We start from the raw sequence: 49,939 nt of genomic DNA, 5'->3' as shown, positions 1-49,939 counted from the left end.
GCGCGCGCGCTGGTTTCGCGCCAGCGCAGCACGCGGCGCAGCAGGGCCTGGCGTTCGCGCGGCCAGTCGGCGGCGCTGCGGAACGCGCGCTGCGGCTGCGTGTCGCCTTCGCGGGCACGGCTGCGTTCGACCAGGCGCGCGCAGTCCTCGGCGTGCCAGGCGAGCCGGCCGCGGGCCTCGAGGCGTTTACGCAGCGCCGCGTGCAGGGCGTCGAGGTGATGCACGTCCTGCGCGGCGTATTCGCGTTGCGCCGCGGTCAGCGGGCGTTGCAGCCAGTCCGAGCGCGTCTCGCCCTTGGGCAGTTCGACGCCGGTGACCGCGGCCACCAGCTTCTGGTAGCTGAGTCCGTAGCCCATGCCGGCCATCGCCGCGGCGATCTGCGTGTCGAACAGGCGGATCGGCTCGGCGGGCAGCACGGCGGCCAGCGCTTCCAGATCCTCGCTGGCGCTGTGCATCACGCAGACGGTGGCCGGATCGGCCAGCCGCGCGCGCAGCGCGGGGCCGGGTGCGAATGCCAGCGGATCGACCAGGGCGGCGCGGCCGTCGGCGGCGAGCTGCAGCAACGCGAGCTGCGGATAGAAAGTGCTGCGACGCATGAACTCGGTGTCGAGGCCGAGCGGCGCGCCGGCCGGCAGGCGATCGATGAACGTGGCGAGGGTCGCGTCGTCGGCGATCCAGGCCGTCTGCGCGGCGTGTCCGGTGTCGTGCTGCATGCGCCTCCCGGGCCCGTTGCCCTGTCGCGTGGCTTTGCCTATGGTGAACGCTCCACGATAGCAGCGCCACCGCCCGGACCCAACCATGCCGAGCACCGAAACCGTCCGCCGCCAGCATGCCCTCGGGGGCGCGGCCGGCGTGGCACTGCTCGCTTTCGCGCTGGTGTACCGCTTCTATCCCGACCTGCTGCACCTGCGGCCGGGCGTGCCCGCGCAGGAGCGCGTCGGCGTGACGGGCAGCGCGGCGGCGCCGATGGGCTTCGAGCGGCGGCCGAGCGAGAGCGCGCCGCAGGCGTCGGAGCGCGATGCCGGACCGCCGATCTCGCTGGCGCCGGCGGCGGTGATCGCGCAGCGGCACGCCGCCGCGGCCGCCGGCGCGACGCCCGAGACCGCGTCGACGCCCGAGATCACCCAACTGCTCGCCCGCGCGCGCAAGGCCTACCAGGGCGATCGCCTGGTCGGCCCGGGCGAAGACAGCGCGCTGGCGCTGTACGCGGCGGTGCTGAAGCTCGATCCCGACAACCGCCAGGCCAAGGCGGGTCTCGTCGAGTTGCGCGCGCGCCTGATGGCCGAGGGCGAACAGGCGCTGGCCGCCGGCGACGTCGATGCCGCCGGCGACGTGCTTGCCGCGCTGAAACAGGTGCCGGAAGCCGATGCCGACGCCGCGCTGCTCGACCAGCGCATCAAGGCGCAGCAGCAGGTGCGCCCGCTGCTGGTGCAGGCGGCCGAACTGCTGAAGCAGGGCAAGGCCACGGCGCCGGCCGGCGGCAGCGCCCTCGACCTTTACCGCAAGGCGCTGGCCGCCGATCCGCGGAACGCGGTCGCGCAGCAGGGGCTGGAGCAGATCCAGCGCGGCGTGCTCGACCAGGCGCTGGCGGCGGTCGCCCAGGACGATTTCGCCGGCGCCGACGCCGCGCTGGCGCAGGCGGCGACGATCCTGCCCGGCTCGCAGGCGCTGCAGGATACGCGCGGCCGCGTCGAGGGCATCCGCCGCCAGCGCGCGGAGAGCGTGCTGGCGCAGGCGCGCTCGGCGCTCGACGCCGGCAATCCCGCGCTGGCGCAGCAACTGGCGCGGCAGGCGCTGGACATCAGCCCCGACGTGCCGGGCGTGGACGAGTTCAACGAACGCCTGCGCAACGCGCGCCTGTACGCCAGTTATCGTCCGGGCCAGGTGTTCGCCGACCGTTTCCTCGACACCGCCGGGCAGGGGCCGGCGATGGTGGTGGTGCCGACCGGCAGCTTCCTGATGGGCTCGCCCGACGGCGAACCCGGCCATCGCGCCAGCGAGGGGCCGCAGCACCAGGTCGACGTCGCCAACGGCTTTGCGCTGGGGCGGACGGAGGTGACGGTCGCCCAGTTCCGCGACTTCGTGCGCGCCACCGGCTACGTCACCACCGCCGAACGGCTGGGCGGATCGAGCGTGTACGACGAGTCCAGCGGCACCATGCGCGAATCGCGCCGAGCCACCTGGCAGGACGACTATGCCGGCGAGCGCGCGCGCGACAACGATCCGGTGGTCCACGTCTCCTGGGACGACGCGCAGGCCTACGTGCAGTGGCTGTCGCAGCGCACCGGCAAGCACTACCGCCTGCCCAGCGAGGCCGAGTTCGAATACGCGCTGCGCGCCGGCAGCGTGACGCGCTACTGGTGGGGCGACGGCGCGCCGCGGCGGCCGGTGGAGAACGTCACCGGCGCGGGCGATCGCTCGCCCGCGCATCGCCTGTGGAGCAACGCCTTTCCCGACTACCGCGACGGCTATTGGGGGCCGGCGCCGGTGATGAGCTTCGCCGCCAACCCGTTCGGCCTGTACGACATGGACGGCAACGTGTCGGAGTGGGTCGAGGACTGCTGGCACGACAATTACACGCGCGCGCCCCGCGACGGCAGCGCCTGGGTCAATCCGGGCTGCGAGCGGCGCGTGGTGCGCGGCGGCTCCTGGGGCAGCGATCCCGACCAGGTGCGCTCGGCGTTCCGCCTGTCGGCCTCGGCGGAGACGCGCAGCGGCCGCGTCGGCTTCCGCGTCGCGCGGGATCTCTAGGGCGCCGTCCCGCAAGCAGCGCGAAGTCATTCCGGATGGAATTCGCCGCGCGAGGAGGGGCGGTGGCTGCGCGCGCGCCGGAGCGGGGGACCGTCCGCTCCGGCGCGCCGCCCACGGCACCGAATCGCGGCCACGCGCCGGCCGGCTTCCTGCCGGCAGGCGCTCCCCTGACGCACCGACGCGTGGACGGCGCAAGCATGCGCTGCGCCGCGGCGCGCGGATACCGGGCATTGTCGCCGGCGCGTGTAGGACGATGCCGACACGAAGCGACGCCGCCGGCGGCGGACGGCAGGGTTCGGAAAGGGATTGGGAAGGTGGGCACCGAACAGATGAAGTAAGATCATGATAATAAAAGGCTGGACGAATCGAGTCCGCCCGATCTACTCACAAATCTACTCACAGGCCCGCAGGGTGTCGAGGGTTGCTGGGGGGCCGTCACGCGACGCCGGAAAGCGGGTGGAGGGCGGTTGTCTTGCTGGCCTGTGGATACAGGCGTCCTCGCAGGTTGGGCCGCGTACCTGTCCCTTGCCGCCTCGCGCGCGACTCTGCGCGAACGCACTCAATGGCAGCGTTGGGTGGCCGTGCGCGCGCCGATCAAGTCTTTCTAGCTCAAGCGATCCAGCCGCGTCGCGCGCCTGTAGTCCTCGGCGACCGGAGTTTTCCGGATCAGTCGGCGGCTACGTAGCCCGCGCGCGCGCGTGCAGTCCTGCCCATCGCAATTGGTCGCACTTTGCGATGGCCGGGCGCGGCCTCGCGCGCGCGTACATGCCGGGAAACTCGCTAAGCTCCGCTCGGCGCGATGCTGGGAAGGGTCGCCACGCTCGCTGGCGCGCTGCCCCCTTCGCGCTCGCGCTGCTGCTCCAGCTTGCGGGCCTTTCGCCATGCCTGCCAGTCGGCCACGTCGGCGGCGGTCACAACGGGCTGCCCAGGTGTCCACGTCATCGAATCGGTCCGTTGTTTTCGGTTGTTCCCAAGGTCAACAATGGTCACCGTGCGTGCATCCTTCGCGCTCCCGCTTGGTAGATATCTAGAAGGTGTACGGCTGGCGGGGCAATTGCTGTTGCGTCCGTCGCCGATTGCCCCGATGGCCGGGGCGCTTTGCCCCGCTGGTCGGGGTGGGCGTCGCGTTTTTGCGCATCGCTTGGCTTGGTGTCGTCACCCCGCCACAGGCCGGACGCCACGCGCGTTTCCGATACGTCCAGCTTGCCGCCGCAGTGGTCGATTGGCAGCCACGTGAAGGCGTACAGGCTGCACACGTGCCTGCCGCCTTGCCGGGTCTGCTCGATCATGCCGGCGTCCAGCAGTTCGCGCAGGGCGCTTTGCAGTGTGCCTTTCGACCGCCAGCCGCGACGCTGCATCAGGCTCCACGTCGCGCACTGGTCGCCGTTGTTGTGTCCGCGATACTGCGCGCCCAGGTCCAGCAGCAACGCTTTCGCCTTGTGCGGCAGCGCCCGGAACTTGGGCGAATCCAGCACTTCGGTCGGCAGGCGCAGGAACGTGCCCGATTCGCGCCGCCCCTTGTACTTCGTGCGGTCGCGCGACTTCATGCGTCACCTCCGCGCGAACGCGCCAGGTTCCGCGATCTTGCCGGGGTGCGACGCCTCCCCGGTGGGGTGGTAGCGGGTAGGCCCCCGGACACGGCAAGTCGGCGCCGCCCGGCACCATCCAGCGCGGTTGTGACCCAATAGCCGGCCGCGTTGCGTTGCCAGCCGCGCGCGATCATCTCCGCTTCGGCCAGGCAGCGGCGGCCGATCCCCACGGTCCCGACGCGATGCCGGTCGAACGCACGCACACGGGAAAAATACTCGCCGCATGCCGGGCATTGGCAGCGATTGCCGGTCAGCGGCAGGCGATCACGCGGCTTCATGGTGTGTTCCTTCCGTCATGGCATCGGTCAGCGCGGCGCGCGATGCGTCCAGCAGGTCCGCCGCCTCGACCGCGCCCCATGCCGGGGTATCGGTGGCGAGTGCGTAGCGGTCCAGCGCGGCGCGCGCGGCGTCCACGGCAGTCAAGGCGAGGGATAGCGGCGCGAACGTCTGCGGCGTAGGATGCCTGTCGCCGCCGCCTGCCCAGGTATCGGCACTCATTGAAGCCCCACGTCCGCCAGCGTGGGGTTTCGCATTTTGGGGACTGACAAAACGGCCGGCGTTCATGCCGCCGCCCCTTCATCGCGCGCGGCGATGCGTTCGGCGATCCAGATTTCGATCTCGCGCGAATCCCAGGCGCGCGCGCTGGCGGTCAGCGGGATCGGTCGGGGAAAGCGGCCCTGCGCAATCAGGTCATAGATCGAACTGCGGGAAAGGCCGGTGGTGCGGATGACTTCGGGGAGCCGCAGCAGGCGCGGCGGGGTGGTGGTGCCTTGCATGGCGTGTCGCCTCGGGTATGCCCGGATGCGTCCGGGCGGGCGACTGCGAATACTATGCATGGGGCGCTGTCCAAGCGCCCGGCGTGGACAACTATTTGCTGGGTCGGCGCAGGTGGCGTCGAATCGTGTTCCAGCGCGCCGGATCAATCAACCGCGCTATATCGGATGCGCTTTTGCCCCTGTGCCGCGGCATCGCCCACAGTTTAGCCGCGCGCGCTTTCCACGCCCCGACGTTGTCGCCGGCTTGGCGTTTGCGCTTCTTGTTCGCGTCATCGAACGGTTTGCGTACTTTCGCGCCGGTTTGCGCCATCGGCAGCAATGCCTGTTCTCGCTCAATGCCCCGGCGGCGGTTCTGCATCCACTCCAAATGCCGATAGATGGCGTTCTCGTCGTTCTCCTGCATGGCTGTGCGCAGCCACTCGCGACGAATCATCAATTCGACGCGCGCGCCGCATTGGCCGATGGAATCAAGCCATAGGTCGAAGTCGGGCAGGCTCCAACCTGTGCGAATCATGACCATGACCGCAAACGTTTGTTCGCCGGGATCGTCGCAAACGTAACCGGCACTGGGCGGGTTTTGACTTCCCCATCCGTTGCCTTGAATCTTCCACGCGGGCAATGGATCTTTGTGGGGGTTGAATACCTTCAGGCGGCCGCTTTTGATGCCGTCGATCACTTCCGCTAGCTCGTGCTCTTGCGGTGTCATCTTGTGCCGGGACCGCTCTACGGGTGTACCGGGTGGCAACGGTGCGCCGGGCCGTAGCAATTCGCGCAAGGACTGGATTGCGGTCTCGCGTTCCTGTTCGGGTGTGGGTTTCGGCGCTTTTCGTTTCGCCATGCGCGCCCCTTCCCTGCGCCCTTCAAAGGATCGCCACGGCAACGCGGTGAAGGTGTCCGCGCTTTCGGCCCGTCGGCCTAGCCGTGGCGGTGCGGTCAGCCGGTGGTGCCGGTCGTGATGGGGCGCACCTTGGCGCGGAAGCGGCGCTGCGCCTGCCACATGTCGTAGTTGGCCTGCATCGCGTACCAGCTACCGGGCGACGTGCCCAGCGCGCGCGCAAGGCGCAGGTCCATGTCGGGGCTGATGCCGGCCGCGCCGTTCAGCACGCGCGACAGCGCGACGCGCGTCACGCCCAGCCGCGCGGCGGCATCGGTCACGGTGACGCCTTCCAGCCACTCGCGCAGCACTTCGCCGGGGTGCGGGGGGTTGTGCATGGCGGTCATGGTGTCGTCCTCAGTGGTAGTCCTGATAATCGCCCAGCACGGCGTCGCCGTTCTCGAATGCGAAGGTCAGCCGCCAATGGCTATCGACCCAAACGGCCCAATGGTCGGCCAGCTTCCCTTTCAGCGGATGCAGCCGCCAGCCGGGGGCGTTCATGTCGTGCGGGCCACGCGCCACGTCCAGGCGCGCCAGTTGCAGCCGCAGGCGCTTGCCGTGCTTGGCTTGGATGCCGCTGGTGCTCCCGGTGCGGAAGAACGTCTCGACGCCCTTGTGCCGGAAGCTGCGGATCATGGCTGTAGCGTATAGCGATACGCTACACGGCGCAAGCGGATGCCGCCGGCATGTTGGGTTTTGTCAGGTCGCGGCGGCTGCACGCGGTCGTAGTGCTTTCAGCAGGCGTGCCCGCAAGCTCGGCGACGGTCAGCCTGCCTTGCGCTTGATCGGAGTCACCTTGGCGGGCGTCTCGCGTAGCGCGTCCAGGTAGTCCGCCCAAGCCTGCATCATCTTGCGGCGTTCGGCCATGTACTGCGCGCGGTTGTAGGCAGCACGCACCTTGTTGCGCTCGGCATGCGCTAGCTGGCGCTCGATCACGTCGGGAGGCCAGCCCATTTCGTTGAGCCGCGTGGACGCGAGCGCGCGGAAGCCGTGCGCGCAATGCTCGGCGCTGTCGAAGCCGAGCCGGCGCAGGGCGCTGTTGAGCGTGTTCTCGCTCATCGGCTTGCCGCGCCCCCAGGCGCTCGGGAAAAGATAGCGGCCGCTGCCGGTCAACGGATGCAGTTCGCGCAAGATTGCGACCGCCTGCGGCGCCAGTGGCACCAGGTGCTCCTCGCGGACCTTGGTCTTGGCGGCGGGAATGCGCCAGGTCGGCTCGTGGCCGTCAATGTCGAATTCGGTCCATTCGGCTTGCCGAAGTTCGCCGGGACGCACGAAGGTCAGCGCCGCGAGTTGCAGGGCGCAGCGGGTGGGCAGCAGGCCGGCGTAACCGTCGATGGCCCGCAGCAGGTCGCCCACGCGCGCGGGGTCCGTGATGGCCGCGCGCTTCCTCGGGACGACGGGCGTCAAGGCGCCGCGAAGTGGGGCGGTGGGGTCCGATTCGGCCAGTCCGGCGGCGATGGCGAAGCGCATCACGGCGCCGATCCGCTGTTTGACGCGGTGTGCCGTCTCGTGCCGGCCGTCCGCCTCGACCGCGCGCAGGGCGGCCAGCACCTTGGCCGGTGTGAGTAGATTTACGGGCACTTCCGCCAGGTGTGAGTAGATCAGGCCGAGCAGCCACTCGGCCTTTTCGGCCGTGGCAGGGGCCATCCGCGCGCGCTGGCGGCGCAGCCATTCGTCGGCGACCGCGCGGAACGTGGTCGCTGCGGCGACGGCAGCGGCCTTGCGTTCGGCGCGGCGTGCGGTGGAAGGATCGACCCCCTCGCGTAGCTTGCGGCGGGCCGCGTCGCGCCGCTCCCGCGCTTGCGCCAGGCCGATTTCCGGGTAGGCGCCCAAGCTCACCATCTTGGCCTTGCCGGCGTGCCTATAACGGTAGCGCCACAGGCGCGAACCGTTGGGCGTGACCTCGACGCACAGCCCATCGGCGTCGGCGACGCGGTACAGCGTCGCGCGCGGGCGCAGACTCCGGAGCTTGGTATCGGTCAGCGGCATCGGCGGGCGATCCTGTGAGTAGATCGGGATGGTGCTGCCGCCCCCCGGACGCGATAGGGGCGACCTACTCACGAATCTACTCACAGGCCGAGCCGGCTGCAAGGAGACGCCCTTGGGCGGTCGTGGACAGAAAATCTAGGATTTACGGGGATTTCGGGCGATTCGCCGGACTTGCATGGACGCCCCTGAATCCCCGATTGGTGCCGAAGGTGGGACTCGAACCCACACTCTGTCGCCAGAAACGGATTTTGAGTCCGTCGCGTCTACCGGTTCCGCCACTTCGGCGCGGGGAAGGCGCGCAAGTATGCGCGAATCAGTGCACCTGGTCGAGGGCGAGGCTGCGCTCGCCGCGCTCGTACCAGCGGTCGCCCAACGGGCGGAACACGGAGCAGCAGGTCATGGCGCCGGAGTAGATGTGCAGGCTGACCGCGATGGCGTCGTCGCTGGGATTGCGGATGGCGTGGTACTCGTGCGGCGGGATCAGGCTGCCGGCGGAGCCGGCGCCGGCCTGGATCGCGCCCACCGACTGGAAACGGAAGCGCGGCTCGGCGCGTTCGATGAGTTCGTACTGCGTGATCTCGAGCTGGCCGTGCCAGACGCCCTCCACGCACCACATGCCGGAGTGGTCGTGGATCGGCGTGCCCTGGCCGGGGCCCCACGTCATCGCCACCACGCTGTAGCCGTGGCGTTCGCTGCGGTACAGCTCGCGGCGCGCGTAGTGGTCGCTGCAGGCCTCGAACACGCAGGCGGGCAGTTCGACCTCGCGGTTGCGGATCAGCCGGCACAGCGTCTTGCGCAGCGCGTCGGTGATCTCGGCGGCGGAGCCCTGGTCGACGGCGGCGTCCAGCGCATCGACGAGGGTGCGGCAGCCGGGAAAGTCGAGAGCGAGCATGGCGGGTGCGGATGGTTTGAGCCGGCGCCCATTCTAGCAGCGCCCCCCGCGGCGGCCAGCGACGGCCGCCGCGGATTCAGAGTTTGGCCATGAAGGCGCCGATCGCCGCGCCGAAACGCTCGATGTCGACCAGGAAGGCGTCGTGGCCCTGCGGGGAGTCCAGCGCCACGAAATCGACCTCGGCGCCGGCTTCGCGCAGCCCCATGGCGATCTGCTCCTGCTGCTGCAGCGGGAACAGGATGTCGGTCTCGACGCCTATCACCAGCGCGCGTTCGAGGCGGATGCGGCGCATGCCCTCGGCGATGCTGCCGTGGCCGTACTCGGCGACGTCGAACCAGTCGCTGGCGCGCGACAGGTACAGGTAGCAGTTCGGGTCGAAACTGCGCGCGAACCGACGCGCGTGGCCCTGTAGATACGATTCGATCTGGAACTCGGCGCCGAACGGGTCCTCCTCGCGCTTGTCCGGCTCCAGGCGGATGCGGCCGAAGCGGCCGCTCCATTCGATCGCCGAGCGGTAGGTGATCACGCCGAGCTTGCGCGCGATGTGCATGCCCATTTCGGGATAGTGCGCGTCGTCGTAGCGGCCCTCGTTCCAGTTCGGGTCGAGGCGGATCGCCTCGCGCTGCAGCGAGCGGATCGCGATGGCGAACGGCTGCGCCTGCGGCGCGGTGGAGATGCTGACATGCGCGCGCACGCTGCCCGGATGGTGCAGCATGTAGCCGAGCGCGCTCATGCCGCCCATCGAGCAGCCGACCAGGCAGGCCAGGCGCTCGATGCCCAGCCCGCGCGCCAGTTCGTAGGCGGCGTTGCCGACGTCCTCGAGGGTCAGCTCGGGGAAATCGAGGCGATAGGGTTCGCCGGTCGCGGGATCGATCGAGGCGGGACCGGTGGAACCCTTGCAGCTGCCCAGCGAATTGACGCAGACGACGAAGAACCGGTCGGTGTCGATCGCCTTGCCGGGACCGACGATGCCTTCCCACCAGCCGGGGCTCGGATCCTCGGCGTTGGACGCGGCATGCGCGCCCGGCGAGAGGCCGGTGAGAATCAGCACGGCGTTGTCGCGCGCCGCGCTCGGCGTGCCCCAAGTCTCGTAGGCGAGCCGCGCGCCGCGCAGTTCGCCGCCGCGCTTCATGCGGAACGGCGAGGGCAGGTCGAAATATCGCCGGGCGTCGGCCATGCGGTGTCCGTGAAAGGCGGCGCAGGGGCGCCGGTCAAAGCGGCAACTATACTGAAAGCCCCGCGGTCGCCGCCAAGCCGTGCCGATGTTCGCCAACTCCCGCGTGGTCGCCAGTGCGCAGCAGGCGCCGCATGCGCGGCTCGAGGCGCGCGTGCGCCGCCATCTCGACGTTCCGTGGCGGCGGCCGCCGGCGGCGCACAACGTGCGCGCCTTCGAGGCGCTGCGCGCGCGCATCGCGGACGCGCCGTGCCCGCTGGTGCTGGACGCCGGCTGCGGCACCGGCGCGTCCACGCTGCGGCTGGCCGAGCGGCATCGCGACTGCTGGGTGATCGGCGTCGACAAGTCGGCGGCGCGGCTGGCGGTCGGCGCGCGCCTGCTCGCGGCGGCCGACGCGCCGGCGAACGCGCTGCTGCTGCGCGCCGAGCTGGGCGATCTCTGGCGGCTGATGCGCGACGCCGGCTGGCGCCTGCATCGGCATTACCTGCTTTACCCCAATCCGTGGCCGAAACCGGCGCAGCTCGCGCGGCGCTGGCACGCGCACCCGGCGTTCGCCGCGCTTTCGGCGCTGGGCGGCACGCTGGAGCTGCGCTGCAACTGGCGCGTCTATGCCGACGAATTCGCGTCGGCGCTGCGCCTCGCCGGCGCGGATGCGCGAGCGGAAGCATTCATTCCCGCCGATCCGCTCACGCCGTTCGAGCGCAAGTACGCCGCCTCGGGCCACGCGTTGTGGCGCGTCCGCGCGCGGCTCGATGCGGACGGCGCGGGGTAGGCGTCCGCGCACAGGCGACCTCTGCGCCGCGTGTTCAAGACGCTTGTCGCATGGTCGGTCGCCAGCATGCTCGCTGCGACGACGTCGCGCGCGGCGTCGTCGCAGGCGCCCGCGCGCAGGCGACGGATCTCCGCTGCGTGCGGGAACCTCAGGGCCGCGCGCGGTCGATCAGCAACGCCACCGGCGTGCGCGTCTTCACGTCCACCTGCGCCGGCTCGGCCTCCAGGTCGCCGGCCTGCGGCGTCGCCTGGCCGCTTTTCGAGATGCGCGCGGCGACCAGCACCTGCGGCACCGACGACAGCGTGAGCTGCGGCACCATGCCCATGCCGTCGGTCAGCGTGACCGTGGCCGGCAGGTCGGCGGCGCGCAGCCGGGCGACGGCGAGCGGCATCGGCGGGCCGGACGGCGCGTGCGCGTAGACGAACAGCGTGTCGTCGGGCGCCACCTTCGATGCCAGGGCGGGATCGAGGCGCACTTGCACGGTCAGGCGCGGACCGGCGGCCGCGGCGGCGGCGGTGATCCGTGCGGCGGCGCGCTCGGCCTCGGCTTCCGGCTTGCCGGCCGCGCGCGCCTCGGCCAGCGCGATCTGACCGGCGACCGCGCTCGCGACCTTGGAGCCGGCCGGCAGCAGCGGCTGCAGGCGCTTCCAGGTCGCCGCCGCGTCGGCGAAGCGGCCGGCCTGGAACTCGCCGATGCCGAGCAGCCACAGGCCGCGCTGGTGATTCGGTTCGGCGGCGACCGCGCGGCGCAGCAGCGCCAGCGTCTCGCCCTCGATGCGATGATCCGGCCGCGCCAGCGAATCGGTCTCGGCGTAGGCCACCATCACGTCGGGGTTGTCGGGCGCCAGCTTCAGCGCGTGGGCGAAGGCGTCGCGCGCGTCGGCGGGGCGCTGCATCGACGCATAGGCCTGGCCGAGCAGCAGCCAGCCTTGGAGGTCGTCGGGCGTCTGTTCCAGCTTGGCGCGCAGCGAGGCGACCGCATCGTCGAGATTCATCGGCGCCGGGCGGTAGGCGGCGGGATCGAGCGCGCGCGGCGTGCCGACCAGCGCGTACAGGCCGAGCGTCGCCGCCGGCAGCACGAGCGCCAGCGCGAGGCCCAGGATGAACGGGCCGCGGGCGCGCCCGGCGGCGCGCCCGCGGCGCAGCAGCGGCAGCAGTACGAAGGCGAGCGCGACGGCGATCATCGCCGCCGCGGCGATCAGGAACACGGGCGTCACCATTCTTCCTCCGCGGCCGGCGCTTCCGCGGGGCCGCTCCCGGCGCGACGGCGCACGGTCAGCACGACCGCCGCCGCGCCGATCGCCAGCACCAGCGCAGGCCCGAACCACAGCAGCAGCGTGGACGTCTTCAGCGGCGGGTCGTACAGCACGAAGTCGGAGTAGCGTGCGACCAAGTACTGCTTGATCTCCGCATCCGACTTGCCCTGCTGCATCAGCTGGAACACCTCGTGGCGCAGGTCCCTGGCGAGATCGGCGTTGGAGTCGTTCAGGCTCTCGTTCTGGCAGACCAGGCAGCGCAGCTCGCTGGTCAGCTTCTGGAAGCGCTCGCGCTGCTGCGCGTCCTTGAACGGCAGCGGGTCGATGGCGAAGGCCGGGGCGCAGGCCAGCAGCGCGGCCAGCGCGAGGCCGATGCGCGCCGCGCGCTTCACGGCGCGCCTCCGCTCAGCGCGCGCACGCGCGGCTCGATCTGCTCGGCGAGCACCTGCGGCGTCAGCGCGCCGATGCGCTTGTAACGGATCACGCCCTGCGCGTCGATCAGGAAGGTTTCCGGCGCGCCGTACACGCCGAAGTCGATCGCCGTGCGGCCGTCGCGGTCGGCCAGGATCAGGCCGTAGGGATTGCCGAACTGCGCCAGCCAGCGTTGCGCATCGGCCGGATCGTCCTTGTAGTTGTAGCCGACCAGGGCGATGCCGAGCCTCTGCGCCTCCGCCATCAGCACCGGGTGTTCGTCGCGGCAGGCGAAGCACCAGCTGGCGAACACGTTCAGCAGGTAGGGCTTGCCCAGCATCGCCGCCTTGCTGACGCGCCGCGCCGGGTCGCCCAGCACCGGCAGGTCGAACGCCGGCGCCGGCTTGCCGATCAGCGGCGAGGGCACTTCGCGCGGATCGTGGCGCTGGTTCCACCAGATGCCGAAGCCGAACAGGCCGACCAGGGCGAGGAAGATGGCGAGCGGCAGCGCGCGGCTCATGCGGCGGACTCCGCCGGCACGGGCGCCGGTGTCGCGGCGGCAGGCGCCGGCTGCGGCGCGCGCTTCGCGCGGAAGCGGCGGTCGGCGGCGGCGACGAAGCCGCCCACCATCATCAGCAGGCCGCCGGCCCAGATCCAGCGCACGAACGGCTTGTCGTACACGCGCAGCGCCCACGCGCCGCCGTCGCCGAGCGGCTCGCCCAGCGCGACGTAGAGATCGCGCACGGCGCCGGGGCGGATCGCCGCCTCGGTCTGCACCTGGCCGCGCTCGTAGGTGCGCTTCTGCGGATGCAGCACGGTCACCGGCCGGCCGTGGTCGAACACGCTGACCGTGCCCTGCTGCGCCAGCCAGTTGGGGCCCTTCACTTCCCGCACGCCGTCGTAGCGGAAATCGAACCCGCCGACGCGCACGGATTCGCCCGGCGCCAGACGCACGTCGCGCTCGACGCTGAGCGCGGTGGTCAGCAGCGCGCCGGCGACGAACACGCCGATGCCGGCGTGCGCCAGCAGCATGCCGAGCAGCTCGGCCGGATAGCGGCGGCCGGCCGGCGCCTCGCGCCAGCGCTTGCGCGCGTAGGCGATCACCCCCGCCAGCACCCACACCGCGGCCACCCAGCCGAGCAGCGCGCGGAATTCGTGCGCGCCGCGCCAGGCGAGGAAACCGAGCGTGCCGCCCAGCGCGACCGCGGCGATCGCGGCGATGCGCAGCACGCGCGCCAGTTCGCCGGCGTCGGCGCGGCCCCAGCGCGCGAACGGGCCGAACGGCAGCAGGAACAGCGCCGGCGCCATCAGCAGCATGAACAGGAAGCCGAAATAGGGCGGGCCCACCGAGATGCGGCCGAGGTTCAGCGCCTCGCCGATCAACGGATACAGCGTGCCCAGCAGCACCATCGCCGCGCTGGCGACCAGCATCAGGTTGGCGATCAGGATCAGCGTCTCGCGCGACAGCGTGGCGAATGCCTTGCCGGCGGCGACCTTGGGCGCGCGCAGCGCGTAGATCAGCAGCGAACCGCCGACCACCGCGGTGAGGAAGCCGAGGATGAAGATGCCGCGGCGCGGATCGCTGGCGAAGGCGTGCACCGAGGTCAGCACGCCCGAGCGCACCAGGAAGGTGCCGAGCAGCGACAGCGCGAAGGCGAAGATCGCCAGCAGCAGCGTCCACGCGCGCAGCGTGCCGCGCTTCTCGGTGACCGCCTGCGCGTGGATCAGCGCAGCGCCGACCAGCCACGGCATGAACGAGGCGTTCTCCACCGGATCCCAGAACCACCAGCCGCCCCAGCCGAGTTCGGCATACGCCCACCAGCTGCCGATCACGATGCCGAGCGTGAGGAAGCCCCAGGCGACGTTGGTCCACGGCCGCGACCAGCGCACCCAGGCGTTGTCGAGCTCGCCGCCGAGCAGGCCGGCGATGGCCATGGCGAAGGCGATCGAAAAACCGACGTAGCCCATGTACAGCATCGGCGGATGCGAAATCATCCCCGGATCCTGCAGCAGCGGGTTGAGGTCGGCGCCGTCGGCCGGCATCGGCAGCAGCCGCGTGAACGGATTCGAGGTGAGCAGGATGAACAGCAGGAAGCCGACGCTGACGAAGCCGAGCACGCCGAGCGCGCGCGCCGCGAACGGTTCCGGCAGGTGGCGGCTGCGCGCGGCGAAGGCGACCGTCCAGAAGTTCAGGATCAGGATCCACAGCAGCAGCGAACCTTCGTGCGCGCCCCACACCGCGACGAAGCGGTAGTACCAGGGCAGCGCCAGGTTGGCGTTGTCGGCGACGTAGGCGACGGAGAAGTCGAAGCCGAGGAAGGCGTAGGCGAGCACGCTGAACGCCAGCGCCACGAATACCGCCTGGCCGGCCGCCGCCGGCCGCGCCACCGCCATCAGCGCGGCGTTGCCGCGCCAGGCGCCGAGCAGCGGCAGCGCACACTGCGCCAGCGCCAGCAGCAGGGCCAGGATCAGCGCGAGCTGGCCGAGTTCGGGGATCATGGTGCGCGGGACTCGGCTGCAAAGCGAAGCATGCGGCTACTCATGCGTTGCATTCCGGATTCAGGGGCTCGGTGCGGGAGCGGACTCTTGCCGAGTCCCGGGGCCCGGGTCCGGAGTCCCGACATGATGCTTGGCGTGCGCCTTCGCCATCGCCGCGGCGAGCTCCTTCGGCATGTAGTTCTCGTCGTGCTTGGCCAGCACCTCGGTGGCGACGAAGCGCGCGCCGTCCATGTGGCCGGTGGCGATCACCGCCTGGTTCTCGCGGAACAGGTCGGGCAGGATGCCGGTGTACTCGACCGGCAGGTCGTGGTCGCCGTCGGTGACGGTGAAGTCGACGGTGAGCGAATGCGCGTCGCGGCGCACCGAGCCGGTCTTGACCATGCCGCCCAGGCGGAAGGTCTTGTAGCCGGCGCCCTGGCCGGCCAGCACCTGGCTCGGCGTCAGCAGGTAGTTCATGTTCTGCTGCAGCGCGTAGACGGTCAGCGCGGCGGCGACGCCGACGGCGCCGAGGATCAGCAGCACCAGGGTCATGCGGCGCTTGCGGGTCGGATTCATGCGGAGGCTCCCTTGCGCGCGCTTTGACGCGCGAGGCGCGCGCGCAGTTCCCGTAGCGCGCGGCGGCGGCGCAGCGCGGGCGCGGCGTAGTCCCAGGCCAGCACGGCGAAGAACACCGCGTAGGCCGGCCAGACGTAGGCGGCGTAGCCGCCCATGGCGAAGAACGCGCTCATGCCCCGCCCTCCGCCTGCGCCAGCGCGCGCACCCAGTCCTTGCCGCCTTCCTGCGCCAGCAGCGCGACGCGCGCGCGGCCGAGCAGGCTGGCGCCGAAATAGAACTTGGCGGCGAGGGCCATCGTCAGCAGCGGCCACAGCATCGACGGCGCGATGTGCGAAGGACCGAGGATGCGCACGGTCGAGCCCTGGTGCAGCGTGTTCCACCACACCACCGAGAAATGCACGATCGGCAGGTTGACGATGCCGACCAGGGCGAGGAACGCCGCCGCGCGCGCCGCCTTGCGGCGGTCCTCGATGGCGTAGTAGAGGCCGATCACGCCGAGGTAGAGGAACAGCAGCACCAGTTCCGAGGTGAGCCGCGCGTCCCAGGTCCACCACGTGCCCCACATCGGCTTGCCCCACAGCGAGCCGGTGACCAGGGTGATGAAGGTGAACGTGGCGCCGATCGGCGCGCATTCCATGGCGACGATCTCGGCCAGCTTGATGCGCCACACCAGCGCGACGAAGCCGGCCACCGCCATGCAGGCGTAGACGAACAGGCTCATCCACGCGCTCGGCACGTGGATGAAGATGATGCGATAGGCGTCGCCCTGCTGGTAATCGGCGGGCGCCAGCACCAGGCCGCCGTACAGGCCGATCGCGCCGGCGAGCAGCGCCAGCGCCAGCAGCCACGGCCGCAGCGCGCCGGCGAAGCGGTAGAAGGTCGGTGGCGAACCGAGCTTGTGGAACCACAGGGCGAGCGTGTTCATGCGTCGAGGGCGATCCTGAGGGCGGCCGCGCAGGCCAGCGGCGCCAGCACCAGGGCCAGGGCCAGTGCGGCGCCCAGCCAGAGCAGGGGCGCGAGGTGGGGCAGCCCGGCCTCGGCCGCGGACACCGCGCCGGCGGCGAAGATCACCACGGGCACGGTCAGCGGCAGCAGCATCAAGGCCAACAGCATACCAGAGCGGTACGTGCCGGCCGTGAGCGCGACCAGCACGGCGCCGAGCAGGCTGAGCAGCGGCGTGCCCAGCAGCAGCGCCGCCAGCAGCACCGCCTGCGCTTGCGCCGGCAGGTGCAGCATCGTCGCCAGCAGCGGCGCGATCACGATCAGCGGCAGCGCGGTGGTGATCCAGTGCGCGAGGATCTTCATGCCGAGCAGCAGCGGCAGCGGCTGCGGCGCCAGCAGCAGCAGCTCGAGGCTGCCGTCCTCGAGGTCGGGGCGGAACAGCGCGTCCAGCGCCAGCAACATCGCCAGCAGCACCGTCACCAGCACGATGCCGGCGGCGATGCGCGCCAGCAGCGCGTCCTCCGGGCCGAGCGCGAACGGAAACAGCGTCGCCACGATCAGCGCGTACAGCACCGGGAACGCGGCATCGCCGCGGCGGCGCCAGGCCAGCAGCAGGTCGCGGCGCAGCACCGCGGCGCAGGCGGCGGCGGTCGAGCCGGGCCTCATGCGCGCAATTCCAGGCACAGGTGCCTGGCCGACGGATCGACGAAGCTGACCGCGCCGTGGCTGGTCACCAGCGCCGCGCCGCCACGCGCGGCATGCGCGGCCAGCAGGCGGTTGACCAGCGCGATGCCGTGGCGGTCGAGGTTGGCGAACGGCTCGTCCAGCAGCCACAGCTCGGCCGGCGCCAGCAGCAGGCGCGCCAGCGCGGCGCGCTTCTTCTGTCCGGCCGAAAGGCGCCGCACCGGTTCGTCGCCGTAGCCGGCGAGGCCGACCTGGTCGATCGCCGCGGCGGGCGTGAGGCCGTCGCGCTGGCCGTACAGCGCGACGAAGTGGCGCAGGTTCTCGATGCACGACAGGTCGAGCTTGAGGCCGAGCTGATGGCCGAGGAACAGCGCGCGTCCAGCCAGCGCCTCGCGCCGCAGCGGCGCGCCGTCGAAGCGGATCTCGCCCGCGCCGGCCGGCAGCAGCCCGGCCAGCACGCGCAGCAGGGTGGTCTTGCCGGAGCCGTTGTCGCCCTCGACCAGCAGCGTCTCGCCGCGCCCCAGCGCGAGGTCGAGCGGCCCGAACACGGGCTCGTCGTTGCGCGCGAACGCCAGGCCCCGCGCTTCGAGCAGGGCTGCGGTGGGAGGGCTGGTGGTCATCGAGGGCGGAACTCCGGCCGGCCATTGTCCCAGCGGGGTCGCGGGCTGTCCATGCGGCCTTGCGTCGCGGTCTCAGACATATTCGCGCAGTTCGGCGCGGCCGCCGCCGCGGCCGCGCACGATCGCGGCCTGCTCGAAGCGCGCGGCCAGCGCATCCAGCGCATCGAAGTCGATGCCGAGCGCGAACAGGCTGGGCTCGCGCCAGCCGTCGGCGCCGACGCCGGTCCCGGCGCGCAGGCGCGCGCCGCGCTCGCGCAGCGCCTGCAGCAGCGCGCGCTGCGCGGCGCGGTTGGCGGCGCGCCCACGCGCCTGCGCGCGCGGATTCCAGGCAGTGATGAAGCCCCATGGCTCGTCCTCCGCGACGAGCAGCGGGCGCAGCGCGGCCGGCAGCGGCGCGCCGATGCGGATCGCGGCGTAGCCGCCGCGCGGCAGGCGCACGCGGTATTGCGTGGCGAGCCAGGCGCGCCGCAGCGCCTCAGACGCCGGCATCGGCGGGCAGCGGCGGCAATTCGGCGCGCACCCGCGCCGCGGCGGCCTCCATGTCCAGCGTGTCCAGCGAGGCGTGGCCGCGCAGCAGCTCCTCGAGCAGCGCGTCCTGCGCGCGGCCGCGTTCGCGCGCGTAGGCGTAGGGCACGCGGGTGAAGCTGACCAGGCGGTAGCGCGACTTGAAATGCCGCGGCGCGCGTTGCGTCAGCGCCTCGCCCAGCGCGCGCTTCAGCAGGAAGTGCGGATCGGCCACCGCGTCGCGCATCTCGATGTAGTTCTCGATCGCCATCGCCGCGATCGCCTCGGCGTTGGGGCGGCGGCGGCGCTCGAACTCGGCGAACACGGCGGCGGGGTCGCCGGGCTCCGCGTCCAGCAGCGGCGCCAGCTCGGCGGCGTCCTCGAAACCGGCGTTCATGCCCTGGCCGTGGAACGGCACGATGGCGTGCGCGGCGTCGCCGAGCAGCAGCGCCTGGCCGCCGAGGCGCCAGCGGTCGAGGTAGAGCGTGGCCAGCGCGCCGACCGGATGCGCGTCGTAGTCGACGTCGAAGGCCGGCATCAGCTCCAGCGCGTCGGCGAAGTCGTCGCGGAAGAACGGCCGCGCCTTCGCGGCGTTGCGCACCGTGGCGAAACTGGGGTGCGCGCCGGTATTCGGCAGGAACAGGGTGACGGTGAAGCTGCCCTCGGCGTTGGGCAGGGCGATGCACATGTAGCCGCCGCGCGGCCAGATGTGCAGCGCGTGCGCCTCCAGCGCGAAGCGCTCGCCGCGCGCGCGCGCCGCCGCCAGCGCGGGCGGCAGGGTGCCGGCGGGGAAGTCCGCGAGCGGAGGGATCTCCAGTTCCTTGTAGCCGTGCCCCAGCGGCTCGACGCGCTCGCCCAGCGGCGTCACGCAGTCGATCGCCGCGCGCAGCGCGGAGCCCGCGCCGTCCGCGCCCAGCAGCAGCCCGGCGGCGTGCGTACGGCGCGCGCCGGCGGGGTCCTCGAGCTCGATCGTGCCGGCGGCGAAGTCGGCGGTCAGCAGGCGCTGGCCGAAATGCAGGCTCGCGCCGGCGCGTTCGGCGGCATCCAGCAGCAGCATGTTGAGGCCGCCGCGCGACACCGACCAGATCACCTCGCGGTCGTCGACGCCGTAGCGCTGCAGGTTGGTGCGGCCGTCGCGGTCGTGGACCATGCGTCCGCGCATCATCACCGCCTGCCGCATCACCGCCTCGTTCAGGCCGGCCTGGCGCAAGGCGTGCAAACCGCGCTCGGCCAGGGCGAGGTTGATCGAGCGGCCGCCGGTGAAGCCGGCGACGCGCGGGTCGGGGCGGCGCTCGAACACCTCGACGCGGAAGCCGCGCTGCGCCAGCAGCGTCGCCAGCAGTCCGCCGACCAGGCCGGCGCCGATCAGGGTGATGCGGGGACGAGTCATCCGCGTGCGTGGGTCTGTCGTCGAAGGTGCGCGCACTCTCGGCAAGCGCGCCGCGAATTGCAATCCCCGCCGCCGTCCCCGCGCGCAGCAGCAGGGGATGCGCGATGGCCGCGGCCGCCATGGCGCGGTCCGCGGCGGAATCACGGCCACAATTTAGAAAATGTATACAAAAATATTCATGTGCGATTATCAATGTTCGAAATATGTACTCTTAACGCGTTGATTTGTTTCGTGAATGTTCCTGAAACGCACGTCACGAAATGCGCGTGATCCCGCCCCTGGTCGCGCTCGAATGCGATCCCGTTCGCAATTCGCGTGCGTACGGGCGGGCTAAGGTCCGCGTCCCCTGCAGTTGCAGTACCGAAGGTGACGCGATGTACCCAAACAGAAAGCTTCTCCCGGTGGCGCTCGCAGTCGGGCTGCTGGCCAGCGTGGCCAGCGCGCCGACGTTCTCCCAGACCGTTTCCGGCGGCCCCTGCGCGAATTTCTACGCGTCGGGTTTCCAGCTGCCGCAAGGGCAGGTCGATGCGGCCGTGCCCAACCTGGCGCGCCCGGCCAAGGGCGCGATCACCACGGATCCGGTGTTCGGCACCTGCGTGGTGCGGGCGACCCAGCATGACGTCGAGCCGCCGACGACCTTCGCGCGCAACGACTACTCGCGCCGCGAGCCGTTCAACGCGGACATGAGCTACTTCTTCGTCTATTCGGACGGCGGCTACTGGCACCTGTACGACGCCAACACGCTGAAGTACATCAAGGTGCTGAACGGTCCGGCCGGCGACGCCGAGCTGCAATGGGACCCGGTGGACCCGAAGAAGCTGTACTTCACGCCGACCAACGGCGGGCTGAAGTTGTATGCGATGAACGTGGACACCGGGGCGATCACCACGGTGGCGGACTTCACCGGCAAGCTGCCGTGGCCGAGCGCGGCGCACGTGTGGACGAAGTCGGAAGGCTCGCCGTCGCGGGACGGTCGCTACTGGGGCCTGATGGTGGACGACGCGAACTGGAACAGCCTGGGGCTGATCGTGTGGGACACGGTGCAGAACCGGCTGGTGGGTTCGATGAGCACGAACGGCAACCGTCCGGACCACATCAGCATGAGCCCGTCGGGGCGCTGGGTGGTGCCGTCGTGGCTGGACGGGACCTATGCCTACACGCCGGACTTCAGCCGGCGGGTGCAGTTGCACCATTCGAGCGAGCACTCGGACCTTGGCGTGCTGCCGAACGGGGACGACGTGTACGTGTCGATCGACTTCCAGGCGAACCTGGGCGACATCTTCATGGTGGACCTGGACACCGGGGTGCGCACGGACCTGATGCCGACGTACATCAGCGGCAGCGCGACGGCGCTGCACGTGTCGATGAAGGCGTTCAACAAGCCGGGCTGGGCGCTGATCGGCACCTATGCGGGGACGGGGCCGCACCGCTGGTACATGGACCACCTGTTCGCGCTGGAGCTGAAGGCGAACCCGCGGATTTACAACATCGCGTTCCACCACAGCAACGTGGCCGGCTACTGGTCGGAGCCGCAGGCGGCGGTGAACCGGGACTTCACGCGCATCCTGTTCAACTCGAACTGGGGTTCGAGCAGCGACACGGACGTGGATGCGTACATGGTGCAGTTGCCGGCCGGGGCCGTGCCTGCGTCCGGCCTGAAGAAGCGCCTCGCCGTCTACGATTCCGGCAGCACCGCTGCGCCGTCCTCGTCGCCGGCGGTGGAGCCGACGCCGGCGACGCCCGCCAGCAGTGCCAGCAACGGGCCTGCCGCAAACGACGACGACTCGCAGCAGACGGCAAACGCATCGAACGGCGCGCGCTGGTACCGGCTTGGCGATACCGCCGGGACGATGAAGGACCCGCTGCGCGAGCATCGCCATGCGCCGAGCGGGGCATCGGCGGTCGATGCGACGACACAGCGCCGTCGCGGCGGGGAAAGGGCGGATTCGGCCCGCTGATCGCGGTCGGCGACCGCTGTTGCACGCGAACCCCGCCGCCGCGCGGGGTTCGTCGTTTGCGGCCCCGCATTGACAAGCGGCGCCGCGATGACCAAGCTTGACGCCGGTTCTCCACCATCACCACGACGAGGTGGCCGCGGGCAACCGGCGGTCGAGTGTGCGACATGAGGACTACGCGCTTCCCACGCTGAACCGACGCGCGCGGCCTTGCCTTGTCTGTGACCCAAGGGCGCCTCGCGCCCTTTTTTGTTGCTTGCGATCCGGCCATCCATGATCACGATCACCCTTCCCGACGGCAGCACGAAATCCTTCGATCATCCCGTGTCGGTGCAGGAGGTCGCCGCCTCGATCGGCGCCGGCCTGGCCAAGGCCGCCCTGGCCGGCAAGGTCGACGGCAGGCTGGTCGACGCCAGCCACGTCATCGACCGCGATGCCCGCGTCGAGATCGTCACCGAGAAGAGCGCGGAGGCGCTGGAGATCCTGCGCCATTCCACCGCGCACCTGCTGGCGCAGGCCGTGCAGCGTCTGTACCCCGGCGCGCAGGTGACGATCGGCCCGGTGATCGACAACGGCTTCTATTACGACTTCGCCTACGAGCGCCCGTTCACGCCGGAGGATCTGCCGAAGATCGAGGCGGAGATGGAGAGGATCGTCAAGGAGCAGTTGCCGGTCGTGCGCAGCGTGAAGTCGCGCGACGAAGCGATCCGCTTCTTTCGCGGCATCGGCGAGATCTACAAGGCCGAGATCATCGAGGGCATCCCGGCCGGCGAGGAACTGTCGCTGTACACGCAGGGCGAGTTCACCGACCTCTGCCGCGGCCCGCACGTGCCCAACACCGGCAAGCTGCGCGCGTTCAAGCTGATGAAAGTGGCCGGCGCCTACTGGCGCGGCGACAGCAGCAAGCAGATGCTCAGCCGCATCTACGGCACCGCCTGGCTGAACGACAAGGATCTCAAGGCCTACCTCGCCATGCTCGAGGAGGCGGAAAAGCGCGACCACCGCAAGATCGCCAGGCAGCTCGACCTGTTCCACCAGCAGGAAGAGGCGCCGGGCATGGTGTTCTGGCACCCGAAAGGCTGGGCGATCTGGCAGACGGTCGAGCAGTACATGCGCCGCGTCTACAAGGCGTCCGGCTATCAGGAGGTGCGCTGCCCGCAGATCCTCGACGTGTCGCTGTGGCAGCGCTCCGGCCACTGGGACAACTACAAGGAGAACATGTTCTTCACCGAGTCGGAGAAGCGCACTTACGCGGTGAAGCCGATGAACTGCCCGGGCCACGTGCAGATCTTCAACTCCGACCTGCGCAGCTACCGCGACCTGCCGATCCGTTACGGCGAGTTCGGCGGCTGCCATCGCAACGAGCCGTCCGGCGCGCTGCACGGCATCATGCGCGTGCGCGCCTTCACCCAGGACGACGGGCACATCTTCTGCACCGAGGACCAGATCGAGCCCGAAGTGACGGCGTTCCATCGGCAGGCGATGCAGGTGTACGCGGACTTCGGCTTCAGCGACATCGCGCTGAAGATCGCGCTGCGTCCGGAGAAGCGGCTCGGCTCCGACGAGGTCTGGGACAGGGCCGAGGAGGCGTTGCGCGCCGCGCTGCGCAGCGCCGGCGTCGGCTGGGAAGAGCTACCGGGCGAGGGCGCCTTCTACGGTCCGAAGATCGAGTACCACATGAAGGACTCGATCGGCCGCGCCTGGCAGGTCGGCACCATGCAGGTCGACTTCATGATGCCGCAGCGGCTCGGCGCCGAGTACGTCGACGAGCACTCGCAGCGCCGCCATCCGGTGATGCTGCACCGGGCGATCGTGGGCTCGATGGAGCGCTTCATCGGCATCCTGATCGAGCACCACGCCGGCAACCTGCCGCCGTGGCTGGCGCCGGTGCAGGCGGCGGTCCTCAACATCACCGACGCCCAGGCCGACTATGCCCGGGGGGTGGCGCAAGCCCTTGTAGACAAAGGCTTCCGTGCGCAGGCGGATTTGCGCAACGAGAAGATCGGCTATAAAATCCGCGAGCATACGCTGCAGAAGGTGCCCTACCTGCTCGTGGTCGGTGACCGCGAGAAGGAGACGGGCGCCGTTTCTGTGCGCACTCGCTCGGGCGAGGACCTCGGCAGCCTGCCGCTGCCGGCCTTCGTCGAGCGGCTGAGTGCGGAAGCCGGCCCCGCTCGCTCGGGCGGCACCGCAGACTGAAACCCGCTGGGAGGACGCAGTATCGCCACCACCGACAACAAGGCCACCCGCCGGAATCACGAGATCCGTGTTCCGCGAGTGCGCGTGATCGGCGCCGACGGGGAACAGGTCGGCATCCTGTCCCGCGACGAGGCGCTGAGGATGGCCGAGGACGCGGGCATGGATCTGGTCGAGATCCAGCCGAACGCCGAGCCGCCGGTCTGCCGCATCATGGACTTCGGCAAGTTCAAGTTCGAGCAGCAGAAGAAGGCGCAGGCGGCGAAGAAGAAGCAGAAGCAGGTCGAGATCAAGGAGCTGAAGTTCCGTCCCACGACGGACGTCGGCGACTACCAGATCAAGCTGCGCAACATGCTTCGCTTCCTCGAGGAAGGCGACAAGGTCAAGGTCACCATCCGCTTCCGCGGCCGCGAAATGTCGCATCAGGAACTCGGCCACAACCTGGCCCAGCGCATCCAGGCGGATGTGGGCGAGGAGGGCGTGGTCGAGCAGTTCCCGCGGCTCGAGGGGCGGCAGATGGTGATGATGATCGCCCCCAAGAAGAAGAGTTGATTCCGGCCGGGAGCGTCGGCTCGCGACAGAAGCGGAGTGGTGCGACTCCCGTGCGGCCCGTCGCGTGCCCCTCTCCCGCCGACGGGAGAGGGCGAGCCGCGAAGTGACGCGAGATGCGTCGAAGCGCATCTCGCGCCGACGGGATCAAGGCGTGAGGGGCAGGTTTGCGTCGAGGGCCGGGTTTCCCGCTTGCGCGAGCCGGCCCGCTTCCGATCGGGTAGACTAGGCGGCCCTGCGGCGCCTTTCGGCCCGCAGAGGAAGCCGGTTTCGCCCGCAAGGGCATCCCGCCGGCCGCGGAGGCGGCCGGCGGCGCAGCAAGGATCCGCTCCGGCGGATCCACAAGCCGGTTCGGGCAGGGATGGAAAGCGCGGCTGCGGCCGTCGCCCGGATCAGTCCAATAACCGTCGTTGGAGCATCGACATGCCCAAGATCAAGACCAACCGGGCCGCCGCCAAGCGGTTCCGCAAGACCGCCTCCGGCAAGTTCAAGGCCGGCCACGCCTTCAAGTCGCACATCCTCACCAAGAAGGCGACCAAGCGTAAGCGCGCCCTGCGCGCCCCCAACCACGTGCGCGAGTGCGACCAGAAGAGCGTCGCGCGCATGCTGCCCTACCTGTAAGACGAGGAGGTCACCACCATGGCTCGTGTCAAGCGTGGCGTAACCGCCCGTCGTCGTCACAAGAAGATCATCGGCCAGGCCAAGGGCTACTACAACGCGCGCCGCAAGGTCCTGCGCGTCGCCAAGCAGGCCGTCACCAAGGCCGGCCAGTACGCCTACATCGGCCGCAAGCAGCGCAAGCGCCAGTTCCGCGCGCTGTGGATCGTGCGCATCAACGCCGCGGCCCGCCAGTTCGGCCTGTCCTACAGCCGGCTGATCAACGGCCTGGCCAAGGCGCAGGTCGCGGTCGACCGCAAGGTGCTGGCCGACCTTGCGGTGCACGACCTCAAGGCGTTCGGCGCGCTCGCCGAGAAAGCGAAGGCCAGCCTGGCCGCGTAATCCGACGCAGGCGCTTCATGCGCCGGCCGCGCGCCGGCGCAGCGGATCACGTGGGGAGCGGGCCGGTCTCGCTCCCCACGCCGTTTCTGCTGGGCACGATTTGACCCGGAAAGGGCGATGGACGCACTCGCAACCCGCATCGAAGAAGCGCTGGCCGCGATCGCCGGCGTCGACAGCCTGGACGCGCTGGAGGCGCAGCGCGTGGCCCTGCTCGGCAAGAGCGGTTTCATCACCGAACAGTTGAAGCAGTTGGGCGCGTTGCCGCCGGAGCAGCGTAAGGCGCGCGGCGCCGAGCTCAACCGCGCCCGCGACCGCCTTGCGGAAGCGATCGCCGCACGCAGGCAGATGCTGGAAGAGGCTGCCTTCGCGCAGCGCCTCGCTTCCGAGCGGCTGGACGTGACCCTGCCGGGCCGGCGCGGCGAGCGCGGCGGCATCCATCCGCTCACGCGCACGCTGGAGCGCATCGCCGCGATCTTCGCGCGGCTCGGCTACCAGCGCGCCGACGGCCCCGAGATCGAGGACGACTGGCACAACTTCGAGGCGCTGAACTTCCCGCCGCACCATCCCGCGCGGGCGATGCACGACACCTTCTACTTCGGCGACGGGCGCCTGTTGCGCACGCACACCTCGCCGGTGCAGGTGCGCGCGATGCAGGGCCGGCAGCCGCCGATCCGCATCATCGCGCCCGGCAAGGTCTACCGCAGCGATTCCGACCAGACGCATTCGCCGATGTTCCACCAGATCGAGGGCCTGCTGGTCGACGAAACCTCCAGCTTCGCCGACCTGAAGGGCACGCTGGCGGAATTCATCCGCGCCTTCTTCGAGCGCGACTTCGAGATGCGCTTCCGTCCGAGCTACTTCCCGTTCACCGAGCCGTCCGCGGAGGTCGACATCCGCTGGGACGCGGCCGACGGCAGCGAGCGCTGGCTGGAGGTGCTCGGCTGCGGCATGGTGCATCCGAACGTGCTGCGCAACTGCGGCATCGATCCGGAGCGCTACACCGGCTTCGCGTTCGGCCTCGGCATCGAGCGCTTCGCCATGCTGCGCTACGGCGTCGGCGACCTGCGCGCGTTCTTCGAGAACGACCTGCGCTTCCTGCGGCAGTTCGCCTGATGGCGCGGGACGCGGCACTCGGGACGCGGGGCTCGACGGGACGCGGACGCGTCGCCGGCTCCGGTCCTGTCCGGATGCCTCCGTTCTCGTGCGCCACCGTTGGAGTCGACGCCATGACACGCCTGCTCGACGATTGCCGGAAAACGTCGTGCTTCCCGAAAACGCGGAAAGCGGCATGCCGCGTGCCGCACACGAGGGCGTGCCGCCTCGCCCGAGTCCCGAGTCCCGAGTTCCGAGTCCCGCGGAGTACGCCGTGAAATTCAGCGAGAACTGGCTGCGCGAACTGGTGGATGTGCCGGCGGACCGCGCGGCGCTGGTCGAACGGCTCACCATGTCCGGCCTCGAGGTCGAATCGGTGAGCGCGCTCGGCGGCGGCCTGGACGGCGTGGTCGTGGCCGAGATCGTCGAGGCGCGGCCGCATCCCGACGCCGACCGTCTGCGCGTGTGCGCGGTGCATGTGGGGCAGGGCGCGCCGCTGCAGATCGTCTGCGGCGCGCCCAATGCGCGTCCTGGCCTGAAGGCGCCGCTGGCCACGATCGGCGCGCGGTTGCCGGACGGCGTGGCGATCCGGGCCGCCAGGCTGCGCGGCGTGGAATCGCAGGGCATGCTGTGCTCGGCAAAGGAGCTCGGCCTCGACGCCGACGCCTCCGGCCTGCTGGAGCTGCCGGCTGACGCGCCGGTCGGCACCCCGCTGGCGCGCTACCTCGGCCTGCCCGATGCCAGCATCGAGCTGAAGCTGACCCCGAACCGCCCCGACTGTCTCGGCATGCTCGGCCTGGCCTACGATGTCGCCGCGCAGTTCGGCGGCGCGGTGCGCCCGCCGCGCATCGAGCCGGTGGCGTCCGCCGCCGACGCGACGCGCGGCATCCGGCTCGAGGCCGGCGCCGACTGCCCGCGCTACCTCGGCCGCGTGATCGCCGGCATCGATCCCGCCGCGCCGACGCCGCTGTGGATGGCCGAGCGCCTGCGCCGCGCGGGCCTGCGGCCGATCGCGGCGGTGGTCGACGTCACCAACTACGTGATGCTGGAGCTGGGCCAGCCGTTGCATGCGTTCGACGACGACAAGCTCGACGGCGACATCGTGGTGCGCCGCGCGCGTCCCGGCGAGACGCTGACCCTGCTGGACGGCACCGAAGCGAAGCTCGACGAGGGCTTCCTGCTGATCGCCGACGAAGCGCGGCCGTTGGCGCTGGCCGGCGTGATGGGCGGGATGGCCTCGCGCGTCACCGGCGACACGCGCAACGTGTTCCTGGAGAGCGCGCACTTCGCGCCGCCGGCGATCATGGGTCGGGCGCGCCGCCTCGGTCTCAGCAGCGATGCGGCGCACCGTTTCGAGCGCGGCGTCGATCCGGAGCTGCCGCGCCTCGCGCTGGAGCGCGCCACCGCGTTGCTGCTGTCGATCGCCGGCGGCACCGCAGGGCCGGTCTGCAGCGCCGAGCGCGCGCAGGACCTGCCTTCGCGCCCATCGGTGCGCCTGCGCCGCGCGCGGCTGACGCGCGTGCTCGGTGTCGCGGTGGCGGACGCCGAGGTGGCGCGCATGCTGACCGCGCTGGGCATGACCGTGGCGGCCGACGACGACGGCTGGCGCGTCACGCCGCCCAGCCGCCGCTTCGACATCGAACGCGAGGAAGACCTGATCGAGGAAGTCGCGCGCGTCCACGGCTATGCGCGCATCCCCGCCCGCCTGCCCGCGGGCGCGTTCGCGCTGGCGCCGGAGAGCGAAGCGCGGCTGCCGGAGGCGGCGCTGCGCGAACAGATGGCCGCGCGCGGTTACCAGGAGGCGATCTGCTATGCCTTCGTCGGTGCCGACCTGCTGCGGACTTGGGGGCTGGAGGACGGCGCGGTCGCGTTGGCCAACCCCCTGTCGGCCGACCTGGCGGTGATGCGCACCTCGCTGCTGCCGGGCCTGGTGCAGGCGTTGGCGCTCAACCGCAACCGCCAGCAGGCGCGCGTGCGGCTGTTTGAAATCGGTCGCAGTTTCCTCGCCGGGAACGGGGCACCGTTGGAGACGGCGCGGGTCGCTGCGGTGGCCTGCGGGGAGGCGGCGGCCGAACAATGGGGAGAGCCGGCCCGCGCCTCGGATTTCTTCGATCTCAAGGGGGATTTGCAGTCGCTGTGCGCGCTGGGCGGCGAGCCGGGCGCATGGCGCTACGACACCGAAGGGCTGCCGGCCTGGCTGCACCCCGGTCGCGGCGCGCGCGTGCTGCGCGACGGCAGGCCGGTGGGCCATGTCGGCGCGTTGCATCCGCGTCTGGCCAAGGCGCTGGACCTGGGAGGCGACGTCTACGCGTTCGAGGTGGAACTGGAGGCGTTGGCGCAGCGTCGCGTGCCGCGTGCCGAGCCGGTTTCGCGCTTCCCGATGGTGCGCCGCGACATCGCCGTGGAGCTGCCCGAGGAGGTGGCCTGGGATACGCTCGAGGCCACGGTGCGCCGCGCGGTGGGAGCGCAGCTCGCGGACTTGTTCGTGTTCGACCGCTACAGCGGCCCGGGTTTGGGCGATGGACGAAAGAGTGTCGCTATGGGCTTGATTTTGCAGGATCGTTCCCGCACGCTTACGGACGAAGACGCGGATCGCTGTGTGGCTTCGGCGGTCGCCGCGCTGGAACGCGAATGCAGGGCGAAGTTGCGAGGCTGACATGGCGCTGACCAAGGCGGAAATGGCTGAACGTCTGTTCGTGGACGTCGGCCTGAACAAGCGCGAGGCCAAGGAATTCGTCGACGCGTTCTTCGAGGTCGTGCGCGAGGCGCTGGAACGGGGGGAGCAGGTCAAGCTGTCGGGGTTCGGCAACTTCGACCTGCGCCAGAAGAATCAGCGTCCCGGTCGTAACCCCAAGACGGGCGAGGAGATTCCGATCTCCGCCCGGCGCGTGGTCACGTTCCGTCCGGGACAGAAACTCAAGGTGCGGGTCGAGGCCTATGCTGGATCAGGGGAGTAACAGCGAGCTGCCGGCGATCCCGGCCAAGCGCTACTTCACCATCGGCGAGGTCAGCGAGCTGTGCGGGGTGAAGCCGCACGTGCTGCGCTACTGGGAACAGGAATTCCCGGCGCTGAAACCGGTGAAGCGGCGCGGCAACCGGCGCTACTACCAGCGCCACGACGTGCTGATGATCCGGCAGATCCGCTCGCTGCTGTACGAGCAGGGCTTCACCATCACCGGCGCGCGCCAGCGCCTGGAAGGCGCGCAGGCGCGCGTGGAAGCCAGCATTTCCAACCAGATCGTGCGCCAGGTGCGCATGGAGCTGGAGGAAGTGCTGCAGATCCTGCGCCGCTGAGCTTCAAGCAGAGGCCGCAAAGCTGCTAGACTTGCCGCTCCCGCAAGCCGCTGTCGGGGCGTAGCGCAGCCTGGTAGCGCACCACAATGGGGTTGTGGGGGTCGCGAGTTCGAATCTCGCCGCCCCGACCAATCGCGGCTTGCCGTTTCCCGCTCCGGCGCCCTCGTGGCGCCGGATGCGTTTCCGGAATCCGCCATGAGCGCCGAGCGACGCACGCTGTACCCCGAGATCGAACCCTACGACAGCGGCTTCCTCAAGGTCTCGGATCTGCACACGCTCTACTACGAGCAGTGCGGCAATCCGGCCGGCAAGCCGGTGGTGTTCCTGCACGGCGGCCCGGGCGGCGGCACCAATGCGAAGTGCCGGCGCTTCTTCGACCCGGCCGCGTACCGCATCGTGCTGTTCGACCAGCGCGGCTGCGGGCGCTCCACGCCGCACGCCGAGCTGACCGACAACACCACCTGGCACCTGGTCGCCGACATCGAGCGCCTGCGCGAGCACCTCGGCATCGCGCGCTGGCAGGTGTTCGGCGGCTCCTGGGGCTCGACGCTGGCGCTGGCCTACGCGGAAACCCACCCCGAGCGCGTCACCGAGCTGGTGCTGCGCGGCATCTTCATGCTGCGGCGCTGGGAACTGGAGTGGTTCTACCAGAAGGGCTGCGACGCGCTCTATCCGGACGCGTGGGAACAGTACCTCGCGCCGATCCCGCCGGGCGAACGCGGCGACCTGATGGGGGCCTACCACCGCCGCCTGACCCACGCCGATCCCGCCGTGCGGCTGGAGGCGGCGCGCGCCTGGTCGATGTGGGAGGGCGCGACCAGTTTCCTGCTGCAGGACCCGGACTTCATCGAGGCCAGCGGCCACGACGAGTTCGCCCTCGCTTTCGCGCGCATCGAGTGCCACTACTTCGTGCACGGCGGTTTTTTCGAGGAGGACGGCCAGCTGCTGCGCGACGTGCACCGCCTGCGCCGCATCCCGGCGGTGATCGTGCAGGGGCGCTACGACGTGGTCTGCCCGCTGCGCAGTGCCTGGGACCTGCACCGCGCCTGGCCGGAAGCCGAACTGAAGATCGTGGCGGATGCCGGGCACTCGGCGTTCGAGCCGGGTATCACTCACGAACTGGTCGAAGCCACCGACCGTTTCCGCGGCTGAACCCGGCCTGCCGGAGACGCGTCGCCCGCGCGCCGCGGGCGGGTGGGGCGCACCCGTCCGCAGGTTTTCCGCCGGATCAGGCGGCCGCCGCCTTGACCGGCGTCGCGGCGTCCTGGCGCGGCCCCTCGCGCAGCGCCTGGCGCACGTGCGCGATGATCAGGTCGACCTCTTCGCCGCCGATGTCGAAGTGCGGCGTGAAGCGCAGCGAGTTGGCGCCGCCGTGGATCACGCCGATGCCGCGCTCGCGCAGGTACTCCTCGATGCTGCCGGCGCCGTAGCACTTGAACACCGGCGCCAGCTCGCAGGAGAACAGCAGGCCGGTGCCCTGCACCTTGGTGATCAGGCCGCCCAGCTCGTCCTTCAGCCTGCCGAGCTTGTCGACGAACTCGCGACCGCGCGCGCGGATGTTGGCGCGTACCTCGGGGGTGAGCATGCCGAGCACCGCGCAGGCCACTTCCAGCGCGCGCGGATTGGTGGTCATGGTGTTGCCGTAGATGCCCTTGCGGTACAGCGCGGCGGCGCGCGCGTTGACCGCCAGCACCGACAGCGGGTACTGGCCCGCGTTCAGCGCCTTCGAATAGGTCTCGAGGTCCGGCGCTTCCAGGCCCTCGAAGCCCGGATAGTCGACGATCGACAGCACGCCATGCGCGCGCAGGCCGGCCTGGATCGAGTCCACCAGCAGCAGCGTGCCGTGCGCCTGGGTGAGTTCGCGCGCGGCCCGGTAGAACTCCGGCGTGACGGCGCGGCCCGGATCGCCTTCGCCCATCACCGGCTCGAGGAACATCGCCTCGATGAACCAGCCCTGCTTGTCCGCCTCCGCGAACGCGGCGCGCAGCTGCTCGACGCTGTAGGGCTCGACGGTGATCAGCGTGTCCTCGTGGCGGAAGCTGGCGAGGTGCTGCTGGTAGGTCTTGCGCGAGGAGTCCGAATAGATCGCCGGACGCTCGGTGCGGCCGTGGAACGCGCCCTTGACCGCCAGGCGCTTGATCGTGCGGCCGGCATGGCGCGCGCCCGGCTCGGTCATCAGCCTGGCGTTGACGTCGGCGAAGCGGCCGGCCAGCGACACCGACTCCGAGCCGGAGTTGAGGCAGAGGAACTGCACGTACGGGCAGCCGCCGCGGGTGTGGCCGATCTCGCGGCGCACCGCCTCGCTGAAGCGCAGCTGGGCGAGATTCGGCGTCATCACGTTGGCCATCGGCGCCGGCTTCGCCATCGCTTCCAGCACCGGCTGCGGCGTATGGCCGAAGCCGAGCATGCCGTAGCCGCCGCTGTCGTGGATCACCGCGCCCTTCAGGGTGACGATCCAGGGGCCGCGCGCGGCCAGCGCCACGTACGGGTTGACCGCGTCGTCGGGATAGAAATTGACGAAGCCGGCCTGCACGCGGCGGATCTGTTCCTGCTCTTCGAGGGCGAGGAAGTCGGCCATCGACGCGCGCAGCCCGCGGTGCAGCGCGTAGGCATCCTCGATGGCCCCGGCCAGCGCGGCGTCGCGCGCGACGAAGCGCTCGACCGTGGCGTCGTCCAGACCGGGAGTCCGGATGCGGCCGCCGCAGGCGCGCATCTCTTTCAGTTTGTCGATCGGGCCCATCGCTCCTCCTCCTGCCTTCCGGCGCGCCCGCGGCGCCGCCGGAATTTCGTAACTCGTTATGGGTAAAGAAAAATACGGCTCAGGATAGCACAGGGGGCAGGGCCGCGGTACCCCGAGTGACGGCTGTCACGAGCGGGCGGTGATGCCAGCGACTGCCTGTGCCGGTATGCGCGACCGAGCATGCGTGCTGCAGGCGGCGCGGCGCCGGCGCCGCGTTCGCCATCGCTAGTCCCATGCGTCCGCCCGCCTGCGAGGCAGGGGCGCGTTGGCGCGTATCATGCGCGGATGCCCTCGAAGGAGGCTGCGGGATGTTCTTCGAAGTCGCTCCCGATTCGGTGATCGGCAACGCATGCGCCACCGGCCGCGATCCGCGCCTGTCGCGCTGGATCCCGGCGGTGATGCTGGTGTGGACGTTCTGGATCTTCGCCACGCCGCTGTTCGACGGCGGCGACCGCCCCTGGCTGGTGCCGACGCTGGCGTCGTTCCCGGTGTTCCTGTGGCTGTATTTCCGCGCCTACTACCGCAGCGTCGCCGAGGTCCACTGGAGCGCCTACGGCATCGCCGCGCTCGGCTTCATCATCACGCCGGTCAATCCGGGCGGCCAGGGCTACGTGGTCTACGCCTGCGCGTTCATGGCCTTCACCGGGCGCACGCCGTGGATGTCGGTGCGCCGCATGCTGGCGATGCTGGCGCTGTACGCGCTGGAATGCGCGTGGCTGGGCACGCACTGGGTCTTCATCGTCAGTTCGGTGCTGGTGGGCTTCGCGATCGGCCTGTTGAACGTGATGTTCCGCCGCAACCAGCAGCAGAACGCCGAGCTGCGCCTGTCGCACGAGGAGGTGCGCCGGCTGGCGGCGATGGCCGAGCGCGAGCGCATCGGCCGCGACCTGCACGACCTGCTCGGGCACACGCTGTCGCTGGTGGCGCTGAAGTCGGAGCTGGCCGGCAAGCTGCTGGAGCGCGACCCGGCGGCGGCCCTGCAGGAAGTGCGCGAGGTCGAGCGCGTCGCGCGCGACGCGCTGGCGCAGGTGCGCCGCGCGGTGACCGGCATCCGTGCCGCCAGCCTGGCCGCCGAACTCGCCTCGGCGCGGCTGCTGCTGGAATCCGCCAATATCCGCCTGGACTACTGCGGCGAGGATCTCGCGCTGCCGGCGGACATCGAGAACTGCCTGGCGCTGGTGTTGCGCGAGGCGGCGACCAACGTGCATCGCCATGCCAACGCGCATCGCGTCGAGGTCACCGTGGCGCGCGACGGTGACGCGGTGGCGATGAGCGTGCGCGACGACGGCTGCGGCGGCGTCGACGCCAAGGGCAACGGCCTGTGCGGCATGGCCGAGCGCCTGAGCGCGCTGGGCGGGTCGCTGCTGATCAGCTCGCCGCCGGGCGCGGGCACCAGGCTGGATGTGCGCGTGCCGCTGCGTGCGCAGGGTTCCGAGGCGTCCGCATCCGCGGCGCGCGAATCCGCGCCGAGGGTGCCGAGAATCGCGCAGCAGGCGGCGCATTGAGCCGCGTGGAACGACGCCTTAAGGTGCCGGCCTTTCCCTGCGGAGACCGCGACGCATGATTCGCGTGCTGCTCGCCGAAGACCAGGCCATGGTGCGCGGCGCGCTGGCGGCGCTGCTGCGGCTGGAATCGGACATCGAGGTGGTCGGCAGCGCGGCCGACGGCGAAACCGCGTGGCGGGAGTTGCAGCGTCTGGTGCCGGACGTGCTGGTCACCGACATCGAGATGCCGGGCCTGACCGGCCTCGAGCTCGCCCAGCGCGTGCAGCGCCACGAGCTGCCGATCAAGGTGGTGATCGTCACCACCTTCGCCCGCCCCGGCTTCCTGCGCCGCGCGCTCGACGCCGGCGTGTCCGGCTACCTGCTGAAGGATGCGCCGGCGGAACAACTGGCCGAGGCGCTGCGCCGCGTGCACCGCGGCGGCCGCGCCATCGACCCGCAGTTGGCGCTGGAAGCCTGGTCGGACGCCGATCCGCTGAACGACCGCGAGCGCCAGGTGCTGCGCCTGGCCGGCGAAGGCATGTCGGCGGGCGACATCGCCGAGCGTCTCAACCTCTCGCACGGCACCGTGCGCAACTACCTGTCGGAGGCGATCGGCAAGCTCGGCGCCGGCAACCGCATCGAGGCCTACCGCATCGCCCGGCAGAAAGGCTGGCTGTAAGGGGAGAGGGCGCCCGGGGGTGAGCGGGCCACGGGCCGCGTGTACGCTATCCCGTCTCCCGTCTCCCGTCTCCCGTCTCGTGAAGAAATCCGACTTCCACTACGACCTGCCGGCCGAGCTGATCGCGCAGGCGCCGCTGCCCGAGCGTTCCGCCAGCCGTCTGCTGGTGCTGGATGCGGCCGCGCGCGCCTGGCAGGACCGCACGATGCGCGAGCTGCCGCAACTGCTGCGGCCGGGCGACCTGCTGGTGTTCAACGACACCCGCGTGCTGCCGGCGCGGCTGCACGGGCGCAAGGAAAGCGGCGGCGCGGTGGAGATCCTGATCGAGCGGGTCACCGGCGCGCGGGAAGCGCGCGCGCAGCTCGGCGTCAGCAAGAAGCCGAGGCCGGGCGGCCGCATCCTGCTGGGCGACGGCAGCGTGGTCACCGTGCTCGGCCGCGACGGCGAGTTCTTCCTGCTGCGTTTCGAGGGCGAGGAGCCGCTGGAACGGCTGCTGCTGCGGCTGGGCCGCATGCCGCTGCCGCCGTACATCGCGCGCGAGGCGGACGCCGCCGATGCCGAGCGCTACCAGACCGTGTTCGCGCGCGAGCCGGGCGCCGTCGCCGCGCCGACCGCCGGACTGCATTTCGACGCTCCGCTGCTGGACGCGCTGCGCGCGCGCGGCATCGAGTCCGGCTACGTCACGCTGCACGTCGGCGCCGGCACCTTCCAGCCGGTGCGCGTCGAGCGCATCGAAGACCACGTGATGCACCGCGAGTGGCTGAACGTGGGCGCCGAGCTGGTGGAGAAGGTCCGCCGCACGCGCGCGCGCGGCGGACGCGTGGTCGCGGTCGGCACCACCGTGGTGCGCGCGCTGGAGAGCGCCAGCCGTGGCGGCGAGCTGCGGCCGTTCGCCGGCGAGACCGCGATCTTCATCTTCCCCGGCTACCGCATCCGCAGCATCGACGGCCTGATCACCAATTTCCATCTGCCGGAGTCGACCCTGCTGATGCTGGTCTCGGCGCTGGCCGGGCGCGAGCTGATCCTCGACGCCTACCGCCACGCCGTCGAGCAGCGCTACCGCTTCTTCTCCTATGGCGACGCGATGTTGATCTGGCCGGGAGACGGGAAGGGGGAGACGGGAAGCGGAAAAGGGGGCGGCGCGTGACCGTGCCGGCTTTCCGCGAAGACTTGCGCCGGCACCCCGATCCGGCATCCTAGCCGCGGTCTCCCGTCTCCCGGCTCCCGATGCAATTCGACCTTCTCGCCACCGATGGCGCCGCCCGCCGCGGCCGCCTGACCTTCCCGCGCGGCACGATCGAGACGCCGGCGTTCATGCCGGTCGGCACCTACGGCTCGGTCAAGGCGATGACGCCGCGCGACCTGCGCGAGGTCGGTGCGGAGATCATCCTCGGCAACACCTTCCATCTGTGGCTGCGCCCGGGCTTGGACGTGATCGGCGCATTCGGCGGCCTGCACCGCTTCATCGGCTGGGACGGGCCGATCCTCACCGACTCCGGCGGCTTCCAGGTGTTCAGCCTGGCGCACAAGCGCAAGATCACCGAGGAGGGCGTCGCCTTCGCCTCGCCGGTGGACGGCGCGCGCGTGTTCCTCTCGCCGGAAGAATCGATGCGCATCCAGCGCGTGCTCGATTCCGACATCGCGATGATCTTCGACGAGTGCACGCCCTACCTGATCGACGGCGCGCCGGCCAGCGAAGCCGAGGCGCGCCGCTCGATGGAGCTGTCGCTGCGCTGGGCCGAGCGTTCGCGCCTCGCCTTCGACGCGCTGGGCAATCCCAACGCGCTGTTCGGCATCGTGCAGGGCGGCGTGCACGAGGAGCTGCGCCGGCGCTCGGCGGAGGGCCTGTGCGCGATCGGCTTCGACGGCTACGCGGTCGGCGGCCTCGCCGTCGGCGAGCCGGAGGAGGCGCGCAACCGCACGCTCGACGCCACCGTGCCGCTGCTGCCCGCGGAGCGTCCGCGCTACCTGATGGGCGTCGGCCGGCCGCAGGACATCGTCGAGGCCGTGCGCCGCGGCATCGACATGTTCGACTGCGTGATGCCGACCCGCAACGCGCGCAACGGCTTCCTGTTCACCCGCCGCGGCACGCTGCGCATCCGCAACGCGAAGTACGAACGCGATACCCGCCCGATCGAGGAGGGCTGTACCTGCTACGCCTGCCGTTCCGGCTTCTCGCGCGCGTATCTTCGCCACCTCGACCGCTGCAACGAGATCCTCGGCGCGCAGCTCGCCACCATCCACAACCTGCACCACTACCAGCGGCTGATGGCCGACCTGCGCGCGGCGATCGCCGCGGGCACGCTGGAGGACTTCGCCGCGGCCTTCCACGCGGGACTCGCCGCCGGCGTCGATTGACGGACGCGGGGAACCGGCAGGCCCGGCGGCGGTCTCCGTCTGCGCCGCCCCGGCCATGCACGGGTCTTGCCCCCATGGCATAATCCGCGATCTTTTGGTAGGCGGGCCGAAATTCCTCAGGCCGCGCCGCAACTTGCGAGTGACGACATGAGCTTCTTCATCTCCGACGCCTACGCCCAGGCAGCGGGCGGCGCCGCCGCGCAGAACCCGCTGATCTCGTTCCTGCCGCTGATCATCCTGTTCGGCATCTTCTACTTCATGCTGATCCGGCCGCAGATGAAGCGCGCCAAGGAGCACCGCTCGATGGTCGCGGCGCTGGCCAAGGGCGACGAGGTGGTCACCAACGGCGGTCTCGCCGGCCGCGTCGACGAGCTGGGCGACAGCTTCGTCACGCTGGAAATCGCGCCCGGCGTCAAGGTGAAGCTGCAGAAGCAGGCGATCTCGCAGGTGTTGCCGAAGGGCACCCTCAAGTCCTCCTGAGCGGCAGGCCTGAGGAACGGGGCTTTGTTGAACGGTGCGGCCGGGAGTGGCCGCTGCCTTGATGCTCGCGATCACGGACGATCGCAAAGGACCCAGAGATGACCGATTTTCCCCGCTGGAAGTACGCGCTGGTCGCGATCGTGCTGCTGCTGGGCGTGCTCTACGCCCTGCCCAACCTGTATCCGCCGCAGCCGGCCGTGCAGATCTCCGCCAACCGCGGCGCCACTGTCGACCAGGCGCTGCAGGACAAGGTGCAGGGCGCGCTGCGCAAGGACGGCATCGCCTTCCAGTCGGCGGAACTCGGCGCCGACCGCCTGCTGGTGCGCTTCGCCAACACCGAGGTGCAACTGCGCGCTTCCGACGTGCTGAGGCAGGCGCTGGGCGACCAGTACGTGGTCGCGCTGAACCTCGCCTCGACCGTGCCGTCGTGGCTGCGCGCGATCGGCGCCAACGCCATGCCGCTCGGCCTCGACCTGCAGGGCGGCGTGCACTTCCTGATGGAGGTCGACCAGAAGGCGGTGCTGGACAAGCAGCAGCAGCGCTACGTCGACGACATCCGAGCGTTGCTGCGCGACAAGGGCGTCCGCTACCTGTCGGTGGAGCGCGGCGCGCAGGGCGTGGTCGCCACGCTGCGTTCGGACGCCGACCGCGAGCGGGCGGCGACGCTGATCGTCGGCGAGATGCCGGACCTCACCGTCGAGAACGGCGCGGTCGCCAACGACGCCTACGCGCTGAACATCGCGATCAAGCCGGACAAGCTGCGCGAGATCGCGCAGAACATCATCAAGCAGAACCTCGGCACGCTGCGCAACCGCGTCAACGCGCTGGGCGTGTCCGAGCCGATCATCCAGCAGCAGGGCGACAGCCGCATCGTCGTCGAGCTGGCCGGCGTGCAGGACACCGCCGAGGCGAAGAAGATCCTCGGCGCCACCGCCACGCTGGAATACCGCGCCGGCATCGCCGGCCCCGGCGATCCGCGCACCACCGACGCGGTGCGCAACGGCAACGTGCCGCCGGAGGCGCGCCTGTACTACGGCCGCAACGGCGAGCCCTACCTGCTCAGCAAGAAGGTGATCGTCACCGGCGACGAGCTGGCCGACGCCGCGTCCGGCTTCGACCAGCAGACCGGCTCGCCCAAGGTCGACGTGACGCTGAATGCGGCCGGCGCGAAGAAGATGCTGGACTTCACCACCGACAACGTCGGCAAGCCGATGGCGGTGGTGTACATCGAGCGCACCCCGGAGACCAAGATCGTCGACGGCAAGGAAGTGCGCACCACCAAGATCACCGAGCAGGTGATCAGCTACGCCACCGTGCAGGGCGTGTTCAGCAAGCAGTTCCAGACCACCGGCCTCGCCAGTCCGAAGGAAGCCTCCGAGCTGGCGCTGCTGCTGAAGGCCGGCTCGCTGGCCGCGCCGATGGACATCGTCGAGGAGCGCGTGATCGGCCCCAGCCTCGGCCAGGACAACATCCGCAAGGGCGAGCAGTCGGTACTGCTCGGCCTCGGCGCGGTGCTGCTCGCCGCGGCGCTGTATTACAAGCTGTTCGGCCTGGTCGCCGACATCGCACTGTTCTTCAACCTGGTGCTGCTGCTGGCGGTGATGTCGATGATCGGCGTCACCCTGACCATGCCCGGCATCGCCGGCATCGTGCTGACGCTGGGTATGGCGATCGACGCCAACGTGCTGATCTGCGAACGCGTGCGCGAGGAACTGCGCAACGGCTCGACGCCGCTGGCCTCGATCCGCGCCGGCTACGACAAGGCCTGGGCGACCATTCTCGACGCCAACGTCACCCATCTGATCGCCGCGTTCGGCCTGATGACGCTGGGTTCCGGCCCGATCAAGGGCTTCGGCGTGACGCTGTTCATCGGCATCCTGACCTCGATGTTCACCTCGGTCACCGTCACGCACGCGATCACCGCGCTGTTGCACGGCGGCCGCAAGCTGAAGACGCTGTCGGTGTAAGGGTTTTGTCGCATCGTGCGGCCATGGACGGCCGCTTTGCCCGGACTCGGACTTCCGCATAGAGACACCTGCATGGAAATCTTCAACCCGAACAGCAACATCGACTTCCTCGGCTGGCGCCGCGTCAGCGTCACCATCTCGGCGATCCTGATGATCGCCTCGGTGGTGCTGATCTTCACCCGCGGCCTGAACTACGGCCTCGACTTCACCGGCGGCGTGGTGGTCGAGGTCGAGTACGCGCAGCCGGTGGACGTCGGCGAGGTGCGCCAGGCGCTGTCCGCCGGCGGCTTCGAGAACGCGGTGGTGCAGAGCCTCGGCGGCACCCGCCAGCTGGCCATCCGCCTGCAGCCGAAGGGCGACCAGAAGAATGCCGACAAGGTCGCCGGCGACGTGGTCGCCGCGCTGAAGGCGAAGCGCGCCGACGTCAAGCTGCAGCGCCACGACTTCGTCGGCCCGCAGGTCGGCGAGGAGCTGCGCACCGGCGGCGTGGTCGCGGTGATCTTCGTGATCATCGGCATCATGATCTATCTCGGCCTGCGTTTCGAGAAACGCTTCGCGCTGGCGGCGCTGGCCAGCGAGGTGCACGACACCGTGCTGACCGTCGGCGTGTTCGCGCTGGTGCAGCGCGAGTTCGATCTGACGGTGCTGGCCTCGGTGCTGGCGGTGGTCGGCTACTCGATCAACGACAAGGTGGTCGTGTTCGACCGCGTGCGCGAGCTGTTCCGCTCCTCGCGCAAGGCCGATCCGGAGCAGATCCTCAACCGCGCGATCAACTCCACCCTCTCGCGCACGATCATCACCTCGCTGTTCACCGGCATCACCATGGCGGCGCTGTACTTCTTCGGCGGCCCGGTGGTGCACGGCTTCGCCATCACCATGCTGATCGGCATCCTGATCGGCACGCTGTCGTCGATCTTCTTCGCCAACCCGATCCTGCTGTGGCTGGGCGTGTCGAAGAAGGACCTGATGCCGGTGACGCGCGAGAATCCGGAGCTGGCGCGCCGGCCCTGAACGGCGCGTTGCGCGGTCTCGAAAACGCGGACGGCCCGGAGCGATCCGGGCCGTTTCGTTTTGCAGGGCAGAGCGGCCGTGGCCGCGACCCGGGGCAACCGGTCGCGGCCACGGCCGCTCCTGCGCAAGCGAGGTTGGCGGGGACCGAGCGGCGTCCCGTCGACGGCGGTGTCTCAGGCCTTCAGCAACTCCGGCGGCGAATGCGCCTCGATCACCGCCTGCATCGCCTGCGCGACCTTGAGGCCGCCGGCGATGATGTTGCCGCTGGCGGGGATGCCGTCGCGGCCGGCGAAGTCGCAGTAGCGGCCGCCGGCCTCGCGCACCAGCAGGCAGCCGGCGGCCATGTCCCACGGCTTCAGGCCGATCTCGAAGTAGCCGTCGAGGCGGTTGGCGGCGACGTAGGCGAGGTCGAGCGCGGCGGAACCGGTGCGGCGAATGTCCTCGGCTTCCACCAGCAGCGCGCGGGTCATGCCGAGCTGGGCGTCGAGGTGGCGGCGCTGGCGGTACGGAAAGCCGGTGGCGAGCAGCGCGCCGGCCAGGCCCTCGCGCGCGTTGATGCGCAGGCGGCGGTCGTTGAGGAAGGCGCCGTCGCCCTTGCTGGCGGTGAACATCTCGTCGCGCAGCGGATCGTAGATCACGCCGTACACCGGCTCGCCGCGGTCGAGCATGCCGATGGAGACGCAGAAGTGCGGCAGGCCGCGCAGGTAGTTGTGCGTGCCGTCCAGCGGATCGATCACCCAGGTCTGCCTGCCGCCGCCGGCGGCGCCGGACTCCTCGGCGAGGATGGCGTGGCCGGGGTAGGCGCGCTTCAGCTCGCGGATGATCTCGGCCTCGGCGAGGCGGTCCACCTCGCTGGCGAAGTCCATGCGCTGCTTCTCCACGACCGCCAGGCTGTCGAGGCGATTCATGTAGCGCAGGATCACGCTCCCTGCGGCGCGCGCGGCACGTACCGCGACGTTGACGGCGGGTCTGGGCATGGCTTCGTCGGACGGCTGGGAAAGAACGGGCCGCGCGGTCGGGCCGGGCGGCGGCGGGCAAGTTTAGCAGAGGCGGGAGACGGGAAGCGGGAAGCGCATCGGGAGGCGGATCGACGACGCGAGCCGCGCACTCCCCGCGCCGTCATGCCGGCTTGCGCCGGCATGACGGGTTTTTCGAAACGATTCGGCATGGAATCCCGCTTGCGCATCGGCGGTGGTCCAACGATGCTTGTCCGTCTTCCGTCTTCCGTCTTCCGTCTTCCGTCTTCCGTCTTCCGTCTCCGCCATGCCTCCATCCTCCCACCGCATCCGTTTCGTGCTGGTCCGCACCTCGCATCCCGGCAATATCGGCGCGGCGGCGCGGGCGATCCGCACGATGGGCTTCGCGCGGCTGGTGCTGGTGGCGCCGATGCGCTATCCCGACGCCGAGGTGCAGGCGCTGGCGGCGGGGGCAGACGACGTGCTCGAGCGCATCGTGGTCGTTCCCGATCTGGTGGAAGCGATGGCCGACTGCCGGCTGGTGCTGGGCCTGAGTGCGCGCCGGCGCGGCGTGACCCTGGCCGAACATACGCCGCGCGGCGCCGCCGCCGAGGCGCAGGCCGCCGCGGCGCGCGGCGAGGAGATCGCGCTGGTGTTCGGCAACGAGCGCACCGGGCTGGAGAACGACGAGCTGCAGCGCTGCCACGCGATGGTGCGCATCCCCAGCGTCGACGACTTCGGCTCGCTCAACCTCGCCCAGGCCGTGCAGGTGATGGCCTACGAACTGCGCCTGGCCGGGCTGGAGGCGCCGCCGGCGCCGCCCGCGCCGCGCGATCCGCCGGCGACGGCGGCGGAGATGGAGGCGTTCTTCGGCCACCTCGCCGCGACGCTCGATGACATCGACTTCCACAAGGGCCGCTCGCCGCGCACGATCCTGCAACGCCTGCGCAAGCTGTTCCTGCGCGCGCAGCCGGACAGCCGCGAGCTGCGCGTGCTGCGCGGCATCCTCTCCGACGCGCAGCGCATGGCGCGGCTGGCGCGCGCGGCCGGCGCGCGCGGCGCGGGCTCAGAACAGGCGTCCGAGTAGCGCGAGCAGGTTGCCGCTCAACAGTGCCGCGGCCGCGATCACCGCGACGGAAGCGGCCCAGATGCCGAGCAGCAGGGCGCCGTCGCGCTCGCTCAGCACGATGCCGAAGGCCAGCAGCAGCGCGCCGAACAGGTAGTTGGTGAACGGGATCGGCAGCGACAGCAGCAGCCCCAGCAGCACCAGCAGCAGCCCCGAGAACAGCGTCGCCGGCCGCCGCGTCAATGCTTCCAGCCGCGGCCGGCAGACGCGCTCGATGCGGCGCATCGCCGGCGCGGTGCGTTCGAGGAAGCGCAGCACCGAGGCGCGGGCGAAGCGCCGCCGCCGCAGCCAGCCCGGCAGCCACGGCCGCTCCAGGCCGAGCAGCATCTGCCCGCCGGCCAGCACCACCAGCGTGCCCATCACGCCGCCGACGCCGATCGGCACGGGGATGAAGTTGGGGATCGCCAGCAACAGCAGCAGGAAGCCGAACGCGCGCGTGCGCAGCGGCTCGAGCAGGGTGTCGAAGCCGATGGTGTCCTCGGGGTGCGCGGCGACCGTGTCGACGAGCAGTTCGGTGGTGCGGCGTTCGTGGGGATGCATCATGCGGCTTCCATCATGCCGGACCGGCTTGAACGCGGTTTGAACCGGCGACGGTCGCGCGCGCCTGCTCAGTCGTCGCGGTCCGGTTCGGGTTCCGGCGCGGCCGGCACCACCAGCACCTTGTCGATGCGCGCGCCGTCGAGGTCCAGCACCTCGAAGCGCACGCCGCGCCAGGTGAATGCCTCGCCGGTCTGCGGGATGCGGCCGAACTGCGCCATCATCATGCCGGCGACGGTGCGGAAGTCGTGGTCCTCCTCGTTCGGCAGCTGCTCAAGCAGCAGCAGCTCTCGCAGGTCGTCGGTGGGCAGGGCGCCGTCGACGAGATAGCTGCCGTCGTCGCGGCGGACGATCGGCGCGTCCTGCGGCGCCTGGCCTTCCGGCGGGGCGGACTTGCCGACCACGGCGGCCAGCAGGTCGTTCAGCGTGACCAGGCCCTCGATGTCGCCGTACTCGTCGACCACCAGCGCCAGCGGCGTCTCCGCGTCGCGGAATTCCTCCAGCAGGTCGAGCGCGCGCGCCGTCGCCGGCACGTACAGCGGCCTGGCCAGGGTGCGGAACAGGTCGAGCGCGCGCTCGCCGCGGGCGAACGCCTCCAGCAGGCTCTTCACCTCGAGCACGCCGAGGATTTCGCTTTCGCTGCCGCGGTAGACGGGGTAGCGCGAGTAGGGCGTCTCGCGCAGTACCTCGAGGTTCTCCGCCAGCGGCGCGGCGGCGTCCAGCCAGGCGATGCGCGGGCGCGGCGTCATCACGCTGTCGACGGTGCGGTCGCCCAGGCGCAGCACGCGGCTGACCATGTTGCGCTCGTCCATGTCGATCACGCCCTGCTCGGCGCCTTCGGCGATCAGCAGGCGGATCTCCTCCTCGGTGACCTCGCCGCGGCCGGCACGGTCGAGCCGCAGCAGCTTCAGCACCAGGCCGCTGGCGCGGTTCAGCACCCACACGAACGGCGCGGCGAGGCGCGACAGCACCAGCATCGGCACGCCCACCGTCACGGCGATGCGCTCGGGCGCGACCAGCGCGGCGCGCTTCGGCACCAGCTCGCCGACCACGATGTTGACGAAGGTGATCAGGGTGAAGCCGATCAGCAGGCCGATCAGCGGCGCGTAGGGCACCAGCCAGTCGCCGCCGTGCAGCGCCAGCCAGTCGGCCAGGCGGTGGCCGATCGAGGCGCCGGTGGCGGCGCCGGTGATCAGCGTGATCAGGGTGATGCCGACCTGCACCGTGGACAGGAAACGCTCCGGCGTTTCCGCCAGCGCCAGCGCGATCTCGGCGCGGCGGCTGTGCTTCGCCATCTGCTTCAGGCGGCTCTTGCGCGCGGCCACCATCGCGATCTCGGACAGCGCGAAAAAGCCGTTCAGCAGGGCCAGCAGGAACACCAGGCCGAGTTCGGTCAGCATCGCGGGGGGATCGCAGTGGGCATCCCGGGCAGTGTAGCAAGCCGCCGCCTGCCGCTGCCGTCCGGGCCGGCCGGGGCGTCGTGTAACATAGGCGCAATTTGCGCCGCACCCGCGAGGTGCAGGCGGTTCCATCCTGCGCATCGAGAGGCCGCACGCATGTTTTCGCTGCAGACCATGTTCGGAAAGGGCGACAAGTTCTACGGCCTGCTCGAGGCCAGCGCCGAGGCCGCCCGCGAGAGCGCGGCGGCGCTGGTGGCGCAGGTGGGGAAGGGGGGCGGGGCCTCGCTGGAGGATTTCAGCCTGGCGCGCCGCCGCGAGAAGGACCTGGCCGCGCAGATCAGCGAGGAGCTGGTCAACAGCTTCGTCACCGCGCTGGACCGCGAGGACATCGAGGCGCTGTCCTCGGCGCTGTACAAGATCCCGAAGACCGTGGAGAAGTTCGCCGAGCGCTACGCGCTGGTCGGCGAACGCCTGCAGGGCATCGACTTCCTGCCGCGCGCCGAGCTGCTGCACAAGGCGACCGACGTGGTCGCGCGGATGGTCGGCCTGCTGCGCGACGGCATGCGCATCGACCGCACCAAGAAGCTGCAGGACCAGTTGCAGTCCATCGAGTCCGAGGCCGACCGCCTGCTGCTGGAGCCGTACCGCACGCTGTACGCCACGGCCACCGATCCGATGCGCGCCATCCTGGCCAAGGATCTGTTCGAGCTGCTGGAGAAGGCGATCGACCGCTGCCGCGACGTCGGCAACGTGGTCTACGCGATCGTGCTGAAGCATTCGTGAGGCCGGTGCCGTGAGCCTGACGCTGGTCCTGGTCGTCGTCCTGATCGCGCTCGTCTTCACCTACATCAACGGTTTCCACGACACCGCCAATTCGATCGCCACGGTGGTGGCGACCAAGGTGCTGAGCCCCGGCCAGGCGGTGCTGCTGGCGGCGATCACCAACCTGCTCGGCGCGCTGTGGGGCACCGCGGTGGCGAAGACGATCGCCTCCGGCCTGATCGACGCGGGCGTGGTCGACGTCGGCGCGCGGCTGCTGATCTGCGCGCTGCTCGGCGCCACGCTGTGGAACCTGATCACCTGGTGGTGGGGCCTGCCGTCCAGTTCCAGCCACGCCCTGGTCGGCGGACTGTGCGGCGCGGCGCTGGCGGCTTCCGGCGGCGACTTCGGCGCGATCATCTGGTCGCAGGGCGGCGCGCACTGGTGGGAGGGCAAGGGCGTGATCCCCAAGGTGGTGGTGCCGATGGTGGCCTCGCCGATCATGGGTTTCGCGCTCGGTTTCCTGCTGATGGGACTGCTGCTGGCGCTGGTCGCCTGGCTGGGCAACCGCCGCGGCTTCCTGCGCCGGCTCGGCCGCACGCCGTTCGTCAACGCCTTCTTCGGCAAGGCGCAGATCCTGTCGGCCAGCGCGATGGGCCTCTCGCACGGCATGAACGACGCGCAGAAGACCATGGGCATCATCGCGCTGGCGCTGGCCAGCGCCACCGCGGCCGGCCAGCTCGACGGCCTGCCGCATTGGCTGCAGTTCCTGCGCATCCCCGAGGACGCCGGCGGCGGCTTCCCGGTGCCGGTGTGGGTGAAGGCGCTGTGCGCGCTGGTGATGGCGGCCGGCACCGCCGGCGGCGGCTGGCGCATCATCAAGACGCTCGGCCACAAGATGGTCAAGCTGCACCCGATCAACGGCTTCGCCGCGGAGGGCAGCTCGGCGACGGTGATCATCCTCGCCTCGCTGTTCGGCATCCCGGTGTCGACCACGCACAACGTCTCGGCGGCCATCATGGGCGTCGGCGCGGCCAAGCGCCTCAACGCCATCCGCTGGACGGTGGTCGAGCGCATGGTGTGGGCGTGGATCCTGACCCTGCCGATCACCGCGCTGCTGGCCTACGCGCTGGTGCGGTTGGCCGACGCGCTGTTCGCGCGCTGAGCGCGCGAACGGTGCTGCCCGCCTAGGCCGGCGGGTAGACCTCGACCTCGTGGATGCGGCCGCGTCCGCTGCGCGTGGCGAGATGCAGGATGGTGGCCGCGAGCTCGTCCGGGCCGATCCAGCGGCTGGGGTCGCTGTCGGGCATCGCCGCGCGGTTGGCCGGCGTGTCCACCGACGCCATCGGGTAGACGATCGCCACCTCGACGCCCTGCGGCGATACCTCCGCGCGCACCGAGCGCAGCCAGGCGACCAGCGCCGCCTTCGACGCCGCATACGCGCCCACCTGCGCGCCGCCGCGGATGGCGGCCACGGCGCCCACGCCCAGCACGAAGCCCCGCTTGCGCTGCAACATGTGCGGCAGCACGGCGCGCGTGGCGTTGAAGGCGGTGCGCAGGTTGATGTCGAGCTGCGCCTCCAGCGCCGACGGCGCGGTTTCGGCGGCCGCGGCCATGGCGAAGCCGCCGGCGATGTTGAGCAGCGCGTCCACCGCGCCGAAATGCCCGATGACGTGCGCCAGCGCGGCGTGCGCGGCCGCGTCGTCGGCCAGGTCGGCCTGCACCACCAGGTGGCGCGGGCGATCGCGCTCGAGGCGCTGGCGTTCGGCGTCGTTGTAGGCGATCAGCGCCAGGCGCCAGCCGGCGGCCTCGAAGGCGTCGATCACGCTGGCGGCGATGGCGCCGCCGGCGCCGGTCACGATGGCAGTGCTCTGGGACATGCGCGGTCTCCCCTGAATCGAGGCCGCGAGTATCCCATACGGGGAACGCCGGCGCGGCTCAGAACGCGTCGGCTTCGCTCGAGATCGCCTGTTCCAGCTGGTCGCCGAGCGGGCCGATCTCGCCGATCAGCCGCTCCAGCTCGCGCTCGTCGAGCAGCTCGTAGGGGCGGTTCTCGCACAGGTGCAGGTAGGGCGAGCCGTCCAGATCGCTCACCGCCAGGTAGCCGACGCGCTGCTCCCAGTTGAACTGCAGGCAGCGGCGCGCGTCGGTGCCGGTGAGCGGCCCGATCGGCGTGGAGATGCGCAGGAACTTGCGGCCGTCCTCGCCCTCCAGCTCGGCCAGGTAGATGCCCTGGTGGCGGCGGCTGCGCGCCAACGTCAGGTCGAAGCTGATCAGGTAGGGATCGTTGGTGCGCAGCGGATAGCGTCCGCTGACGTGCGCCCGGATCTGTTCGAAACTCTGCATCGGGCACCTCCCGCGGAACCGTCGGCGGGAATGGTACCCTGCCTGTCCGCACGACCGCACGCGCATGAAACCCGAGCACGACCGCATCCTGCAGGCGATCGCCGCGATTCCGCGCGGCCGCGTCGCCAGCTACGGCGCCATCGCCGCGCGCGCCGGGCTGCCGCGGCGCGCGCGCCTGGTCGGCCGCGTGCTGCGCGAGACGCCGGACGGCGCGGAACTGCCCTGGCACCGCGTGCTGCGCGCCGACGGGCGCATCGCCTTTCCGCCCGGCAGCCGCGGTTTCCGCGAGCAGGCGCGCCGCCTGCGCGCCGAAGGCGTGCAGGTGCGCGCGGGCCGCGTGCCGCTGGCGAGCTTCGGCCTCGATCCGGACCTCGACCGGGCGCTGTGGGGGCCGCGGCTCGGGCTCTGAGCCGCGGCGGGCACGGATCGCGCGGCCGTTCTGCGCCGCGCCACTGCGGCGCCGACGTCCGCCGGGATGCCGCGCCGGACGCAGGGGACTGGAAATTGGCCGCGCCCGCATATACGATGCTATTCGTACGTAGTATTACGTTGCACGCATGGCCTTGCGCGTGCCGGCGACGGGCGCCGCCGCGGGGCGGATTGGCAGGAGGTCCTGGCGCAACGGAAGCGGGGCGGGCCGCATCGCACCACCTGCGGCCGACACGGGCCATGCGGGAACGGCGAAAACGCAGCAATTGAGTCAGTTGCCGGCAATTGGGGCATTACGCGAATCACTTGCTGCCGCCCGCTGCGTGTCCGAATGTCGCCATGCGCCGATCAGGCGGTTTTGGGAGTGTGTATTCGCAATGATCGAAACACGCCCGGAGCGATGTCTGGAAGTGCCACGGAAGATGCGATCGACACGCCATTTTCCGACAACGAATGCGACATCAATGAACCGTATTCGAGACCACCATGACAGCCCGATTGGATAGGCTTTGCTCGCCCTCCAACGGGCAGAGTTGTGACACAAGCAAGCCCCTCGGCACGCCATCGGGACCGGGACCCCGATGGCTGCCTCTTTTCGTTTGCGCACGCACGATCCATGTGGCGCGCGCCATGCCGGGCGGTACGTCGGCATGAGGATGCTCGCGCGACGGGTCGAAGCGGGCGCGCTGCTGTCGCTGGACCGCGACCAAGCGGGCGGCGTACCGGCGCATGGATTGCTTGCATTGACACTGGGCGAAGGCGCCGCCGTCGCTCTGCCCGCGAAAATCGCCGGCCTGTGGTGTCCGCTGGGCGGACGCGTGCAGATCGCGACACCCGACGGGCAGTTCCAGATCCGTGCCGGCGCGATCTGCGTCTCGGATTCGGAGCGTCCCGTCGAAGTGTCGATGGGCGTGGGCGGCACCTGCGTGGCGCTGCTGGCTTCGCAATCCGCCTGGGCGCAGATCGCCGTCATCTCGGATCGCACGCGCGACGCGCCGCCCGTGCTGTTTCCGGCCGTGCACGGCGTCGGCGGCGATCTCGGCCAGCGGCTGCTGCGGCTGGCGCAGGACGCCGCCCAGGAAGACGGCAAGCGCCCGTGGCCGGCCTGGCGCATGCTGTGGCTCTCGCAGACGCTGCAGGATCTGCAGGCGGAGTTTGCGCCGCTGGTGGCGCGCTGCCCTGGCCGTACCGCCGCGCGCAAGCGGCAGGTGTTCCTGCGGTTGCAGCGCGTGCGCCATCACGTCACCACCAATCCCCGCATCGAATTCGACATCCCGCAGCTCGCGCGCATGGCGAACTACTCGCCGTGGCACTTCATCAAGGTGTTTCATGCGGTGTTCGGCGAGGCGCCCTACGCCTACCTGATGCGCTGCCGGGTCGAGCATGCCCGCCGGCTGATCGAACAGGGAGCGCTCGCCGTGGGCGAAGCCGCGCGCGCCGCCGGCTTCGAGAGCCGGGCCACTTTCAGCCGCGCCTTCCGGCAGCGCTTCAGCACGTCCGCATCGGAATTGCGCCGCGCCTCCACTGCGACATATGGAACGGAACCGGAAGCGTCCATTCCGGAAGTCACCAAGAAGGCGGCGGGCTGATTTCCACAGTAAATGAGACTTCATCCCGCAGCGGCGTGTCTTTGCGATATTTTTACGGAATCTAAACTCCTGCTGGGCGGCCTGTGTACCGACCCTAATTCCATTAGCAGGAGAAGATCATGTCCAACCCGCTGCTGCGGCGGTCCATCCGCACCATCCTCGAAGCACGTGCATTGGGAACGGCATCGCTGATGCTGCCCGCCATGCTGCTGGCCAGTCCCGGAGTCGCCAGCGCCCAGGACGCCGGTGGAAATTCGCCGACGCCGCAGAAGGCGCAGTCGCTCGAAACCATCGTGGTCACCGGTTCGCGCATCCG

Annotated in this window: 53 protein-coding genes and 2 tRNA genes; 26 read left to right on the top strand and 29 right to left on the bottom strand. The window is 70.5% G+C overall.

What is annotated here, in order from left to right; all coding sequences use genetic code 11:
* Positions 1-713 (bottom strand): ribonuclease D (locus MBSD_RS13425; RefSeq protein ID WP_148667895.1); only part of this gene is annotated, 713 nt, incomplete at its 3' end.
* Positions 714-852: 139 nt separating this feature from the next.
* On the opposite strand from MBSD_RS13425, the gene MBSD_RS13420 reads away from it, so the two are divergent.
* Positions 853-2,751, top strand: coding sequence for an SUMF1/EgtB/PvdO family nonheme iron enzyme (locus MBSD_RS13420; RefSeq protein WP_336603266.1), 1,899 nt, complete (start codon positions 853-855; stop codon positions 2,749-2,751).
* Between the two features lie 986 nt (positions 2,752-3,737).
* On the opposite strand, the gene MBSD_RS13415 is transcribed toward MBSD_RS13420, so the two are convergent.
* The 11 genes from MBSD_RS13415 to metX all read right to left on the bottom strand — a co-directional run bounded on the left by MBSD_RS13415 (position 3,738) and on the right by metX (position 10,048).
* Positions 3,738-4,298 (bottom strand): hypothetical protein, encoded by a 561-nt coding sequence (locus MBSD_RS13415; RefSeq protein ID WP_187300688.1) that lies wholly within the window; start codon positions 4,296-4,298, stop codon positions 3,738-3,740.
* Complete coding sequence (locus MBSD_RS15250) at positions 4,295-4,618, bottom strand: FDXHR family putative zinc-binding protein (RefSeq protein WP_148667894.1); 324 nt, start codon at positions 4,616-4,618, stop codon at positions 4,295-4,297. Before MBSD_RS15250 ends, MBSD_RS13415 begins: the two co-directional genes overlap by 4 nt.
* Positions 4,605-4,838: a hypothetical protein gene (locus MBSD_RS15245; RefSeq protein ID WP_148667893.1), complete on the bottom strand. Its 234-nt coding sequence runs from the start codon at positions 4,836-4,838 to the stop codon at positions 4,605-4,607. Before MBSD_RS15245 ends, MBSD_RS15250 begins: the two co-directional genes overlap by 14 nt.
* A 62-nt stretch (positions 4,839-4,900) precedes the next feature.
* Complete coding sequence (locus MBSD_RS13410) at positions 4,901-5,116, bottom strand: helix-turn-helix transcriptional regulator (RefSeq protein WP_062537809.1); 216 nt, start codon at positions 5,114-5,116, stop codon at positions 4,901-4,903.
* A gap of 91 nt (positions 5,117-5,207) precedes the next feature.
* Entirely contained in the window at positions 5,208-5,954 is a 747-nt protein-coding gene (locus tag MBSD_RS15240) for a hypothetical protein (protein WP_148667892.1), read from the bottom strand.
* A 95-nt stretch (positions 5,955-6,049) separates the two neighbouring features.
* Entirely contained in the window at positions 6,050-6,337 is a 288-nt protein-coding gene (locus MBSD_RS13405) for a HigA family addiction module antitoxin (RefSeq protein ID WP_062537808.1), read from the bottom strand.
* A gap of 10 nt (positions 6,338-6,347) precedes the next feature.
* Positions 6,348-6,626 carry a type II toxin-antitoxin system RelE/ParE family toxin gene (locus tag MBSD_RS13400; protein WP_062537807.1) on the bottom strand — a complete coding sequence of 93 codons (279 nt, stop codon included), beginning with the start codon at positions 6,624-6,626 and terminating at the stop codon, positions 6,348-6,350.
* A gap of 129 nt (positions 6,627-6,755) precedes the next feature.
* Positions 6,756-7,979, bottom strand: a complete 1,224-nt coding sequence (locus tag MBSD_RS13395; protein WP_062537806.1) for a tyrosine-type recombinase/integrase — start codon at positions 7,977-7,979, stop codon at positions 6,756-6,758.
* A gap of 198 nt (positions 7,980-8,177) precedes the next feature.
* Positions 8,178-8,264 (bottom strand) — tRNA-Leu (locus MBSD_RS13390).
* 28 nt (positions 8,265-8,292) lie between these two features.
* The gene (locus MBSD_RS13385) at positions 8,293-8,871 is read right to left on the bottom strand and encodes a cysteine dioxygenase family protein (RefSeq protein WP_062537805.1); all 579 of its coding nucleotides are present in this window, start codon (positions 8,869-8,871) and stop codon (positions 8,293-8,295) included.
* 76 nt (positions 8,872-8,947) lie between these two features.
* Positions 8,948-10,048: a homoserine O-acetyltransferase MetX gene (metX, locus tag MBSD_RS13380; RefSeq protein WP_062537804.1), complete on the bottom strand. Its 1,101-nt coding sequence runs from the start codon at positions 10,046-10,048 to the stop codon at positions 8,948-8,950.
* An 85-nt stretch (positions 10,049-10,133) separates the two neighbouring features.
* On the opposite strand from metX, the gene trmB reads away from it, so the two are divergent.
* Positions 10,134-10,817 (top strand): tRNA (guanine(46)-N(7))-methyltransferase TrmB, encoded by a 684-nt coding sequence (gene trmB / locus MBSD_RS13375; RefSeq protein ID WP_062537812.1) that lies wholly within the window; start codon positions 10,134-10,136, stop codon positions 10,815-10,817.
* A 148-nt stretch (positions 10,818-10,965) separates the two neighbouring features.
* On the opposite strand, the gene MBSD_RS13370 is transcribed toward trmB, so the two are convergent.
* From MBSD_RS13370 to MBSD_RS13320, 11 genes are all read right to left on the bottom strand, one after another.
* Positions 10,966-12,033 carry a tetratricopeptide repeat protein gene (locus tag MBSD_RS13370; protein WP_114693277.1) on the bottom strand — a complete coding sequence of 356 codons (1,068 nt, stop codon included), beginning with the start codon at positions 12,031-12,033 and terminating at the stop codon, positions 10,966-10,968.
* Positions 12,030-12,464 carry a cytochrome c-type biogenesis protein gene (locus MBSD_RS13365; RefSeq protein ID WP_062537802.1) on the bottom strand — a complete coding sequence of 145 codons (435 nt, stop codon included), beginning with the start codon at positions 12,462-12,464 and terminating at the stop codon, positions 12,030-12,032. Before MBSD_RS13365 ends, MBSD_RS13370 begins: the two co-directional genes overlap by 4 nt.
* Positions 12,461-13,003, bottom strand: coding sequence for a DsbE family thiol:disulfide interchange protein (locus MBSD_RS13360; RefSeq protein ID WP_062537801.1), 543 nt, complete (start codon positions 13,001-13,003; stop codon positions 12,461-12,463). Before MBSD_RS13360 ends, MBSD_RS13365 begins: the two co-directional genes overlap by 4 nt.
* Positions 13,000-14,982, bottom strand: coding sequence for a heme lyase CcmF/NrfE family subunit (locus MBSD_RS13355; RefSeq protein WP_062537800.1), 1,983 nt, complete (start codon positions 14,980-14,982; stop codon positions 13,000-13,002). The genes MBSD_RS13360 and MBSD_RS13355 overlap by 4 nt, the downstream gene beginning before the upstream one ends.
* Positions 14,983-15,042: 60 nt before the next feature.
* Complete coding sequence (gene ccmE, locus MBSD_RS13350) at positions 15,043-15,537, bottom strand: cytochrome c maturation protein CcmE (protein ID WP_062537799.1); 495 nt, start codon at positions 15,535-15,537, stop codon at positions 15,043-15,045.
* Positions 15,534-15,710 carry a heme exporter protein CcmD gene (ccmD, locus tag MBSD_RS13345; protein ID WP_062537798.1) on the bottom strand — a complete coding sequence of 59 codons (177 nt, stop codon included), beginning with the start codon at positions 15,708-15,710 and terminating at the stop codon, positions 15,534-15,536. The genes ccmE and ccmD overlap by 4 nt, the downstream gene beginning before the upstream one ends.
* Complete coding sequence (locus MBSD_RS13340; protein WP_062537797.1) at positions 15,707-16,462, bottom strand: heme ABC transporter permease; 756 nt, start codon at positions 16,460-16,462, stop codon at positions 15,707-15,709. Before MBSD_RS13340 ends, ccmD begins: the two co-directional genes overlap by 4 nt.
* On the bottom strand, positions 16,459-17,145 hold the full coding sequence (ccmB, locus tag MBSD_RS13335; RefSeq protein ID WP_062537796.1) for a heme exporter protein CcmB: 687 nt from the start codon (positions 17,143-17,145) through the stop codon (positions 16,459-16,461). The genes MBSD_RS13340 and ccmB overlap by 4 nt, the downstream gene beginning before the upstream one ends.
* Positions 17,142-17,783, bottom strand: coding sequence for a heme ABC exporter ATP-binding protein CcmA (gene ccmA / locus MBSD_RS13330; RefSeq protein WP_062537795.1), 642 nt, complete (start codon positions 17,781-17,783; stop codon positions 17,142-17,144). The genes ccmB and ccmA overlap by 4 nt, the downstream gene beginning before the upstream one ends.
* A 72-nt stretch (positions 17,784-17,855) precedes the next feature.
* A complete protein-coding gene (locus MBSD_RS13325; protein WP_062537794.1) occupies positions 17,856-18,272 on the bottom strand; it encodes a DUF3293 domain-containing protein in 417 nt (138 codons plus the stop codon).
* Positions 18,259-19,677 carry an FAD-dependent oxidoreductase gene (locus tag MBSD_RS13320; RefSeq protein ID WP_062537793.1) on the bottom strand — a complete coding sequence of 473 codons (1,419 nt, stop codon included), beginning with the start codon at positions 19,675-19,677 and terminating at the stop codon, positions 18,259-18,261. The genes MBSD_RS13325 and MBSD_RS13320 overlap by 14 nt, the downstream gene beginning before the upstream one ends.
* Positions 19,678-19,943: 266 nt before the next feature.
* Between MBSD_RS13320 and MBSD_RS13315 the strand changes: the two genes are divergently transcribed.
* The 11 genes from MBSD_RS13315 to pip all read left to right on the top strand — a co-directional run bounded on the left by MBSD_RS13315 (position 19,944) and on the right by pip (position 30,914).
* Entirely contained in the window at positions 19,944-21,635 is a 1,692-nt protein-coding gene (locus MBSD_RS13315) for a TolB-like translocation protein (protein ID WP_237071814.1), read from the top strand.
* Positions 21,636-21,905: 270 nt separating this feature from the next.
* Positions 21,906-23,831, top strand: a complete 1,926-nt coding sequence (gene thrS, locus MBSD_RS13310; protein WP_062537791.1) for a threonine--tRNA ligase — start codon at positions 21,906-21,908, stop codon at positions 23,829-23,831.
* A 21-nt stretch (positions 23,832-23,852) separates the two neighbouring features.
* Positions 23,853-24,380: a translation initiation factor IF-3 gene (infC, locus tag MBSD_RS13305; RefSeq protein WP_336603267.1), complete on the top strand. Its 528-nt coding sequence runs from the start codon at positions 23,853-23,855 to the stop codon at positions 24,378-24,380.
* Positions 24,381-24,800: 420 nt separating this feature from the next.
* Positions 24,801-24,998, top strand: coding sequence for a 50S ribosomal protein L35 (gene rpmI, locus MBSD_RS13300; RefSeq protein ID WP_062537789.1), 198 nt, complete (start codon positions 24,801-24,803; stop codon positions 24,996-24,998).
* An 18-nt stretch (positions 24,999-25,016) separates the two neighbouring features.
* Positions 25,017-25,376 carry a 50S ribosomal protein L20 gene (gene rplT, locus MBSD_RS13295; RefSeq protein ID WP_062537788.1) on the top strand — a complete coding sequence of 120 codons (360 nt, stop codon included), beginning with the start codon at positions 25,017-25,019 and terminating at the stop codon, positions 25,374-25,376.
* A 117-nt stretch (positions 25,377-25,493) separates the two neighbouring features.
* On the top strand, positions 25,494-26,489 hold the full coding sequence (gene pheS / locus MBSD_RS13290; RefSeq protein WP_062537787.1) for a phenylalanine--tRNA ligase subunit alpha: 996 nt from the start codon (positions 25,494-25,496) through the stop codon (positions 26,487-26,489).
* Positions 26,490-26,742: 253 nt separating this feature from the next.
* Positions 26,743-29,124: a phenylalanine--tRNA ligase subunit beta gene (pheT, locus tag MBSD_RS13285; RefSeq protein ID WP_062537786.1), complete on the top strand. Its 2,382-nt coding sequence runs from the start codon at positions 26,743-26,745 to the stop codon at positions 29,122-29,124.
* Between the two features lies 1 nt (position 29,125).
* Complete coding sequence (gene ihfA / locus MBSD_RS13280; protein ID WP_062537785.1) at positions 29,126-29,425, top strand: integration host factor subunit alpha; 300 nt, start codon at positions 29,126-29,128, stop codon at positions 29,423-29,425.
* Complete coding sequence (locus tag MBSD_RS13275) at positions 29,406-29,762, top strand: MerR family transcriptional regulator (RefSeq protein ID WP_062537784.1); 357 nt, start codon at positions 29,406-29,408, stop codon at positions 29,760-29,762. Before ihfA ends, MBSD_RS13275 begins: the two co-directional genes overlap by 20 nt.
* A 54-nt stretch (positions 29,763-29,816) precedes the next feature.
* Positions 29,817-29,893, top strand: a tRNA-Pro gene (locus MBSD_RS13270).
* 64 nt (positions 29,894-29,957) lie between these two features.
* Positions 29,958-30,914, top strand: coding sequence for a prolyl aminopeptidase (gene pip, locus MBSD_RS13265; protein WP_062537783.1), 957 nt, complete (start codon positions 29,958-29,960; stop codon positions 30,912-30,914).
* Between the two features lie 76 nt (positions 30,915-30,990).
* Here pip and MBSD_RS13260 read toward each other — a convergent pair whose 3' ends face one another.
* Complete coding sequence (locus MBSD_RS13260) at positions 30,991-32,502, bottom strand: aminotransferase class III-fold pyridoxal phosphate-dependent enzyme (RefSeq protein ID WP_062537782.1); 1,512 nt, start codon at positions 32,500-32,502, stop codon at positions 30,991-30,993.
* Between the two features lie 308 nt (positions 32,503-32,810).
* Here MBSD_RS13260 and MBSD_RS13255 point away from each other — a divergent pair, with 308 nt between their 5' ends.
* The 7 genes from MBSD_RS13255 (at position 32,811) to secF (ending at position 40,481) form a co-directional block, all read left to right on the top strand.
* Positions 32,811-34,007: a sensor histidine kinase gene (locus MBSD_RS13255; RefSeq protein ID WP_062537781.1), complete on the top strand. Its 1,197-nt coding sequence runs from the start codon at positions 32,811-32,813 to the stop codon at positions 34,005-34,007.
* Between the two features lie 55 nt (positions 34,008-34,062).
* On the top strand, positions 34,063-34,665 hold the full coding sequence (locus MBSD_RS13250; protein WP_062537780.1) for a response regulator transcription factor: 603 nt from the start codon (positions 34,063-34,065) through the stop codon (positions 34,663-34,665).
* Between the two features lie 79 nt (positions 34,666-34,744).
* The gene (gene queA / locus MBSD_RS13245) at positions 34,745-35,812 is read left to right on the top strand and encodes a tRNA preQ1(34) S-adenosylmethionine ribosyltransferase-isomerase QueA (RefSeq protein ID WP_062537779.1); all 1,068 of its coding nucleotides are present in this window, start codon (positions 34,745-34,747) and stop codon (positions 35,810-35,812) included.
* An 80-nt stretch (positions 35,813-35,892) separates the two neighbouring features.
* A complete protein-coding gene (gene tgt / locus MBSD_RS13240) occupies positions 35,893-37,023 on the top strand; it encodes a tRNA guanosine(34) transglycosylase Tgt (protein ID WP_062537778.1) in 1,131 nt (376 codons plus the stop codon).
* 147 nt (positions 37,024-37,170) lie between these two features.
* Positions 37,171-37,503, top strand: a complete 333-nt coding sequence (gene yajC, locus MBSD_RS13235; RefSeq protein ID WP_062537777.1) for a preprotein translocase subunit YajC — start codon at positions 37,171-37,173, stop codon at positions 37,501-37,503.
* A 98-nt stretch (positions 37,504-37,601) separates the two neighbouring features.
* Positions 37,602-39,470, top strand: a complete 1,869-nt coding sequence (gene secD, locus MBSD_RS13230) for a protein translocase subunit SecD (protein WP_062537776.1) — start codon at positions 37,602-37,604, stop codon at positions 39,468-39,470.
* Between the two features lie 72 nt (positions 39,471-39,542).
* Positions 39,543-40,481: a protein translocase subunit SecF gene (secF, locus tag MBSD_RS13225; RefSeq protein ID WP_062537775.1), complete on the top strand. Its 939-nt coding sequence runs from the start codon at positions 39,543-39,545 to the stop codon at positions 40,479-40,481.
* Positions 40,482-40,654: 173 nt separating this feature from the next.
* Here the strand turns inward: secF and MBSD_RS13220 are convergent, their stop codons facing one another.
* On the bottom strand, positions 40,655-41,458 hold the full coding sequence (locus MBSD_RS13220; RefSeq protein ID WP_062537774.1) for an inositol monophosphatase family protein: 804 nt from the start codon (positions 41,456-41,458) through the stop codon (positions 40,655-40,657).
* Between the two features lie 286 nt (positions 41,459-41,744).
* On the opposite strand from MBSD_RS13220, the gene MBSD_RS13215 reads away from it, so the two are divergent.
* Positions 41,745-42,524 (top strand): RNA methyltransferase, encoded by a 780-nt coding sequence (locus tag MBSD_RS13215; protein WP_062537773.1) that lies wholly within the window; start codon positions 41,745-41,747, stop codon positions 42,522-42,524.
* Here MBSD_RS13215 and MBSD_RS13210 read toward each other — a convergent pair.
* Positions 42,504-43,106 (bottom strand): exopolysaccharide biosynthesis protein, encoded by a 603-nt coding sequence (locus tag MBSD_RS13210; RefSeq protein ID WP_062537772.1) that lies wholly within the window; start codon positions 43,104-43,106, stop codon positions 42,504-42,506. The genes MBSD_RS13215 and MBSD_RS13210 overlap by 21 nt on opposite strands.
* A gap of 65 nt (positions 43,107-43,171) precedes the next feature.
* Positions 43,172-44,500: a hemolysin family protein gene (locus MBSD_RS13205; protein ID WP_062537771.1), complete on the bottom strand. Its 1,329-nt coding sequence runs from the start codon at positions 44,498-44,500 to the stop codon at positions 43,172-43,174.
* A 156-nt stretch (positions 44,501-44,656) separates the two neighbouring features.
* Between MBSD_RS13205 and MBSD_RS13200 the strand changes: the two genes are divergently transcribed.
* Both MBSD_RS13200 and MBSD_RS13195 read left to right on the top strand, forming a co-directional pair.
* Complete coding sequence (locus MBSD_RS13200) at positions 44,657-45,283, top strand: DUF47 domain-containing protein (protein ID WP_062537770.1); 627 nt, start codon at positions 44,657-44,659, stop codon at positions 45,281-45,283.
* Positions 45,284-45,293: 10 nt separating this feature from the next.
* Positions 45,294-46,424: an inorganic phosphate transporter gene (locus MBSD_RS13195; RefSeq protein WP_187300687.1), complete on the top strand. Its 1,131-nt coding sequence runs from the start codon at positions 45,294-45,296 to the stop codon at positions 46,422-46,424.
* Between the two features lie 22 nt (positions 46,425-46,446).
* Here the strand turns inward: MBSD_RS13195 and MBSD_RS13190 are convergent, their stop codons facing one another.
* Positions 46,447-47,139 carry an SDR family oxidoreductase gene (locus tag MBSD_RS13190; protein WP_062537769.1) on the bottom strand — a complete coding sequence of 231 codons (693 nt, stop codon included), beginning with the start codon at positions 47,137-47,139 and terminating at the stop codon, positions 46,447-46,449.
* A gap of 58 nt (positions 47,140-47,197) precedes the next feature.
* Complete coding sequence (locus MBSD_RS13185) at positions 47,198-47,605, bottom strand: hypothetical protein (RefSeq protein ID WP_062537768.1); 408 nt, start codon at positions 47,603-47,605, stop codon at positions 47,198-47,200.
* 64 nt (positions 47,606-47,669) lie between these two features.
* Here MBSD_RS13185 and MBSD_RS13180 point away from each other — a divergent pair, with 64 nt between their 5' ends.
* From MBSD_RS13180 to MBSD_RS15235, 3 genes are all read left to right on the top strand, one after another.
* A complete protein-coding gene (locus MBSD_RS13180; RefSeq protein WP_062537767.1) occupies positions 47,670-48,014 on the top strand; it encodes an MGMT family protein in 345 nt (114 codons plus the stop codon).
* Between the two features lie 601 nt (positions 48,015-48,615).
* Positions 48,616-49,623 (top strand): helix-turn-helix transcriptional regulator, encoded by a 1,008-nt coding sequence (locus tag MBSD_RS13175; protein ID WP_114693275.1) that lies wholly within the window; start codon positions 48,616-48,618, stop codon positions 49,621-49,623.
* 119 nt (positions 49,624-49,742) lie between these two features.
* The coding region (locus MBSD_RS15235) for a hypothetical protein (RefSeq protein WP_148667891.1) at positions 49,743-49,939 on the top strand (197 nt) is incomplete at its 3' end.

Source organism: Mizugakiibacter sediminis (assembly GCF_000953855.2).
GTDB lineage: Bacteria > Pseudomonadota > Gammaproteobacteria > Xanthomonadales > Rhodanobacteraceae > Mizugakiibacter > Mizugakiibacter sediminis.
The sequence above is the reverse complement of the archived record's forward strand: the minus strand, read 5'-3'. Positions and strand labels throughout refer to the sequence as shown.

Bases quoted from the DNA above. Each gene is read 5' to 3' on its own strand.
- MBSD_RS13415 (WP_187300688.1), bottom strand. From the start codon at position 4,298: ATGAAGTCGCGCGACCGCACGAAGTACAAGGGGCGGCGCGAATCGGGC.
- MBSD_RS15250 (WP_148667894.1), bottom strand. From the start codon at position 4,618: ATGAAGCCGCGTGATCGCCTGCCGCTGACCGGCAATCGCTGCCAATGC.
- MBSD_RS15245 (WP_148667893.1), bottom strand. From the start codon at position 4,838: ATGAGTGCCGATACCTGGGCAGGCGGCGGCGACAGGCATCCTACGCCG.
- MBSD_RS13410 (WP_062537809.1), bottom strand. From the start codon at position 5,116: ATGCAAGGCACCACCACCCCGCCGCGCCTGCTGCGGCTCCCCGAAGTC.
- MBSD_RS15240 (WP_148667892.1), bottom strand. From the start codon at position 5,954: ATGGCGAAACGAAAAGCGCCGAAACCCACACCCGAACAGGAACGCGAG.
- MBSD_RS13405 (WP_062537808.1), bottom strand. From the start codon at position 6,337: ATGACCGCCATGCACAACCCCCCGCACCCCGGCGAAGTGCTGCGCGAG.
- MBSD_RS13400 (WP_062537807.1), bottom strand. From the start codon at position 6,626: ATGATCCGCAGCTTCCGGCACAAGGGCGTCGAGACGTTCTTCCGCACC.
- MBSD_RS13395 (WP_062537806.1), bottom strand. From the start codon at position 7,979: ATGCCGCTGACCGATACCAAGCTCCGGAGTCTGCGCCCGCGCGCGACG.
- MBSD_RS13385 (WP_062537805.1), bottom strand. From the start codon at position 8,871: ATGCTCGCTCTCGACTTTCCCGGCTGCCGCACCCTCGTCGATGCGCTG.
- metX (WP_062537804.1), bottom strand. From the start codon at position 10,048: ATGGCCGACGCCCGGCGATATTTCGACCTGCCCTCGCCGTTCCGCATG.
- trmB (WP_062537812.1), top strand. From the start codon at position 10,134: ATGTTCGCCAACTCCCGCGTGGTCGCCAGTGCGCAGCAGGCGCCGCAT.
- MBSD_RS13360 (WP_062537801.1), bottom strand. From the start codon at position 13,003: ATGAGCCGCGCGCTGCCGCTCGCCATCTTCCTCGCCCTGGTCGGCCTG.
- MBSD_RS13355 (WP_062537800.1), bottom strand. From the start codon at position 14,982: ATGATCCCCGAACTCGGCCAGCTCGCGCTGATCCTGGCCCTGCTGCTG.
- ccmE (WP_062537799.1), bottom strand. From the start codon at position 15,537: ATGAATCCGACCCGCAAGCGCCGCATGACCCTGGTGCTGCTGATCCTC.
- ccmD (WP_062537798.1), bottom strand. From the start codon at position 15,710: ATGAGCGCGTTCTTCGCCATGGGCGGCTACGCCGCCTACGTCTGGCCG.
- MBSD_RS13340 (WP_062537797.1), bottom strand. From the start codon at position 16,462: ATGAACACGCTCGCCCTGTGGTTCCACAAGCTCGGTTCGCCACCGACC.
- ccmB (WP_062537796.1), bottom strand. From the start codon at position 17,145: ATGAGGCCCGGCTCGACCGCCGCCGCCTGCGCCGCGGTGCTGCGCCGC.
- ccmA (WP_062537795.1), bottom strand. From the start codon at position 17,783: ATGACCACCAGCCCTCCCACCGCAGCCCTGCTCGAAGCGCGGGGCCTG.
- MBSD_RS13325 (WP_062537794.1), bottom strand. From the start codon at position 18,272: ATGCCGGCGTCTGAGGCGCTGCGGCGCGCCTGGCTCGCCACGCAATAC.
- MBSD_RS13320 (WP_062537793.1), bottom strand. From the start codon at position 19,677: ATGACTCGTCCCCGCATCACCCTGATCGGCGCCGGCCTGGTCGGCGGA.
- thrS (WP_062537791.1), top strand. From the start codon at position 21,906: ATGATCACGATCACCCTTCCCGACGGCAGCACGAAATCCTTCGATCAT.
- rpmI (WP_062537789.1), top strand. From the start codon at position 24,801: ATGCCCAAGATCAAGACCAACCGGGCCGCCGCCAAGCGGTTCCGCAAG.
- rplT (WP_062537788.1), top strand. From the start codon at position 25,017: ATGGCTCGTGTCAAGCGTGGCGTAACCGCCCGTCGTCGTCACAAGAAG.
- pheS (WP_062537787.1), top strand. From the start codon at position 25,494: ATGGACGCACTCGCAACCCGCATCGAAGAAGCGCTGGCCGCGATCGCC.
- ihfA (WP_062537785.1), top strand. From the start codon at position 29,126: ATGGCGCTGACCAAGGCGGAAATGGCTGAACGTCTGTTCGTGGACGTC.
- MBSD_RS13275 (WP_062537784.1), top strand. From the start codon at position 29,406: ATGCTGGATCAGGGGAGTAACAGCGAGCTGCCGGCGATCCCGGCCAAG.
- pip (WP_062537783.1), top strand. From the start codon at position 29,958: ATGAGCGCCGAGCGACGCACGCTGTACCCCGAGATCGAACCCTACGAC.
- MBSD_RS13260 (WP_062537782.1), bottom strand. From the start codon at position 32,502: ATGGGCCCGATCGACAAACTGAAAGAGATGCGCGCCTGCGGCGGCCGC.
- MBSD_RS13255 (WP_062537781.1), top strand. From the start codon at position 32,811: ATGTTCTTCGAAGTCGCTCCCGATTCGGTGATCGGCAACGCATGCGCC.
- MBSD_RS13250 (WP_062537780.1), top strand. From the start codon at position 34,063: ATGATTCGCGTGCTGCTCGCCGAAGACCAGGCCATGGTGCGCGGCGCG.
- tgt (WP_062537778.1), top strand. From the start codon at position 35,893: ATGCAATTCGACCTTCTCGCCACCGATGGCGCCGCCCGCCGCGGCCGC.
- yajC (WP_062537777.1), top strand. From the start codon at position 37,171: ATGAGCTTCTTCATCTCCGACGCCTACGCCCAGGCAGCGGGCGGCGCC.
- secD (WP_062537776.1), top strand. From the start codon at position 37,602: ATGACCGATTTTCCCCGCTGGAAGTACGCGCTGGTCGCGATCGTGCTG.
- secF (WP_062537775.1), top strand. From the start codon at position 39,543: ATGGAAATCTTCAACCCGAACAGCAACATCGACTTCCTCGGCTGGCGC.
- MBSD_RS13220 (WP_062537774.1), bottom strand. From the start codon at position 41,458: ATGCCCAGACCCGCCGTCAACGTCGCGGTACGTGCCGCGCGCGCCGCA.
- MBSD_RS13215 (WP_062537773.1), top strand. From the start codon at position 41,745: ATGCCTCCATCCTCCCACCGCATCCGTTTCGTGCTGGTCCGCACCTCG.
- MBSD_RS13210 (WP_062537772.1), bottom strand. From the start codon at position 43,106: ATGATGCATCCCCACGAACGCCGCACCACCGAACTGCTCGTCGACACG.
- MBSD_RS13205 (WP_062537771.1), bottom strand. From the start codon at position 44,500: ATGCTGACCGAACTCGGCCTGGTGTTCCTGCTGGCCCTGCTGAACGGC.
- MBSD_RS13200 (WP_062537770.1), top strand. From the start codon at position 44,657: ATGTTTTCGCTGCAGACCATGTTCGGAAAGGGCGACAAGTTCTACGGC.
- MBSD_RS13190 (WP_062537769.1), bottom strand. From the start codon at position 47,139: ATGTCCCAGAGCACTGCCATCGTGACCGGCGCCGGCGGCGCCATCGCC.
- MBSD_RS13185 (WP_062537768.1), bottom strand. From the start codon at position 47,605: ATGCAGAGTTTCGAACAGATCCGGGCGCACGTCAGCGGACGCTATCCG.
- MBSD_RS13180 (WP_062537767.1), top strand. From the start codon at position 47,670: ATGAAACCCGAGCACGACCGCATCCTGCAGGCGATCGCCGCGATTCCG.
- MBSD_RS13175 (WP_114693275.1), top strand. From the start codon at position 48,616: ATGGCTGCCTCTTTTCGTTTGCGCACGCACGATCCATGTGGCGCGCGC.